This window comes from Pseudomonas sp. GL-RE-26 (assembly GCF_019956275.1).
GTDB lineage: Bacteria > Pseudomonadota > Gammaproteobacteria > Pseudomonadales > Pseudomonadaceae > Aquipseudomonas > Aquipseudomonas grandcourensis.
On sequence record NZ_JAHBDI010000014.1, the window covers coordinates 1 to 57671 of the forward strand.

Here is a 57671-nt window from a genome sequence, read left to right on the forward strand (position 1 = left end):
GGTTTGTAGTGTTTGGCAGGCCGCTATCGCGAGCAGGCTCGCTCCCACAAAGTCAGCGTTTAACCCTGTGGGGGCGAGCCTGCTCGCGATGGGGTCAGTTCAGGCGCTAGATACGGAAACTGCCTACCAACTGCTTCAACCGCGCCGCCTGCTGCTCAAGGTCCGAACACGCGCGCAACGTCGATTGCAGGTTTTCCACACCTTCCTGGTTCAGTGTGTTGATCTCGGTGATGTCGACGTTGATCGACTCCACTACGGCGGTCTGTTCTTCGGTCGCAGTAGCCACTGACTGGTTCATGCCGTCGATTTCACCGATACGCAGCGTCACACTGTTCAGGCGCTCGCCCGCGAGGTTGGCGATTTCCACGCTGTCCTGGCTGTGGCGCTGACTGTCGCTCATGGTGCTGACCGATTCCCGGGCGCCGACTTGCAGCTCCTCGATCATGGTTTGTACCTGTTGCGCCGATTCCTGAGTGCGGTGTGCCAGGTTGCGCACCTCGTCCGCCACCACTGCAAAACCGCGACCGGCTTCACCGGCGCGGGCGGCTTCAATAGCGGCGTTGAGTGCCAGCAAATTGGTTTGTTGGGAAATGCTGGTGATCACTTCGAGAATCTGCCCGATGTTCACCGTTTTGCTGTTCAGCGATTCGATGTTGGAGCTCGATGCGCTAAGCATGCTCGACAGTTGATTCATCGCCGCGATGCTGCGGTCCACCACTTGCTGGCCGTCTTCGGCCAGGTTGCGGGCATCGCTGGCCTGGTTCGACGCCTGAGCGGCATTACGGGCAATTTCCTGGGCAGCGGCGCCGAGCTGGTTGATTGCGGCGGCCACACTGCTGGTGCGCGAGGCTTGCTGGTCGGAGTTGAACATCGACGAGTTGGAAGCGGCCACTACGCGCAATGCCACTTCGTTGACTTGCCCGGTGGCCGAGGACACCTCGCGGATCGAGCCGTGAATGCGCTCGACGAAACGGTTGAACGCGGTGCCGAGGGTGCCGAATTCGTCATTGTTCTGGATGGTCAGACGCTTGGTCAGGTCGCCTTCGCCGTCGGCGATGTCGGCCATGGCACGGGTCATGACGTGCAACGGCTGGATCAGGATGCGAATCAGCATGCCGAGCAGGGCGATGATGATGGCCACGGCAATGATGGTCGCAACGACAGCCGAGGTGCGGAATTCGCTGAGCATCGAGTAGGCTTTTTCCTTGTCGACCGACAGACCGATGTACCAGTTGACCGACGACAAGCCTTTGATCGGGGTGAAGGTCACGATGCGGGTTTTGCCGTCGACCTGGATTTCGCTCATTGCACTGCTGATGGCCGGCGTGTCTTGCGGGTAGACATCCTTGAGCGTCTTCATCGCCAGCGCTTTGTCGGGATGCACCAGGATCTTACCGTCGGAGCTGACCAGGAAGGCATAACCGATGCCGTTGAAATCCAGTGTGCCAAGGCTGTCGGCGATCACCTGCAAACTCAGGTCGCCACCGACCACGCCGATGTTCTGGCCGTCCTTGAAAACGCTGTCGACAATGGAAATCACCAGTTGGCCGGAGGCCAGATCGATATAAGGCTCAGTTAATGCCGAACCGCTGCTGCCTTGCGCGCTCTTGTACCAAGGGCGTGCACGCGGGTCATAGCCATCGGGCATCTTGCTGTCCGGGCGAATGATGAAAGAGCCATCCTTGCTGCCGAGGTAGGCGCCCATGAAGGTCGAGGTCACGGCTTTTTGTACAAGCAGGCTGGAAACGTTGTCGGCATCGGGGTTGAGCGCGACAGTTTGTGACAGGTTTTCAATCAACAGGCTGCGCCCGTTCAACCAGGTCTGGATATTGTTAGCGGTAACTCCGCCCATTTCCTGCAGATAATTTTCCAGGTCTTTGCGGATGGCGTTGCGCTGCAAGTAGTCGTTGTAGAGCGTGAAGGAGGCGAAGGCGGCAATCACAATGAGGGCGGCGGCAAGCAGGATTTTATGGCTGAAACGCAGATTTTTGTTCATGGCTTGAGGTTCCGCTAAGGTCTTAATGTCCAGCGCGTGCTTTTATAAAGGGGCGCGCAACGGGCAAGGTTGAAAGCAAGTGAATTTTCCGACTCTCCTTAGGGAAATTTCCGACCAGATCGTGTCTGACTGCTTTGTCGTTATCTCTATCGGCCGTGTAGGACCAAAGATTAATCATGGGTGACCAAATGCCTGACTCATTGCAACTCGTTATCGGTGCCGATCTCGAAGGGCAGCCGATTGCCCAGGCCATGCGCCTGGCGAACCGCCACGGATTGATCGCGGGCGCGACCGGCACCGGCAAGACCGTGACTTTGCAACGAATGGCCGAAGCCTTCAGCGATGCCGGCGTGGCGGTGTTCGCCGCCGACATCAAGGGTGACCTGTGCGGCCTTGGCGCCGCGGGCAACCCCCAGGGCAAGATCGCCGAACGGATTGCCGGGATGCCCTGGCTCAACCACAAGCCTCAGGCTTATCCGGTGACGTTGTGGGACGTACACGGTCAGTCCGGTCATCCTTTACGCACAACCTTGAGTGAAATGGGGCCGCTGCTGCTGGGCAGTCTGCTGGAGCTGACCGACAGTCAGCAGTCGGCGCTGTACGCCGCGTTCAAGGTGGCGGACCGCGAGGGCCTGTTGTTGCTCGATCTCAAGGACCTGAAGGCGCTGCTCAATCACCTGCGGGACAACCCCCAGTTGCTGGGCGACGATGCGGCATTGATGACTACCGGCTCCAGCCAGGCGCTACTGCGACGACTGGCGACCCTGGAGCAACAGGGCGCCGAAGCCCTGTTCGGCGAGCCGGCGCTGCAACTCGAAGACATTCTCCAACCCACTGCGGACGGCCGTGGGCGCATTCATTTGCTGGATGCCAGCCGTCTGGTTCATGAAGCGCCGAAAGTCTACGCGACGTTCCTGCTGTGGCTGCTGGCCGAGCTGTTCGAGCAGTTGCCGGAGCGTGGCGATGCCGACAAACCGTTGCTGGCGTTGTTCTTCGACGAGGCTCACCTGTTGTTCAACGGCACGCCCCAGGCATTGCGTGATCGTCTGGAACAGGTGGTGAGGCTGATTCGTTCGAAAGGCGTGGGCGTGTATTTCGTCACCCAGTCGCCGGGTGACCTGCCGGATGATGTGCTGGCGCAGTTGGGCTTGCGCATCCAGCACGGTCTGCGTGCGTTCACGGCCAAGGAGCAGAAGTCCCTGCGCGCGGTGGCCGAAGGTTTCCGGCCGAATCCTGCGTTCGATGCGTTGTCGGTGTTGACCGAGCTCGGAATCGGTGAGGCGCTGGTCGGCACCCTGCAGGAAAAAGGCACGCCGGAAATAGTCCAGCGGGTGCTGGTCGCACCGCCGCAATCGCGAATCGGGCCTTTGACCGACGCTGAGCGCACGGCGCTGATTGCCGGTTCGCCGTTGAAAGGGCGTTATGACAAGCCGATTGACCGTGAATCGGCCTATGAGGTGCTGATGGGACGCAAGGGGCTGGCACCTGAGCCCGAAGCGGAGCAGGGCAAGCAGGAACCGAGTTTCACCGAGCAGGCCGGAGAGTTTCTTGGAACCGCGGCGGGTCAGGCCTTGAAATCAGCGATGCGACAGGCGGCGAATCAGCTTGGGCGACAGTTGGTGCGCGGCTTGATGGGCTCGTTGCTAGGCAGCAAAAAAAGCCGGTAGCGAGTGGACACAATTTAACTGTGGGAGCGAGCCTGCTCGCGAATCGGTGTGTCAGGCAACATCATTGTTGAATGTTATGCCGCCTTCGCGAGCAGGCTCGCTCCCACAGGGGGCGCCTATGAGGATTTGGTTTTGGCGTGCGCCGCCAACCGCTCCAGCGCTGCCCGCAAATTCGGGTCGCTGATGCCATCGGCCGTGGCCTGAATGGTCGCTGCCGCATCGTTGGACAAATCCATGGTATGCCCGGCCGCACCTTGCTGAACGGTCGGCGGTTGAACTTTGAACAGGATCCGGGTCAGATTGGCGAACTCATCGAACATCTGCAGTTGCCGTAGCAGGCGCTTCTGCTGGTAACGCAGGCGGGTTGCCCAATGACCGTCGGTGACAATCAGCAACAAACTGCCTTCGCGCCAGGAAGCCACGTGGCAATGCTCGCGAGCGGCGGGTTGCAATTGGCTTTCGAGCAAACGTTGCAGGTGACCCAGGCGTTGAGCGTGGCCAAGAATGGCCTTCAGCGGCTTGGCTTCGCGTAGTAGAACGGCAGGTACTTTGGCCGTAAGTGGGCGAAATGCCATGATCAGACACCTGAAGTAACAGAGGCGCCATGGTAGCAGAAAGCGCCGAATGCACCCGCCCATTGCTTTTGTGGGTGCTTTACCCATTAAATCAACAACTAACTTCTGTCTTGAACGACTTGAAGTTGAGCAAAACGCCCTTATTTTAAGTGAGCCCCGTCAAAGCGCTGTGCCAGCATCGTGGAATATCGCCACTTTCCTCTCCATCGTTTCCGGGTAGAATGCTCGTTCGCATGCGGCCATGAGGGCTGCACGGGCGACTCACGGGGCCGCCCTCCATCCCTTTAGTGTGGAAGATCCTGCCGATATGTTTGCGCCTTTGTTAAAGAAACTTTTTGGAAGCAAGAACGAGCGTGAAGTCAAACGCATGCTCAAGACGGTGCAACTCGTCAATGCCTTCGAAGAGCAAATGGTGGCCCTTTCGGACGATCAATTGCGTGCCAAGACAAGCGAGTTCAAGGCCCGCATCGCCAAAGGGGAATCCCTCGACAAACTGCTGCCAGAAGCCTTTGCGGTCGCCCGCGAAGCCGGCAAGCGTGTCATGGGTATGCGCCACTTCGATGTCCAGCTGATCGGCGGCATGACCTTGCATGAAGGCATGATCGCGGAAATGCGTACCGGTGAAGGCAAGACCCTGGTGGCAACACTGGGCGTTTACCTCAACGCGCTGTCCGGCAACGGTGTGCACGTTGTGACGGTGAACGACTACCTGGCCCGCCGCGACGCCAACTGGATGCGCCCGCTGTATGAATTCCTCGGCATGACTGTCGGCGTTGTCACGCCTTTCCAGCCGCCGGAAGAGAAGCGCGCTGCCTACGCCGCCGACATCACCTACGGCACCAACAACGAATTCGGTTTCGATTACCTGCGCGACAACATGGCGTTCAGCATGGAAGAAAAATTCCAGCGCGAACTCAATTTTGCCGTGATCGACGAAGTCGACTCGATCCTCATCGACGAAGCCCGTACGCCGCTGATCATCTCCGGTCAGGCCGAAGACAGCTCCAAGCTGTACATCGAGGTCAACAAGCTGATCCCGACGCTTGAGTTGCACATCGAAGAAGTGGAAGGCGAAGTCACCAAGGCCGGCCACTACACCGTTGACGAGAAGACCCGCCAGGTCGAACTCAACGAAGCCGGTCACCAGTTCGTCGAAGAAACGCTGACCCGCATCGGCCTGCTGGCTGAAGGCGAGAGCCTGTACTCGGCGCATAACCTGAGCCTGCTGACTCACGTTTACGCCGGCCTGCGTGCGCACAAACTGTTCCACCGCAATATCGAGTACATCGTGCAGGACGGTCAGGTCGTACTGGTCGACGAGCACACCGGTCGTACCATGCCGGGCCGCCGTTTGTCCGAAGGCCTGCACCAGGCCATCGAAGCCAAGGAAAACCTGAACATCCAGGCCGAAAGCCAGACGCTGGCGTCGACCACCTTCCAGAACTACTTCCGTCTGTACAACAAACTGTCCGGCATGACCGGTACGGCTGACACCGAAGCGTTCGAGTTCCACCAGATCTATGGCCTGCAGGTCATGGTGATTCCACCGAACAAGCCGCTGGCTCGTAAAGACTACAACGACCTGGTGTTCCTGACCGCCGACGAGAAATACGCGGCAATCGTGGCCGACATCAAGGAAAGCATGGCTGCAGGCCGTCCGGTTCTGGTCGGTACCGCCACCATCGAAACCTCCGAGCACATGTCCAGCCTGCTCGTGAAGGAAGGCATCGAACACAAGGTCCTGAACGCCAAGTTCCACGAAAAGGAAGCCGAGATCATTGCCCAGGCCGGTCGCCCGGGCGCACTGACCATCGCCACCAACATGGCCGGTCGTGGTACCGACATCCTGTTGGGCGGTAACTGGGAAGTGGAAGTGGCTTCCCTGGAAAACCCGACCCCTGAGCAGATTGCCCAGATCAAGGCCGACTGGCAGAAACGTCACCAGCAAGTGCTCGAATCGGGCGGTTTGCAGGTGATTGCCTCCGAGCGTCACGAATCGCGCCGTATCGACAACCAGCTGCGTGGTCGTGCCGGTCGTCAGGGCGACGCCGGTTCCAGCCGTTTCTACCTGTCGCTGGAAGACAGCCTGATGCGCATCTTCGCCTCTGATCGGGTGAAGAACTTCATGAAGGCCCTGGGCATGCAGCCTGGCGAAGCGATCGAGCACCGCATGGTGACCAACGCCATCGAAAAGGCCCAGCGCAAGGTTGAAGGCCGCAACTTCGACATTCGTAAACAACTGCTCGAGTTCGACGACGTCAACAACGAACAGCGTAAAGTGATCTATCACATGCGTAACACGTTGCTGGCCGCCGACAACATCGGTGAGACCATCGCCGACTTCCGTCAGGACGTGCTCAACGCCACCGTCAGCGCGCACATTCCTCCGCAATCGCTGCCTGAGCAGTGGGACGTGGCCGGTCTGGAAGCTGCACTGCAGAGCGATTTCGGCGTAGCGCTACCGATCCAGCAGTGGCTCGACGAAGACGATCACCTGTACGAAGAAACCCTGCGCGAAAAACTGATGCAGGAACTCATCGCCGCTTACAACGAGAAAGAAGACCAGGCGGGCGCCGAAGCGCTGCGCACCTTCGAGAAGCAAATCGTTCTGCGCGTGCTGGACGACCTGTGGAAAGACCACTTGTCGACCATGGACCACCTGCGTCACGGTATCCACTTGCGTGGTTATGCCCAGAAGAACCCGAAGCAGGAATACAAGCGCGAGTCGTTCACCCTGTTCTCCGAGTTGCTGGATTCGATCAAGCGCGACTCGATCCGTGTGCTGTCCCACGTTCAGGTTCGCCGCGAAGACCCGATCGAAGAAGAGCAGCGTCTGCGTCAGGAAGCCGAGGCACTGGCCGCTCGCATGCAGTTCCTGCATGAAGAAGCCCCAGGTCTGGAGCAGCCGGAAGTGTTGGGCGAAGAGGTCGATGTTGCCCTCGCTGCCGCGCCGGTTCGCAACGAGCAGAAGCTGGGTCGCAACGAGCTGTGCTATTGCGGTTCGGGCAAGAAGTTCAAGCATTGCCACGGGCAGATCCAGTAAAACCCGTTTCAAACGCTGAAATACCCGCGCCGCGACCGGCTTCTGCCGTCGCGGCGTTTTACCATTCGAACCACCGTTCTGCTGAAACGGTGCTGACATCATCTATAAAGGAGCGCATTCATGGCTGTTGGTCTTGGTCCTTTGCCAACGTTGCACCCGGTTGCCGGTTTTGAACTCGGTATCGCCTCGGCCGGTATCAAGCGCCCGGGGCGCAAGGATGTTGTGGTCATGCGCTGTGTTGAAGGCTCCACGGTTGCCGGCGTGTTCACTCTGAACGCCTTTTGCGCTGCACCGGTGATCCTGGCCAAGCAACGCGTGCAAGGCCCTGTGCGTTACCTGCTGACCAACACCGGCAATGCCAATGCCGGCACCGGCGAACCGGGGCTGGCCGCCGCCGAGCGCACCTGCGCCAAGCTGGCGGAACTGACCGGTGTCGATGCCAGCCAAGTGCTGCCGTATTCCACCGGTGTGATCGGCGAGCCGCTACCGGTCGAGAAAATCGAAGGCGCGCTGCAAGCGGCCCTCGACGACCTGTCGATCCACAACTGGGAAGCTGCCGCCACCGGCATCATGACCACCGACACCCTGCCAAAAGGTGCCAGCCGTCAGTTCCAGCACGATGGTGTGACCATCACCGTTACCGGTATCAGCAAAGGCGCCGGCATGATCCGCCCGAACATGGCGACCATGCTCGGCTACATCGCCACCGATGCCAAAGTCTCCCGCGACGTGCTGCAAAACCTGATGCTGGACGGCGCCAACAAGTCGTTCAACCGCATCACCATCGACGGCGACACCTCGACCAACGACTGCTGCATGCTGATCGCCACCGGTCAGGCGGCACTGCCGGAAATCACCCGTGCCGAAGGCGAACTGTTCGCCAAGCTCAAGCAAGCGGTGTTCGAAGTGTGCATGGACGTGGCCCAGGCCATCGTTCGTGACGGTGAAGGCGCGACCAAATTCGTCACCGTTGAAGTCAACGGCGGCGGCAATCACCAGGAATGCCTGGACGTCGGTTACACCGTGGCCCACTCGCCGCTGATCAAGACCGCGCTGTTCGCTTCCGACCCGAACTGGGGCCGTATTCTGGCGGCCGTAGGCCGTGCCGGTGTGCCGAACCTGGACGTGAGCAAGATCGACGTGTTCCTCGGCGACGTGTGCATTGCCAGCCGTGGCGCGCGCGCGGCGACCTACACCGAAGCCCAGGGCTCGGCGGTGATGCAGCAGGAAGAAATCACCATCCGTATCGAGTTGGGTCGTGGCGATTGCAGCGAAACCATCTGGACTACCGACCTGTCCCACGAATACGTGAAGATCAACGCCGAGTACCGTACGTAAGATCGAGTCGATCCCATCGCGAGCAGGCTCGCTCCCACAGGTTCAGTGGCGTACACGAATGTTGTGTCCAGCGCGGTCACTGTGGGAGCGAGCTTGCTCGCGATGGCGGTTTGCCGGTCAGCCACTAGACTGGCTTGTCCCTAAATCTAAAGGTCCCGAACATGAGCCTGCACCTGATCATCGGCGACAAACTGCATTCCTCCTGGTCCTTGCGCGGGGCCTTGGCCCTCGATCTGGCTGGCGTTTCCTACACCGAAGAACTGATCAAGCTGAACCAGCCGGACACCCGTGAGCGTCTGCTCAAGCATTCGCCGACCGGCAAGGTCCCGCTGCTGAAAACCGAACACGGCACCATCGCCGACTCCCTGGCGATTGCCGAATACCTGGCCGAACAGTTTCCCGAAGCTAACCTGTGGCCCAAAGACACTGCCGCTCGTGCCCAGGCGCGTTCGGCGTGCGCGCAGATGCACAGTGGCTTTTTCGCCATGCGCGGCAACATGCCGTTCGACCTGAGCCATGACGCAGCGCTGTCGCCGGTCCCGGCCGATGTCCAGGCGGACATCGAGCGCATGTCAGCGTTGTGGGCCGAGTGTCGTGCCACTGCAACCGAGAGCGGTCCGTACTTGTTTGGCCGCCTCACGTTGGCCGACGCGTTCTTTGCACCCATCGCCGTGCGCTTGCGCACCTATCGGGTGAAACTGTCCGCGGCTGACGAAGCCTATGTTGAAACCATCTACCAATGGCCAGCCTTCAAGGCCTGGCAGAAGGCCGGACTGGAGGAGTTGCAAAGGTGAAACGAGTCCATGTCGCCGCCGCCGTCATCCGCGATGGCAGTGGCCAAATCCTGATCGCCCGTCGTGCGGATTCACAGCACCAGGGCGGTCTGTGGGAGTTTCCCGGTGGCAAGGTCGAGGCCGATGAGTCGGTCGAAACCGCACTGGCCCGTGAACTTCATGAGGAGCTGGGTATCGTGGTCGGCGCGGCGCGCCCGCTGATCAAGGTCCGGCACGATTATCCGGACAAGCAGGTGTTGCTGGATGTCTGGGAGGTCTCGGATTTTACCGGCGAGCCCCACGGTGCCGAAGGCCAGCCGCTGGCCTGGGTGTCGCCCCGCGACCTGTCGGGTTACGAGTTTCCGGCGGCCAATCAGCCGATCGTCGCGGCCGCGAAATTACCCGCTCAGTACCTGATTACCCCGGAAGACCTGGAAACACCGGCGTTGCTGCGCGGCATCCAGAAGGCCGTTGCTGGCGGCATCAAGCTGATCCAGCTGCGCGCACCGAACGGTTACGATCCGAAGTATCGCGACCTGGCAGTGGATGCTGTGGGCTTGTGTGCCGGCAAGGCGCAATTGATGATCAAGGGGCCGTTCGAATGGCTGGGCGACTTCCCGTCCGCCGGTTGGCACATTACCTCGGCGCAACTGCGCAAGTACGCAGCGGCGGGCCGACCGCTACCGGCATCGCGCTGGCTGGCGGCTTCGTGCCATAACGCTGAGGAACTGGCGCTGGCCGAACAGATGGGGGTGGATTTCGTGACCCTGTCGCCGGTGCAGCCGACCCTGACTCACCCAGGCGCCGAGCCGTTGGGTTGGGAGCAGGCGTCGAGCTTGATCGAAGGGTTCAGCAAGCCGGTGTTCCTGCTCGGTGGGGTTGGTCCGGCGGAGGTCGAGAAAGCCTGGGCGGCGGGTGCGCAGGGTGTGGCGGGGATTCGGGCGTTTTGGCCTGATTCCCAGTGATGCAAATGGCCTCATCGCGAGCAGGCTCGCTCCCACAGCGGATTTGTGACGCTCACAAAGCCTGTGGGAGCGAGCCTGACGGGCGCCGACTAAACCTCAGGTTTCGCCGCAGGCTGCCAAAGAATCTCCGGCACCCCCTGACGCTTGGCAATCAGCCGCGCCACCACAAACAGCAAGTCCGACAACCGATTGATGTACGCCAGGCCAACCCCGGCCAACGGCTCAATCGCATTGAGTTGCTGACAGCGCCGCTCTGCGCTGCGTGCCAGACTGCGGCAGACATGAGCCTGAGCAATCAGCATTGAGCCACCGGGCAAGATGAAGTTTTCCAGCGGCCCCAACTCTTCATTCCACACATCGATCGCCGCTTCCAGTCGTTCGATTTCCGCTGCATTCAACGCCTGATACACCGGCATCGCCAGTTCGCCACCCAGATCAAATAACCGATGCTGGCAGGGAGCCAATACCTCGATCACTTCGTTCAAGCCTGGGAACTGGACAGTTTCCGCCGTCAACCCGGCCAGAAGCACCCCAACCTGGCTGTTCAGCGTATCGACCTCACCGATTGCTTCAATGCGCGGGTGATCTTTCGGTACGCGACGACCATCGCCCAGCCCGGTCTCGCCTTTGTCGCCAGTGCGGGTGTAAATCTTCGACAAACGAAAGCCCATGGTTACCTCGATAGCAGATTGAGTTGTTGCGAGACGGGCGGCGTGCTCGCCAGGGGCAGGCGCAAGGTGAAGCAGGTGCCTTGGCCCAGGGTCGATTGCACTTCCATCTGCCCTTTGTGGTTATTGGTGATGATGAAGTACGACACCGACAGCCCAAGTCCGGTGCCCTGGCCGATTTCCTTGGTCGTGAAAAACGGCTCGAAGGTCCGTTTGCGCACGCTTTCGCTCATGCCGACGCCGTTGTCCTCGACCTGAATTTCTGCCCATGGCGGATTCAGTCTGGTGCGCAGAATGATCCGCCCCGGCTCGCTGTCGTCTTCGCGCTGGTGGATGGCTTGCGCGGCGTTTTTCAACAGGTTGAGCAGCACTTGCTCCAGTTCGTTGGCGGTGCCTGGGACCGGTCCCAGGGCTGGATCGAACTGGCGAATGATCGCCTGTCCCTTGAAGTCGAAACCTATTGCCAGGTCGAAATCGTTACCGGCGATCTCCACTGCCTGGTCGATCAGGGCAGGCAAATCGCACGGGGCCATCTGGCGGGTGCTGCGACGACTGAAACTGAGCATGTGGGTGACGATTTTCGCCGCCCGGGCACCGGCCTGCTGGATGCCGTCGAGCAACTGTGGCACTTCGCGCACTTGCAGATATTGATTGACCGTCGCCAGTTCGATGCCGGCCTGTTCGGCCACTTCAAGGTTCTTCGGTAAATCGGGGGACAGGCGTCGGCGAATGTTTTGCACGTTGTGCAGGATCGCACCCAGCGGGTTGTTGATCTCGTGGGCCATGCCGGCGGCAAGACCACCCACCGAAAGCATTTTCTCCGACTGCACCATCATCTCTTCCAGGGACAGGCGCTGGGTGATGTCGTCGATCCGGATCACCACGCCACGCCCGGCACCACCCATTAACGGATAGAAAGTCAGGGCGTAGTGGCGGGGGTCGTCGTCCTTGAGCCAGGTGACACGTTCGATCTTGGCCACCGTATGCTGCTCGACCGTTTCCTTGAGTTGCGGCAGGAACGGCTTGAGCGGTTCGAAAGCGAGGAAGATAGGCTGGTTCAGGGCTTCATCGAGGCGCGTGCCGGACAGGGCAGTGGCTTCCTGGTTCCATTGCGTCACGTAGAGTTGTTCGTCGAGGGCGATCAGCGCCGACGGCATGGAGTCGATGATGCTGTTGAGGTAGTTCTGGAAACCGGTGAGCTTTTTCTCGATCTTGCTGCGCACCTGGACTTCGAGCTCCAGTTTGCGGTTGGTATGGCGGGTTTCTTCCGCCAGACCCTGAGCCTGGTCGTAGGCTGCCTGGGAGTCGTCCCTGGCCCGCTTGAGTTGCTGCTCCCTGGCCTCGATCCGCGAAAGCATGGTGTTGAACGCCTCGGCGAGGCTGCCGATTTCATCGTGGTTTCCGCGCGAAGCACGCAGTGCGTAGTTTTCTTCACGGGTTACCTGCCGGGACAATTCTTCGAGTTGGTGGATCGGCCGGGTAATCAGGCGCTTGATCTGGCGGGCAATGATCAGCCACAGCAGCACGCTGAAAATCAGGATGCCCAGACTGGCCGTCAGGGTCCCGGTGTAGAACGCCACTGGCAGTTCGCTCGTGGCCACCAACAGCAGGTGCCCTGGTGCCGCATCGGTGCGGGGCAGGGGGATGACTTGGTTGGTACGAAACTCGGTGGCCTGCCAGTCTTCGATATGCCGGAAACGCTTCGGCAGTTCCAGGTTGTCGCCATGCTGCAATTGCGCCAATCGCTCACCCTTTGCGTCATACAGGGCTGCCGCGCGCAAAGGCGAATAGCTGTTGAGTTCATTCAGCAGGCGTTCGGCGCTTTGCGGTGACTCCAGGGCTTCGGAGGCCAGGCTCGGGTTGGATACCAGCCGGCCGATGGTCTGCAGGGCCTGGGGCGCCATGCTTTCCTGGGAGATGTAGTAGGCGGCGCTGATAAAGGTCAGGTTGGCAACCAGCAGGACGGTGACCATCAGTACCAGCAGGGCGGCCAGCAGTTTCTGGCCGACGGGCAGGTTTTCAAGACGCTGGCGCAATGGCATCGGATTCATCGCAGACAAGGAACAAGTGGCCAGCGTAGCCGCTGCTCAGTCGCTGGGCAATCCAAGGCTTTGCAGGCGTGCGATCAACCTTGTCTCAAGCTGATTGAGGTGAGGCAGATTCAGTTGATGGCGCCCGGCTACTTTGCAGACGTAACCGAGCAGGTAGCTGATTTCCGTGCGGCGCTGGCCTGTGACGTCCTGATGCATCGAGGAGTAGTTGGCTGCGGTGGCGTGGATCACCCGTTCGACTTCCTGCTGCAGGTTTTCGGCCGCTGCCGGCTGGCCACAACGCTCGAGCAACTCCACCAGTTCACCGCACAGGGTGGCGACTTCGCAGTGATGTTGCTGCAAACCGCCGTTGCGGCAATCGTGCAGCACCGTCAGCGGATTGATCGCACAGTTGAGGGCGAGTTTGCGCCACAGCCTGGTCAGGATTTCGGTGCTCCACTCGTGGGGGATGCCGGCAGCGCTCAAGTCATCGAGCCAGATCGGCGCCACCGGATGGCTCGCATCCCCCAGCCAGGTGAAGCCATGCCCGGCAAACACCGCGCGCCAATCGCCGTCGCGGAAGGCACCCTCGGTGCTCGAGGCATAGATGCAGCGTGCCTGAGGAACCTGTGCGGCCACCGCGTCCTGACTGCCCAGGCCATTTTGCAGCAGGATCAGTTCGGCGCCTGGGGCCAGGCGTGGCGCCAATTGAGCCACTGCACTTTCGGTGTCGTAGGCTTTACATGCCACCAGAAGGCGGTGGATCGGTTGGGGACTGTCGGCTGTCTCGGCGGGCACGGCATAGCGTTGCGCCTCGCCGTGTTCCACCAATGTCAAACCACCGGCCGTCTCATAGGCCTGCAGTCTCGCGGTGTCCCGCAGGATCAGCCTGACCGGCACTCCAGCCCGTGCCAGACGTGTCGCCCATAAAGTGCCGAGGCTGCCGGCGCCCAGTACATGCCAGGTGGTGGACATCAGCTTTTTACTCTGTTTAAGGCGTGCATCGGCAGCTCGCAGTGAATGATGGGAAAGACCCGTTATAATCAGCGCGGATTTTAACCGCAAGCCAGGCGTGCTCCATCAGTGCGCCTTTAAATTTGGAGAGATTACATGCCGTCGTTCGACGTGGTATCCGAACTGGACAAACACGAAGTCACCAACGCGGTCGAGAACGCCGTCAAGGAACTCGATCGTCGTTATGACCTGAAAGGCAAAGGCAGCTTCGAGTTCAAGGAAAAAGACCTGACCGTCAACCTGACCGCCGAAGCGGATTTCCAGCTCGAAGCGATGATTGAGATCCTCAAGCTGGCGCTGGTCAAGCGCAAAATCGACGTGCAGTGCCTTGAAGTCAAGGACGCGTTCGCGTCAGGCAAGCTGATGAAGCAGGACGCCGTCCTCAAGGAGGGCATCGACAAGGAGCTGGCGAAGAAAATCGTCGCCCATGTCAAAGACGCCAAGCTCAAGGTCCAGGCGGCCATTCAGGGTGAGCAGGTGCGCATCACCGGCAAAAAGCGTGATGACCTGCAAGAAGCCATTGCAGTGCTGCGGGCCAAGGAATTCGGTATGCCGCTGCAGTTCAACAACTTCCGCGACTGAGTCTGAAAGCGGGAACCTCTTGGCGTTTGCGACGTCGCAGATCCAAGCACGGCAGAAACGATTGAGCCCGTCGTGGTTCGATCTTTCTGCCGCTTTTTTTACGCATGCCGGGTAGCCGGAAAACAGGAGAGAGTAGATGGACTTAAATGCCGAGGTAGACAATCTGGTCAAGGTATCCCAAACCTGGATCCCGATGATCATGGAATACGGCAGCCGTGTATTGCTGGCGATCATCACCCTGGCCATCGGCTGGTGGCTGATCAACAAGGTCACGAAAAAACTCGGCGGCCTGATTGCATTGCGTAATGCCGACCTGGCGCTGCAAGGCTTTATCAGCAGCCTGGCGAACATCATCCTCAAGATCCTGCTGATCGTCAGCGTGGCCTCGATGATCGGTGTGGAAACCACTTCGTTTGTGGCCGCGATCGGTGCGGCGGGTCTGGCCATTGGCCTGGCCTTGCAGGGCAGCCTTGCGAACTTCGCCGGTGGCGTGCTGATTTTGCTGTTCCGTCCGTTTCGCATCGGTGACTGGATCGAGGCTCAGGGTATCGCCGGTACTGTCGACAGCATCCAGATTTTTCATACCGTACTGCGTACTGGTGACAACAAGACCATCATCGTGCCTAACGGCAATTTGTCGAACGGCATCATCACCAACACCAATCGTCAGCCGACCCGTAAAGTCGTGTTTGATGTAGGCGTTGATTACGAAGCGGACCTGCAGAAAGCCCGTGAAGTTTTACTGGAATTGGCCAAGGACCCGCGAGTATTGGCAGATCCGGCACCACAGGCGGTTGTTTCTACCCTGGGTGACAGTTCGATCACACTTTCGCTTCGTGTCTGGGTAAAGACTGCCGATTACTGGGACGTGATGTTCATGTTCAACGAACTGTCCCGTGATCGTCTGAGAGAGGCGGGCATCGATATTCCATTTCCGCAGAGGGTTATTCGTGTGGTTCGGGAGTCGGCGGTGCAGTAATGGGGTGTGCGGTTAGTGCCTGACTTCTTGGTCAGGCATGTACTGCAGAGTCTGTTTGGTTAAATGTTGTACAGCAGACAACGAAAAAGGCCCATCCGAAGATGGGCCTTTTTTTGATTACCGCAAACTAACTTTCTGTGATTACAGAATGTTGAGCGGGTAGTCGGTGATCAGGCGGAACTCAGAGATATCGCCTTCGCCTTCGTCAGCATTGGCGGTGTGCCATGCTTGGCGGATGCGGAAGGACAGATCCTTGGCTGGGCCGGATTGAACGACGTACTTGGCTTCCACGTTGGTTTCGTGGTGTTTGCCGTCTGCACCGTACAGACCGGTGTAGGTGCTGTTCGATGGAGTGTTGGTACCGTCGATGTTCCAACCATTCACGTAGCGGACCATGAAGCTCAGGCCAGGTACGCCGTACTCGGCCATTTTCAGGTCGTAACGGGCTTGTACCGACTTCTCGCCCGGGGCGTTGAAGTCAGAGTACTGAATGGAGTTGGCGAGGAAAATCGAGTCGCCACCACGGTTGTTGTCACCCACACCGATGTAGTCGAACGGGGTATCGCCGTTGACCTTCTGGAAGGCCAAGGTCAGGGTGTGCGCTTTCAGGAACGAGTAAGCAGCGGCCAGCGAGTAGGCGGTGTTGCCGATGTCGCCTGCTTTAGCGTTACCGGTATCCTTGGTGTTGTAGATGTTACCGTCGAAGTTGATCGAGTTGTCGCCGCCCAGTGCGAGGGTGTAGTTCGCGTTGGCGTAGTACTGGTTCCAGACGTCTTCGAGCTTGGCACCGTAAAGCGATACGCTCAGGTCCGGGGTAATGCCGTACTTGCCACCGAAGTAGTCGATGGAGTTGGCTGTCACGCCAGCGTAAGTAGCGAACAGTTCGCCGTCACGAGCGTTGCGGTCCTGGCTGGTTGCCGAGTAGAAGTGACCGGCTTCGAGGTCGAGGTCTTTGACTTCGCTGCTCTGCAGTTGGATACCGCTGGCAGTTTGGTGAAGGATGCGGGAGCCGCCAACAGCGAACACCGGAGAAGTGCTTGGCTGCATGTCGCCGATTTTCAGCTCGGTCTTGGAGATGCGGAACTTGGCGGCAGCGCCGGCTTTGCCCTGGCTGTTGTTAACTTCGCCATCAGAGTCCACGGACATGTTGCCGGAACCTGCATATTTGTCGGAACCGTCCAGCTTAATGGCCAGTTGGCCCCAAGCTTCAACGCCAACACCGATCAGACCTTGGGTGTAGCCCGAGCTGTACATGCCCTGAATGCCCTGGGTCCAGTCTTTGTCATCGACTGCGCCGTCTTTCTTGTTACGGTTGTAGTAGTAGTTGCGAACCAGCAAGTCGAGTTTGCTGTCTTCAACGAAACCTTTGGCTTCGGCCTGGTCGCTTACGAAAGGTGCGGCTACTGCCAACTGAGTACTGGCTGCTGCTGCAACTGCCAGTGCGATCATGCTCCACTTCATCACGCGCATCGTGATTTGCTCCTTTGGTTTTAGAAGAGTACTGCCGTCCCACCTGTTTTATTATCTGGGCGGCTCTTTCTTTTTGTGTCGGCGCAAACTTATATCACGCCGACAATGTTGGCGATACTTGCGTATCTAACCTTTCGCCTTCTTTACGACCCTGTCGCAAATAGCGTGGTAGATGTCGCAAATTTCCAGCTCCGACGCAACCGGGCGGACAACTTTAATGCTGTTTTCTGCGCCTTGCCGTCGGTAAAAAGAGTCCTGGTGAAACGTTTGAATCTCCATCGGGCTACCTTGCCACTATTTTTTTTGCCTGAGTGTCTCCGCTTCCAGCGGGTGCCACATCGGGCGATGTTGGGTATGAATGCAACAAGCGTGCACAAATTCGTGTTTTGTTACGCTTTTTTTCCAGTTGACTGCCAAGTGCTGTAAATACCTCATAAAACCGGGGGTTCAAGCGCTTTTAGTTTTGGCTTGACGCCTTGCCTGGCATCATGTTGCGCCCCTTTCATCGACAGCCTGGCAATCAGAAATGTTACCGGTTCACCCCACCACTGAGTAAATGGCGGATGTCGAAGCGTTCAGCGTAGACCCACTGTGCGGTTTTGGTGCAAAAAAATTTTAGCCTTGTATTGAATTCATCTCTGTCGGCCGCTTGCCTGAAGCGAGCTCTTTCTTGCTGGTCAGTCATTTCGGCGTTTTTTGCCTGCTATTCGGTTCTGTAATGGTGCGCGGCAGCGAAAATCGTCCCATCCGGGGGCGGCTGTCATCTTTTCGCTGGCGCTCGTGGCCTCGATGCAAGGTTCGCCGTGAAGCGTGCGCCGTTCGCAGGTATGCTGCCGTCCGGTCGCTTGGTGCGCTGTTCCGTCAGGATGGGCGCTAAGCTGAAAAATGATGACCCGGCGGGAGTACGCGCAGTGTTCGCTTTAGATCCACGACTTCAACAAGACACGTTACCGATCGGGGACTTTCCGCTCTGCCGGTTGCTGCTGTCCAACGATTCGAACTATCCCTGGTTCATCCTGGTACCTCGTCGCGAGGCTATCAGCGAGATATTTCAGTTGGATGTCGCAGAACAGCAACAGCTTTGGCAGGAAACAACTGCGCTGTCGCAAGTGCTCAAGGACGCGTTCGATGCGGACAAGTTGAATGTGGCGGCGCTGGGCAATGTCGTCAGTCAGTTGCACATGCATGTGATTGTGCGCAAGCGTGAAGATGCTGCCTGGCCTGCGCCGGTTTGGGGTAAGCATCCTGCAAAACCCTACAGTTCGGAGCAGATCGCCGCGATTCGCGAACGTTTGCGCTTGATTTTGGCCGATGATTTTACGTTTCTGGAGGGCTGAATCATGAGCCTGGAAGAACGCGTTACCGAGCTTGAAAGCCGTCTGGCGTTTCAGGATGACACCATTCAGGCATTGAACGATGTGCTGGTGGCGCAGCAGCGGGTGGTCGAGCGTCTGCAGTTGCAAATGGCCGCGCTGCTCAAGCGGCAGGAGGAAATGGTCGGGCAGTTCGAGTCATTCGAAGAAGAAGCGCCGCCGCCGCACTATTAAGCACGTTGCAGGCATGAAAAAACCGCGGACAGCTGGGCTGTGCGCGGTTTTTTTTGGCCTTGAATCAGCGGCGCGGCAGTGCGGCGATCACATCTTCGGCTTGCAGGCCCTTGTCACGATTCATGACGGAGAACTCCACGCGCTGGCCTTCGACCAGGACGCGGTGGCCTTCACCGCGAATGGCCCGGAAGTGGACGAAGATATCGTCGCCGGAATCGCGGGAGATGAAGCCGAAGCCTTTGGACGTATTGAACCACTTGACGGTACCGGTATCGCGGTTGCTCATGTCGTAGCTTGGCGAGGCGGCAGCTGGTGACGACTTGTAGAAGCTGATGCCCAGGTGCAGGGCAACGGCGATCAGGGCTGCGACCAGGCTGAACAGTACGGCGGGTTGACCGGCGATGACGGGCATCGGTGCGATCAGCGTCAGGGTTTGCAGGACCACGCTCAGCACCAGCAGGGCGCTGACCAGGTTTTGCAGTTGGTGGCGCGGGCCTTTGTTCCAGTAAGGGATGACAGGCGCAAGTGTGAGATTGAGCAGGCCGAAAAAGGCCAGGTACAGTGCGTCAGGTTGTTGCAGGTAAGGTAGGGCTTCGGATTGCAGGCTAGGGATGAAGGACAGCAGCAAGGCCGCTGCGCCTATCAACAGATGGACGATTTTCAACATTTTGATTAACTCACGTTAAGACAGCTCACAAGGAAGAGCTGATGGCGCACGGTTCGCTTCAAGATAATAAAGAGGCGTTGGACACGTACCCGGTATCAGCCTATGCGCCGTGCCCGGAAAAAATAGGCACTGGCGACACGCTGTCTATTTAACAGCAAAGCCGCAGGCTACTCAAATCAGGGCGTCCGGCGGCTCTTTTGGGGGCAAATTGCCGCAGGTTGCCCCAAGTTACGGGACTGCGGTACCTATCTATGGCCGATTTGCTGACCCGGCGTATGCAGGTGCATGAAAAAACGGCATGGATGCTTCGCGCTCTTCTTTCCTACACAATTCCATACGGTGCTTCTGAAGGGGGCATCGCTTTGCTGCGTGGGAAAATGTCCGGAGTAGGACGTTCTCCAGGGTCTGCCAAAAGTTGTTGGCTTATCCTACGTCGAGGGTCATAAAGTCGGCTGGAAAATACCTTTGCACCTGCGTTTTTATAAGTCGACAGACAGTTGCGCTTAAAGAAACCAGGATGGCAAAGGAGTGTCAGCGTTATGGTTTATGAAAGGCAAGAAGAGGGGCGATGCGGTTCGCACAAGGATGTAAGGGTTGATCCGTTTGTTCGCGAGTTCGATATGGGGCTGGCCCAGCCCTTGTCCCGCTCCGTACGATTGAATGGCTTCGCCACCTGTTTGCGGCTTGAGCAGGTTTATTGGGATATTTTGGGGGAGATGGCCCGGGTCAATGGTTGCTCGGTCAATAACCTGCTGTCTCATGTGGATCGCGAAGTTCACTTGCGTCACGGCGGGGTAAGGAACTTCAGTGGATTGGTGCGGGTTGTCTGTGTCGTGCACAGTCTCAAGAAAGGGGGTTGCATCGCCACGGCCTAGTCTGGACGGCGAAAGCAGCAGAGTGTCGGTCTGTGCAGTCTTACGGCTGCACAGGCCGCATTTAATGGATATAATCCCGCTCTTTGCCGCAAAACCCTGCGTGTGCGGTAGCAATCTGATCGCCGAGACAACCTCCATGCCGATGTACGATTATCAATGTGCTTCCTGTGGTCATCAGTTGGAAGCCATTCAAAAGATCAGCGATGCACCGCTGGTCGACTGCCCTGCCTGTCAGGCGCCAGAGCTTAAAAAGTTGCTGTCCATGCCGGGCTTCCGCCTCAGCGGCACGGGTTGGTACGAAACCGATTTCAAGACCGGTTCCAAGAAGAACCTGGCCGGCGGCGACAAAGCTGACTAAGGCCCGGCCCCTGAGTTGTGACCTGAGTTGAACGACACGCGTGGGTTCTTGCATCATCCTGTAGCGGATGTGCCCAAGGCCTCCAACCGAATTTCGAATTACGAGAAGTGAAACCACGACCATGATGCGCAGCCATTATTGCGGCCAACTGAACGAAAGCCTGGACGGCCAGGAAATTACCCTTTGCGGATGGGTCCACCGTCGCCGTGACCACGGTGGGGTGATTTTCCTCGATATCCGTGATCGTGATGGTCTGGCCCAGGTCGTGTTCGATCCGGACCGCGCTGAAACCTTCGCCGCTGCCGATCGCGTGCGCAGCGAGTACGTCGTGAAGATCACCGGCAAGGTTCGCCTGCGTCCGGCCGGTGCGACCAACGCCAACATGGCGTCGGGGATGATCGAAGTCCTGGGCTACGAACTGGAAGTGCTGAACGAGTCGGAAACCCCGCCGTTCCCGTTGAACGAGTTCTCCGACGTCGGCGAAGAAACCCGCCTGCGCTATCGCTTCCTCGACCTGCGTCGCCCGGAAATGGCCGAGAAGCTACGTCTGCGTTCGCGCATGACCACCAGCATCCGCCGCTTCCTGGACGAGAACGGCTTCCTCGACGTCGAGACGCCGATCCTGACCCGTGCCACCCCGGAAGGCGCGCGCGACTACCTGGTGCCGAGCCGTACCCATGCCGGTTCGTTCTTCGCCTTGCCGCAATCGCCGCAGCTATTCAAGCAACTGCTGATGGTGGCCGGTTTCGACCGTTACTACCAGATCGCCAAGTGCTTCCGCGACGAAGACCTGCGCGCTGACCGCCAGCCGGAATTCACCCAGATCGACATCGAGACCAGCTTCCTCGATGAAAAAGAGATCATGGGCCTGACCGAGCAAATGATCCGCAACCTGTTCAAGGAAGTGCTGGGCCTGGAGTTCGGCGAGTTCCCGCACATGACCTTCGAAGAAGCCATGCGCCGCTACGGTTCCGACAAGCCAGACCTGCGTAACCCGCTGGAACTGGTGGACGTTGCCGATCAGCTCAAGGAAGTCGACTTCAAGGTGTTCAGCGGCCCGGCCAATGACCCTAAATGCCGCATCGCCGCACTGCGCGTGCCTGGCGGCGCGAGCATGCCGCGCAAGCAGATCGACGACTACACCAAGTTTGTCGGCATCTACGGCGCCAAGGGCCTGGCGTACATCAAGGTCAACGAGCGCGCGAATGGCGTTGACGGCCTGCAATCTCCGATCGTGAAGAACATCCCTGAAGCCAACCTCAACGTGATCCTGGATCGTGTTGGTGCAGTTGACGGCGACATCGTGTTCTTCGGTGCCGACAAGGCCAAGATCGTCAGCGAAGCGTTGGGCGCATTGCGCATCAAGCTCGGTCACGACCTGAGCCTGCTGACCTGCGAATGGGCTCCGATGTGGGTCGTTGACTTCCCTATGTTCGAAGAGAACGACGACGGCAGCTTCAGCGCCTTGCACCACCCGTTCACCGCGCCGAAGTGCTCCCCGGCGGAGTTGGAAGTCAACCCGGCGGGCGCTCTTTCCCGTGCCTACGACATGGTGTTGAACGGCACCGAGCTGGGTGGCGGTTCGATTCGTATCCACCGCAAAGAGATGCAACAAGCGGTCTTCCGCCTGTTGGGCATCAACGAAGCGGAACAGGAAGAGAAATTCGGCTTCCTGCTCGACGCCCTGAAATACGGCGCGCCGCCGCACGGTGGCCTGGCCTTCGGCCTGGACCGTCTGGTGATGCTGATGACCGGCGCCCAGTCGATCCGTGAAGTGATCGCCTTCCCGAAAACCCAGAGCGCGGCAGATGTCATGACTCAGGCTCCGGGCCAGGTAGATGCCAAGGCATTGCGCGAACTGCACATTCGTCTGCGCGAAACGCCTAAGGCCGAGTAAGGCTGACCTGAAGGGCGCATCTGCGGATGCGCCCTTTCTTTATAGATAGAGCTGTTCAAGATTTTTGTTTGCCGGCTGGCGCAATACAGCGCAGCGGGCAATGTTTCAAAGAGAATTCGGAGCGAGTTATGGCAGGTCATTCCAAGTGGGCGAACATCAAGCACCGCAAAGAACGTCAGGATGCCAAAAAAGGCAAGATTTTCACCAAGTGGATTCGTGAGCTGACTGTCGCGGCCCGCCAGGGCGGCGGTGATCCAGGTTCCAACCCGCGTCTGCGCCTGGCGTTGGACAAGGCCCTTGGCGCGAACATGAGTCGCGACATCATCGATCGGGCAGTCGCCCGTGGTGCCGGTGCCGCCGATACCGACGACATGGTCGAGCTGACCTACGAAGGCTACGGCCCGGGTGGCGTCGCAGTGATGGTCGAGTGCATGACCGACAACCGTAATCGCACCGCCGCCGCTGTTCGCCACGCGTTCAGCAAATGTGGCGGCAACCTCGGGACTGACGGTTCGGTGGCCTATCTTTTCGAACGCAAGGGGCAGATCTCCTTCGCTGCTGGCGTTGACGAAGACGCACTGATGGAAGCCGCCATGGAAGCCGACGCCGATGACGTGGTGACCAACGAAGACGGTTCGATCGACGTTTTCACCTCGTTTGCCGGGTTCTATTCCGTGCGTAACGCACTGGAAGCGGCGGGTTTCAAAGGTGACGACGCGGAAATCGTCATGCTGCCGACCACCAGCGCCGAGCTCGATCTGGAAGGCGCCGAGAAAGTCCTCAAGCTGATCGACATGCTCGAAGACCTGGATGACGTGCAAAACGTCTATTCCAATGCGGAGATTCCGGAGTCGGTGGCGGCACAGCTCGGTTAAGGGCGACCAGGACTCATTGTGGGAGCGAGCCTGCTCGCGAATGCGGAATTTCAGGCAGCATCGTTGCTGAATATGAAGCCGCTTTCGCGAGCAGGCTCGCTCCCACATTTGTTATTCGTTGTATTGAATTTCGTGCTTTTACTTAACCCGCAGGCGTTATGACTTTAATTCTTGGTATCGACCCCGGTTCGCGCATCACCGGTTACGGTGTGGTTCGTGATACCGGCCGTGGCTGTGAGTACGTCGCTTCCGGTTGTATCCGCACCGGTGCCGGCGAGCTGCATGAACGTCTGCAGATTGTCTACCGCGGGGTGCGGGAGATCATTCAGACTTACCATCCGGTGACCATGGGGATCGAAAAGGTGTTCATGGCCCGTAACGCCGATTCCGCCCTGAAACTGGGGCAGGCCCGTGGCGCCGCCATTGTGGCGGGCGCGGAAGAAAACCTGGAAATTGCCGAATACTCCGCGACCCAGGTCAAGCAAGCGGTGGTTGGCACCGGTGCGGCTAATAAAGAGCAAGTGCAGATGATGGTCATGCACATGCTGAAATTGACCAGCAAACCCCAGATCGATGCGTCGGACGCCCTGGCGATTGCGATCTGCCATGCTCATACCCGCTCCAGTCTGCTGCCCCACGGTCTGGGTGCTGCACGCAGTCGTGGCGGGCGTCTGCGTCTCTGATAGCATCAGCAATCATTTTCATGGAGTGAGGGCGTTCCGCCTGGGTTGTCGGCGGTAATCCCTCGCTCTATCAGTCGCTGGCCAAGAGCTGGCCAACGCTCAAGGATTTGTAACGTGATTGGACGTTTGCGCGGCACCCTGGCTGAGAAGCAGCCTCCCCATCTGATTCTGGATGTAAATGGCCTGGGCTATGAACTTGAAGTGCCCATGACGACCCTGTACCGCTTGCCGTCGGTCGGTGAGCCGCTAACCTTGCATACCCATTTGGTCGTGCGCGAAGACGCACAGTTACTCTATGGTTTTGTCGGCAAGCGTGAGCGCGATTTTTTTCGCGAATTGATCCGCCTCAACGGCGTCGGACCGAAACTGGCCCTGGCCTTGATGTCGAGCCTGGAAGTCGATGAACTGGTTCGTTGCGTACAGTCCCAGGACACTTCGGCGTTGACCAAGGTCCCGGGCGTCGGCAAGAAAACCGCCGAGCGCTTGCTGGTGGAGCTCAAGGATCGCTTCAAGGCCTGGGAAACCGTACCGGCCATGTTCGCCCTGGTGCCGAACCAGCCGAATGGGCCGGCTCCGGTGAACACTGCCGAGACTGACGCGGTCAGCGCCTTGATTTCCCTGGGCTACAAGCCACAGGAAGCGAGCAAGGCGGTGTCTGCGATCAAGGAGAAAGATTTGAGCAGTGAAGACATGATCCGCCGCGCCTTGAAGGGAATGATCTAAGTGATTGAAGCTGATCGTCTGATCGCTGCCACGCACAGCCCGCGTGAGCGCGAAGAAGTCCAGGACCGCGCCATTCGCCCGGTCAGCCTGGCCGAATACATTGGCCAGCCGACCGTTCGCGAGCAGATGGAGTTGTTCATTCAGGCCGCTCGCGGTCGTAACGAATCCCTGGATCACACGTTGATCTTCGGGCCGCCCGGCCTGGGCAAGACCACCCTTGCCAACATCATCGCCCAGGAAATGGGCGTGTCGATCAAGAGCACCTCGGGGCCGGTGCTGGAGCGCCCCGGTGACCTGGCGGCGCTGTTGACCAACCTTGAGCCCCACGATGTGCTGTTTATCGACGAAATCCATCGCCTGTCGCCCATCGTCGAAGAGGTGCTGTACCCGGCCATGGAGGATTTCCAGCTCGACATCATGATCGGTGAGGGGCCGGCCGCGCGTTCGATCAAGCTGGATCTGCCGCCGTTCACCCTGGTCGGCGCAACGACGCGGGCGGGGATGCTGACCAACCCGTTGCGTGACCGTTTCGGTATCGTCCAGCGTCTTGAGTTCTACAATACCGCCGACCTGTCGACGATTGTCAGTCGTTCGGCGAGCATCCTCGGTTTGCCGCTGGACCCGGAAGGTGCTTTCGAAATCGCCCGACGTGCCCGTGGCACCCCACGAATCGCCAACCGTTTGCTGCGCCGGGTGCGCGACTTCGCCGAAGTTCGCGCCAAGGGCCACATCACGAAGCCGATTGCCGACCTGGCGCTGAACCTGCTGGACGTCGACGAGCGGGGCTTCGACCACCAGGACCGGCGTCTGTTGTTGACCATGATCGAAAAGTTCGACGGTGGGCCAGTCGGGGTCGACAGCTTGGCCGCCGCCATCAGCGAAGAGCGTCACACCATTGAAGACGTGCTGGAGCCTTACCTGATCCAGCAGGGCTACATCATGCGCACGCCACGGGGGCGGGTGGTGACGCGGCATGCCTACCTGCATTTCGGTTTAAACATTCCGTCACGATTGGGCGAAATGCCCGTGGTAGACGAGTTTCTCGATGCCGCTGACGATTAATTAACATTGCGTGCTGATTTTTTCGGGCAATGTAGGGTCCCAGGACCGTACTTTCACGTGAAAGCCGCAGAACAATGAAAAACAGTTGCCATGCCGGATTGGCAACCTGAGGAGTAAGCACTAGAGTATGCGCGCGCAAAACGGGCTTGAGCCTTTCGCACATCGCTGTCGCGTTTATTACGAGGACACCGATGCGGGGGGCATCGTGTATTACGTTAATTACCTCAAGTTTATGGAACGGGCTCGAACCGAGCGGCTACGAGATCTGGGCTTTGCCCAATCCACGCTTGCCGGCGAGGACCTGTTGTTCGTCGTGCATTCCAGCGAAGCGCGCTACCACGCGCCGGCGCGACTGGATGACGAACTGCTGGTAAGCGCTGAAGTAATCGAATTGAACCGTGCCAGCCTGCGCTTCAAGCAGCAGGTCAGGCGGGCAACGGATAATGTGCTGCTCTGCGAAGGGCAGTTTCTGGTGGCCTGTGTGCGCACTGAAAGTTTGAAACCCCGGGCCATTCCCGAAGCTCTACGAGCGGCCTTTGCCGACGTGAGCGGCGCGGGTACACACTCAAAGCAGGAGATAAAGCGTGGAAGCTAACGTCGTCGACCATTCCTCCATGTGGAGCCTGGTCAGCAATGCCAGTATCGTGGTGCAACTGGTAATGCTGATCCTGGTAGCCGCATCGGTGACCTCGTGGATCATGATCTTTCAGCGCAGCAACCTGCTGCGCGCCGGTCGACGTGCCCTGGAGAGCTTCGAAGAGCGCTTCTGGTCGGGTATCGACCTGTCCAAACTGTACCGTCAGGCCGGCAGCAATCCGGACCCTGATTCGGGCGTCGAGCAAATCTTCCGTGCCGGCTTCAAGGAATTCTCCCGTCTGCGCCAGCAGCCAGGCGTTGACCCGGAAGCGGTCATGGAAGGCGTGGCCCGTGCCATGCGCGTCGCCATTTCCCGCGAAGAAGAAAAGCTCGAGCAGAGCCTGCCCTTCCTGGCCACCGTTGGTTCCGTCAGCCCGTACATCGGTCTGTTCGGTACGGTCTGGGGCATCATGAACTCCTTCCGTGGCTTGGCGACCGCCCAGCAAGCGACCCTGGCCACTGTGGCCCCGGGTATCGCCGAAGCACTGATCGCCACGGCCATCGGTCTGTTTGCCGCGATCCCTGCCGTAATCGCTTACAACCGTTTTGCTGCTCGCAGCGAAACCCTGCTGGGCCGCTACTACACCTTCGCCGACGAGTTCCAGGCGATCCTGCACCGCAAAGTGCACACCAGCGAAGAATAAGCAGGTAATTTCCAATGGCTTTAATCGCTCGAGCTCGCAAAAAGCGCAAGCCGGTCGCCGAGATGAACGTGGTGCCTTACATCGACGTGATGTTGGTGCTGCTGGTGATCTTCATGGTGACCGCGCCGATGCTCAATCAGGGCGTGAAAGTTGATCTGCCCAAGGTTTCCAGCGAAGCCTTGCCGCAGGACAACAACACACAGGTCCTGACCATTTCCATCAAATCCGACAAGACCTACTACTGGAACCTTGGCAGCGAAGTCGACACCGAAAAGCAGCAGGATCGGGCCATGACCCTGCCGCAGATGACTGACGCGGTGACCAAGATCATTCGCGTCGGCAACGAAGGCGGCAAGCGTACCCAGGTCTTCATTCGCGGCGACAAGAGTGTCGATTACGGTTCCGTCATGGGGGCCATGGGCGGGTTGCAGAAAGCCGGGGTCGGTAATGTTGGCTTGATTACCGAGGCGCCCTGATGCAGCAACAGCGAGAGCCGTCCGCCTCGGAAAGCTACTTCTGGCCTAGTGTCTGGGCGATTGGCTTGCACGTGCTGGTGTTCGGCATGCTGTTCGTCAGTTTTGCCTTTACCCCGGAACTGCCGCCGGCCAAGCCGATTGTCCAGGCGACCTTGTACCAGCTGAAATCGAAAAGTCGGGCGACCACCCAGACCAATCAGAAGATTGCCGGTGAAGCGCAGAAATCTGCTGCGCGTCAGACCGAAGTCGAGCAGATGGAACAGAAAAAGGTCGAGCAGGAAGCGGTGAAGGCTGCGGAACAAAAGAAAGAAGAGGCGGCTCAAAAGGCCGAAGAAGCCAAGAAGGCCGACGAGGCGAAGAAAGCGGACGAGGCGAAAAAGGCTGATGAAGCCAAGAAAGCCGACGATGCGAAGAAAACCGCGGAAGCCAAGAAGGCAGAAGAGAAACAATTGGCTGATATAGCCAAGAAGAAAGCTGAAGAAGAAGCCAAGAAAGCTGCGGAAGAAGAGGCCAAGAAAGCGGCCGCTGAAGAAGCCAAGAAAAAGATCGTCGAAGACGCGAAGAAGAAAGCCGCGGAAGACGCCAAGAAGAAAGCTGAAGCTGAAGAGGCGAAGAAGAAAGTCGCCGATGAAGCGAAGAAGAAAGCTGCCGCCGATGCTGCGAAGAAGAAATCGCAGGACGCGGCACGTAAATCCGCCGAAGACAAAAAGGCCCAGGCCCTGGCAGATTTGCTTTCCGACACGCCGCAGCGTCAGCAGGCCTTGGCCGATGAGCAGGGCGACGAAGTCGCCGGCAGTTTCGATGACCTGATTCGTGCGCGTGCAGCGGAAGGTTGGGCTCGTCCACCTTCGGCGCGCAAAGGCATGACGGTCGTGTTGCAAATCGGCATGTTGCCGGACGGTACGGTGACTTCGGTCAGCGTGTCCAAGTCCAGTGGCGACGGTCCGTTTGACGCCTCGGCTGTTGCAGCGGTGAAGAATATTGGACGTTTGACAGAAATGCAGGGAATGAAGCCGAGTGATTTCGCTCCGTATCGTTCATTCAAGATGACATTCACACCTGAGGATCTAGCCTTGTGAGAAACCTTCTTCGAGGAATGCTGGTCGTTATCTGCTGCATGGCAGGGATGGCGATGGCAGATGAGAAAAACATTCTGGTTACCAGTGGCAGCGATCGGGCGACCCCGATCGCCGTAGTACCGTTCGGCTTCCAGGGCGGTAGCGTGCTGCCGGACGATATGGCGGAAATCATCGGTAACGACCTGCGCAACTCGGGTTACTACTCGCCGCTTCCAAAGCAGAACATGATCAGCCAGCCGAGCCAGGCCAGCGAAATCATCTTCCGTGACTTCAAGGCGCTGGGTGCCCAGTACGTCATGGTCGGCAGCATTGTGCCGGCGGGCGGTCGCCTGCAGGTGCAATACGCACTGTTCAACGTGGCCACCGAGCAGCAAGTGCTGACCGGCAGCGTGTCGGGCGGCGTTGATCAGTTGCGCGACATGGCGCACTACATCTCCGACCAGTCGTTCGAAAAACTCACGGGTATCAAGGGTGCCTTCTCGACTCGCCTGCTGTACGTAACGGCCGAGCGTTTCTCCGAGAACAATACTCGCTATACCCTGCAACGTTCGGACTACGACGGTGCTCGCGCCGTGACCCTGCTGCAGTCGCGCGAGCCGATCCTGTCGCCGCGTTTCGCACCGGATGGCAAGCGCATCGCTTATGTCTCCTTCGAGCAGAAGCGTCCACGCATCTTCATGCAGAACATCGACACCGGTCGCCGTGAGCAGATCACTAACTTCGAAGGCCTGAACGGCGCGCCAGCCTGGTCGCCGGATGGCAATCGCCTGGCGTTCGTCCTGTCGAAAGACGGCAACCCGGACATCTATGTGATGAACCTGGGCTCGCGTCAGATCAGCCGCGTTACCAACGGTCCCGGCATCAATACCGAACCGTTCTGGGGCAAGGATGGCTCGACCATCTACTTCACGTCCGACCGTGGCGGCAAGCCGCAGATCTACAAGACCAGTGCCGGTGGTGGCGGTGCCGAACGCGTGACTTTCGTCGGTAACTACAACGCCAACCCTAAATTGTCGGCTGATGAAAAGACGCTTGTCATGATTCACCGTCAGGATGGCTTCACCAATTTCAAGGTGGCGGCCCAGGATTTGCAGCGCGGTAGCGTAAAAATCCTCACTGATAGCACTCTGGACGAGTCGCCTACTGTCGCGCCCAACGGCACCATGGTAATCTACGCCACCCGCCAGCAGGGCCGGGGAGTCTTGATGCTCGTGTCCATCAATGGACGCGTAAGGCTCCCGCTTCCTACCGCACAAGGCGAAGTCAGAGAACCTTCCTGGTCCCCTTACCTGAACTGACGCGGCGCTATACGTTGTACTTAACACACTGGGGTTCATTAGGAGTTTCACGATGGAAATGCTGAAGTTTGGTAAATTTGCTGCGCTGGCACTGGCCATGGCTGTAGCTGTAGGTTGCTCGTCCAAAGGCGGCGACAATGCCGGTGAAGGCGCGGTAGATCCAAACGCTGGTTACGGCGCAAACACTGGTGCAGTTGACGGCTCCCTGAGCGAAGAAGCTGCACTGCGCGCTATCACCACTTTCTACTTCGAATACGACAGTTCGGACCTGAAGCCAGAAGCCATGCGCGCTCTGGACGTTCACGCCAAAGACCTGAAAGCAAACGGCGCTCGCGTTGTTCTGGAAGGCAACACCGACGAACGTGGTACTCGTGAGTACAACATGGCACTGGGCGAGCGTCGTGCGAAAGCCGTTCAGCGCTACCTGGTACTGCAAGGTGTTTCCCCAGCTCAGCTGGAACTGGTTTCCTACGGCGAAGAGCGTCCAGTTGCTACCGGCAACGACGAGCAGTCCTGGGCTCAAAACCGTCGCGTCGAACTGCGTAAGTAATTCGTCATGCGAACGTGCCGTCGTGCTGTAACTGTCTTGGCTCTCAGCCTCGCGCCGCTTGCGGTGTGGGCTGCGGTTCCTGTGGTCGATAATGACTCCGGCTATAACAATAGCGGGAGTAGTTATCCGCCTGCAGGTTACGGTACGAACGGCGCCTATGCCGGGGGAGGGGTTTCGGCCCCTGTCTCGGCACAGGGCGAGCTGTTCAACCAACTGCAATCAATGCAGCAACAGATCGAGCGCCAGCAAGGTGCGATCGAAGTTCTGCAAAATGATGTAGCGCGCATGAAGCAGGAAAACCTGGAGCGATACCAGGATCTTGATCGGCGCATAGGAACCGGCGTTGCACCAGCCGCGACTCCTGAAAATTCTTCCACCGGTGGTGATATGAATGCCGCTGGTGCAGCAGCAGGTGCGGCAGCTGGCGCAGCCGCTGCTCAAGCACCTGCCGCGGGTAGCGAACCGGCGGATCCGGCGAAGGAAAAGCTCTATTACGATGCTGCCTTCGACCTGATCAAGGCCAAGGACTTCGACAAGGCCAGTCAGGCTTTTTCCGCTTTCCTGCGCAAGTACCCGAACAGCCAGTATGCGGGCAACGCCCAGTACTGGTTGGGCGAAGTGAACCTGGCCAAAGGCGATCTGCAAGGCGCAGGTCAGGCATTTGCCAAGGTTTCGCAGCTGTATCCCAAGCACGCGAAAGTGCCGGACTCGCTGTACAAGCTCGCTGACGTAGAGCGTCGCCTGGGTCATACCGACCGGGTCAAAGGCATTCTGCAGCAGGTGGTGTCCCAATATCCGGGCACTTCCGCCGCTCAGCTGGCCCAGCGCGATCTGCAAAAAATGTAAGCCTGCTTGATCCGTTTCAAAGAAACCCGCGCTTGTCGCGGGTTTTTTCGTTAGAATTCACGCCCTTTTTATGAAACACGCTTTTAGGGGCCTGCGCTTTGCCGGGGTTCCTTCAAGTGCCTGACGGAGGCGGACAGCCTGTTTAGCTGTTACGCCCGTGGCGACTATGCAAGACACATTGAGAATCACCGAAGTTTTCTACTCGTTGCAGGGAGAAACGCGGACTGCTGGCCTGCCCACTGTTTTTGTGCGCCTGACCGGTTGCCCTCTGCGTTGCCAATACTGCGACAGCGCCTATGCGTTCACAGGCGGAACCATCCGCACGCTCGATGACATCCTCGAGCAAGTTGCCGGTTTTCGCCCGCGATACGTCTGCGTCACGGGCGGCGAGCCCCTGGCTCAGCCCAACGCCATTCCCTTGCTCAAGCGCTTGTGTGACGCCGGTTACGAAGTGTCACTGGAAACCAGTGGCTCCATCGATATCTCGGCAGTAGATTCCCGGGTCAGTCGCGTTGTCGACCTGAAAACCCCGGGTTCGAAGGAAGCGCACCGCAATCGCTACGAAAACATCGAGCTGCTCACGCCTAATGATCAGGTGAAGTTTGTCATCTGTTCGCGAGAGGACTATGACTGGTCCGTTTCCAAGCTGATCCAGTACGGTCTGGATCAGCGTGCCGGTGAAGTCCTGTTTTCACCAAGTCACCATGATCTCAATGCTCGGGATCTGGCGGACTGGGTGGTGGCGGACAACCTGCCAGTGCGTTTGCAATTGCAGCTGCATAAATATCTATGGAATGACGAGCCGGGGCGCTGAAATGACTGAACAACTCAATACTGCTGAAAAACGTGCGGTCATCCTGCTGTCCGGTGGCCTGGACTCGGCGACTGTCGTGGCCATGGCCCGTGCCGAAGGCTACAGCTGCTACACCATGAGCTTCGACTACGGTCAGCGCTCTCACGCCGAACTGTACGCCGCCGAGCGTGTGGCGCGGGATCTGGGTGTGGTCGAGCACAAGGTAATCGGTCTGAACCTGAACGGCATGGGCGGCTCGGCCCTGACCGACACCAGCATCGATATTCCGGAAGAGTTGGGTGAAGGCATTCCCGTGACGTACGTGCCTGCGCGTAACACGGTGTTCCTGTCCCTGGCCCTGGGCTGGGCAGAGGTACTCGGCGCACGGGACATCTTCATCGGCGTCAACGCGGTGGATTACTCCGGTTACCCGGACTGCCGTCCTGAGTTCATCGAGTCGTTCGAGCGCATGGCCAACCTGGCAACCAAGGCCGGTGTCGAAGGCAATGGCTTCCGCATTCAGGCGCCTCTGCAGAACCTGAGCAAGGCGCAGATCGTTGAGGCTGGCGTGAAGCTGGGCGTCAATTACGGGCTGACCGTTTCCTGCTATCAAGCTGACGATAACGGCCGTGCGTGTGGCAAATGCGACAGCTGCCGACTGCGTGCGGAAGGCTTTGCGGCGGCCGGAATCAGTGATCCAACCCCTTATTTTTGATTTATTTCAAAATAGGTGTTGAATAGTCCTTAAAAATCAGTATTATACGCGCCACCACACAGCGGGTCGTTAGCTCAGTTGGTAGAGCAGTTGGCTTTTAACCAATTGGTCGTAGGTTCGAATCCCACACGACCCACCATTTTTGGCGGTTTAGAAAATCCGGAAGGCCCACGCAAGTGAGGATTTCCGGGTTTTTTTTTGCCTGAAATTCAGTGCTGGCAGGTCTGGAGGGTGAGGCTTTCGCTAAGGTAGTAGTGGTTGCCTGGTTTTACCGCGTCGCCGCAGTTTTCAATTCCCACGGTTTAAAGCTCAGCCACAACATCAGCCCCGGTGCCTGCAACGCAATCATCACCCCCAGCGACCACTGATAAGCCTCCACCGGATGCCCTTGCCCGGATGCTGGCCACAGGTTCAGAATTTCTCCCATCAACCATTGCAAGACAAACGCCAACACGAACACCACCAGGTTGAACGACGAACTGACCCGTCCGGCCAGTTCTGGGGATACCGACTGAGCCACGATCGCGTAGTTCATGGTGGTGGAGGTGCCGAAGAAGCTGAATCCCATAGCAATCAGTAGCGGCGGTACGGGTAGTCCGCTGATCATCAGTGATTGAAATACGATGAAGATTGAAACCCCGGTGCCGCACACCATGATCGGCTGCACACCAAAGCGCCGCAGGTAGTCGGTGATCGAGCCGAAGGCCAGCGAGCCTGCCACCATCGCCACGGTGCCCCAGAGCAAGGTATTGGCCATGCTGGACTCGTTCAACTGGGCGACATCGCGTAGCCACGGCCCCATCCATAGCGACAGCACCGACATGTAGATCGCATGGGCAAACACCGAGTACAACGCCAGTCGCCAAAATACCCAGGAGGAGTAAAGCCTTCCCACGGCCTTGGACATTTCGGCAAGAGTGGTGTGTTTGGGGTTGTAGGTGCGCGGCACGCTCCGATGAATGATTACACAGACGAACAATGTCAGCAGCGCCAGAATCAAGAATGCTTCACGCCATGAGATCCACTTGAGCAGTTCATGCAGCGGCGTGGTGGACGCCATTGCGCCCAAGCCGCCCACAGATAACAGGCATGCTGTACTCAGCGGCAGGCGTTCGGCAGGTAGCCAGATCGCGCACGCCTTGATCGCACTCATCAGCGAGCCTGCAACACCTAGGCCGATCAGGCTGCGACCAATGATCAAGCCCAGTTCCGTATGGGAAAAGCTGAAAATCAGCGAGCCCAACACAGCAAAAAGCAGCATGGGTGCCTGCACGCTACGCGGACCGTAGCGGTCGAGCATGACCCCCAGCGGAATCTGCGCTGCGGCGAAAGTCAGAAAGTACACACCGGTCAACAGGCCGAGGCTACTGGCGGGCAGGTGCAGTTCCCGTTCCAGATCCACGTAGATCAAGGCGTTGACCGTGCGAAACAGATACGAAACAAAATGCCCGAGGCCAAATGGGATGAATATGGTCAAAAACAAGTACAAAAACGAGTGTTTGGCTTCCTGATCGGCTTTGGTACAAGAGTCTATGTTCTCATTGCTCATGTCGCAGGCGTCTCGCATGTGGAAAAGGTTGTGCGTATTTCACAGCAGAAACGACCCCGCTCTTCTTCAAGCCAAAGCTCATCGGGGCACGGTCGCATTTCCGAGAACTTTGCGTGACCCGCGTTCTTCAGGGCGTTGCTGATGCCGTCGAAGGACAACGGGTTATCGAAGTCGAGGAACAGCGGTTTGGGTTCGGTATCGATCTTGATGAAGGCATAACGGGGCAAGCCATTGCAGGGTTTTAGTGCAAATAAGCTTCTTTCTGCTCGACAGAGGCTATCCAGCCCTAAACAGTGTGTCATTCCTATTTTTGTAGGAGATAGATCATTGATTTTGTAGGAATCTTCCGGTTTTTCGATCATGTGTGCATCGACTGTCATGTCGATGTTCGATCAGTACAGGTGCAAAGTGATCCCGAATTCCACAAGACCCACCATTTTCAAGCAGTTTTAAAGATCTGGAGGGCCCACGTATGTGAGGATTTCCGGATTTTTTCTGCCTGCGATTTAATTCAGCGATGCGCTAGGCTGCGCAGGTCAGAATCACCTTTTGCATCCGTCGGATATTCTGTAGCCTTGCGCAGCTTCAACGCTGTCCGTGCCTGATGAATACTCACTTTCCCGGCGGTACCCTGAAGGGGCCGGAGCCGGGTGTATACTCGACTTTCGCGCGAATGCGCCTGCAGGTCTTGCGAACATGACGCAGATTTCCGAACGCCTTTTGGTTCAGGCTCACCTCGACGCCAAGCAGCCCAAGCCGCTGACTGCCGAGGAAGAAGCTTATTACCGTGCCGCCATTGCCGCCGAGCTCAAGGCTCAGGACGCGGTGATGGTTGCCCACTTCTATTGCGATCCGGTGATTCAGGCCCTGGCCGAAGAAACCGGTGGTTGCGTTTCCGATTCGCTGGAGATGGCCCGCTTCGGCAACGCACATCCGGCCAAGACCGTGTTGGTCGCCGGTGTGAAGTTCATGGGTGAAACCGCGAAAATCCTCAACCCTGAAAAACGTGTGCTGATGCCCACCCTCGAAGCGACGTGTTCGCTGGACCTGGGTTGCCCGGTGGACGAGTTTTCGGCGTTCTGTGATCAGCACCCGGAACGCACCGTCGTGGTGTATGCCAATACCTCGGCGGCGGTCAAAGCCCGGGCGGACTGGGTGGTGACGTCCAGCTGCGCACTGGAGATCGTCGAAAGCCTGATGGATAACGGCGAGACCATCATCTGGGGGCCGGACAAACACCTGGGCACTTACATTCAGCGCCAGACCGGTGCTGACATGCTGCTGTGGGACGGTGCCTGCATCGTTCACGAAGAGTTCAAGTCCAAACAGCTTGAAGACATGAAGGCGCTGTACCCTGATGCGGCGATTCTGGTGCACCCGGAGTCGCCGACATCGGTGATTGAATTGGCCGATGCCGTGGGTTCCACCAGTCAGTTGATCGCGGCGGCACAGAGCCTGCCGAACAAGACGTTGATCGTTGCGACCGACCGCGGCATTTTCTACAAGATGCAGCAGCTGTGCCCGGACAAGGTCTTCATCGAAGCGCCAACGGCCGGTAACGGCGCAGCCTGCCGTAGTTGCGCACATTGCCCGTGGATGGCCATGAACACGCTTGAGCGCACGCTAAAGTGCTTGAAAGACGGGGCGAACGAGATCTTTGTCGATCCTGCGCTGATTCCGCAGGCGATTCGCCCATTGAAGCGCATGCTCGACTTCACTCAGGCTGCGCGGATGAAGCTGGCGGGTAACGCCTGATTCGCCGGCCGCCAAAAAAACGCCCCGATAGGATCGGGGCGTTTTTGCATCTGGCGGTTTACCTGGTTTTCTTCGGAATTTGTACGAGCTGAGTGTTGGAGTACATGTCATGCCAGCTGCGCTTCTGTTTATCGAACAGTGGCCAGATAAAACCCAGCCCTGCGCACAGCCATGAAGCAATCGACACCACAAACCGCAACAGCGCCTGCCACAGGCTGATGGGTGAACCATCGGCGTTCTGCACGCGAATGCACCACACCTGCATGCCCAGGGTCTGGCCAGACCAGGTCCAGAACTTGGCGAAAAAGCCGAACAGCACAAACAGCAGCACCGTCGAGAGCAATGGGTCGCCGTCCAGCGCGCCGGCCTCGGTCAGTGTGCGCATTTTTTCTTCGCCGAGGATGGCCATCTGGATCATCTTGTAAATGCCGCTGGTGACGATCAGCAGGGCGGTACACAACAGGAAGTCATAGAACATCGCTGCCAGGCGACGACCCAGGGGAGCGGCGGGGAAGTCGCCCTGGGGGTTGAGAAGGTGTTTCGACATGGCAGCCTCGGGGCAGAAAAAAGAAGCCATTTTACGGATTTACGCGCACAAAAAAGCCCCTGATGTCAGCATCAGGGGCTTTTTCGTTACAGAAGATTAGGCTTCTGCTTGTACTTCGTCAGCCTGCATGCCTTTCTGGCCCTGCACGGCGATGAAAGTCACTTTCTGGCCTTCTTTCAGGCTTTTGAAGCCGTTGCCCTGGATAGCGCGGAAATGCACGAACAGATCCGGACCGCTTTCAGGAGTGATAAAACCAAAACCTTTCTCGTCGTTAAACCACTTGACGGTACCGCTCTGACGTTGGGACATTTCTTATTTCCTTTGACGCAAAAAATTAATGACAGTCTCCTTCTCATGAAAGAGTACTGGGGCTGGTTGCAGGAGAGTAAGAAGACGTCGAACGGGATGTAGCTAACTTGTAGGCTACTGCCCAGGTCACGATTCCAAGCGACCCATGCAAACACAGTGAACAAACTCTACGCCAACTACGGGAGAAAAAACAAGCCCTGTGAAGGCCCCGTATTTCCTCAGGTTGATGGCAAAGTCAGTCCACTAGCGGGGGCTTATTCCCTGGTCTTGTTCAGTTGTTTTCGATCGTTATAAGCAAAGTTCATAATCGAAGCTTATAGCCAAACGGTGCACTGTTATATGGCGGTTGCGTTACACATTAGTGCACCGTTAACGCAACCGCGTTACTTATAGGAACATTCAATCAGCCGCGATAGTAGCGTTGTGGAACAAATGGCATTTTGCTTACAAGCAAAGGCACCTTTTTCCCACGAACGATCGCCCAAACCGGTGTGTCCAGTGCGATATAAGCGCTGTCGACATAACCCATGGCCAGCGGCCCGCCCAAGGTTGGCCCGAAACCGCCGCTGCAGACGCTACCGATGATGTCGCCGGCTTCGTTGACGATCTCGGCTCCTTCACGCACGGGTGTACGTTCCTGTGGTAACAAACCTACGCGTTTGCGGTTCACGCCTGCCTGTTGCTGGGCGAATACGCTTTCAGCGCCAGGGAAGCCGCCGGCCCGCGCACCATCGGCACGACGCGACTTGGAGATCGCCCACAGCAGGCTCGCCTCAATCGGCGTGGTTTCGGTGTTCATGTCATGACCGTACAGGCACAAACCCGCTTCCAGGCGCAGGGAGTCGCGGGCGCCAAGGCCGATGGCGGCCACTTCGGCTTCAGCGAGCAGCGCGCGAGCCAGGGCTTCGGCGTTCGCGGCGGGTACGGAGATTTCGAAACCGTCTTCACCGGTGTAACCCGAGCGGCTGGCAAAGCAGTCCACACCCAGCAGCTTCACGCGGGCGAACTGCATGAAGGTCATCTTTGCAACTGTAGGGGCCAGGCGTGCCAGCACGGTCACGGCAGCCGGGCCTTGCAGGGCGAGCAGAGCGCGCTCTTCAAACAGCGGCTCGATCGTGCACTGGTCGCCAATGTGCTTGCGCAGGTGGGCCAGGTCCTGGTCCTTGCAGGCGGCGTTGACCACCAGGAACAGTTCGTCGTTGCCCAGGTTGGCGACCATCAGGTCGTCGAGGATGCCGCCCGTCGCATTGGTGAACATGGCGTAACGCTGCATGCCCACCGGCAGGTCGATGATGTCCACCGGCACCAGCGTTTCCAGGGCCTTGGCGGCATTGGCGCCGGTCAGGCGGATCTGGCCCATGTGCGAGACATCGAACAGCCCGGCCTGATCACGGGTGTGCTGGTGTTCTTTCATCACGCCCAGCGGGTACTGGACGGGCATGTCGTAGCCGGCGAACGGCACCATGCGCGCGCCGAGTTCGATGTGCAGTGCGTGCAACGGGGTTTTCAACAGTTGTTCGGTGGACATATTCAGCTCCTGAAGAAGGGTGCAGATGAGCGCGCATCAGCACTCGATAATGTTGACCGCCAAACCGCCACGGGCGGTTTCCTTGTATTTGCTTTTCATGTCGGCGCCGGTCTGGCGCATGGTGCGAATGACCTTGTCGAGGGAGACGAAGTGTTGTCCGTCGCCGCGCAGAGCCATGCGCACGGCATTGATGGCCTTGACCGAGCCCATGGCGTTGCGCTCGATGCAAGGCACTTGCACCAGCCCGCCAATCGGGTCGCAGGTTAGTCCGAGGTTGTGTTCCATGCCGATTTCCGCGGCGTTCTCCACTTGTTGCACAGTGCCGCCAAGCACTTCGCACAGGGCACCGGCGGCCATCGAACAGGCGACGCCGACTTCGCCCTGGCAGCCGACTTCGGCGCCGGAGATGGAGGCGTTTTCCTTGTACAGAATGCCGATGGCTGCGGCAGTGAGCAGAAAACGCACCACGCCGTCGTCATTGGAGCCCGGGATAAAGCGCATGTAGTAATGCAGCACCGCTGGAATGATCCCGGCCGCGCCGTTGGTGGGGGCGGTGACCACGCGCCCGCCATTGGCGTTTTCTTCATTGACCGCCAGGGCGTACAGGTTGACCCAGTCGAGCACTGACAACGGGTCGCGCAAAGACGATTCCGGGTTCTTGCACAATTGCCGATGCAGCGCGGCGGCCCGGCGTTTGACCTTCAGTCCGCCGGGCAGGATGCCTTCATTGCGGCATCCGGCGGCGACGCAGTCCTGCATCACTTGCCATATTTTCAGCAGGCCGGCGCGGGTTTCCGCTTCCGGGCGCCAGGCGCTTTCGTTGGTCAGCATCACCTGGCTGATCGACAGCCCGTATTTGACGCAATGACCGAGAAGATCCTTGGCACTTTTGAACGGAAAGGTCAGGGGCGTGGCGTCTTCGACGATGCGATCGGCGCCGGCGGCGTCCTCATCGACCACAAAACCGCCGCCGACCGAGTAGTACTCGCGGCTGCGGACCTGCAGGCCCGCTACGTCGAAGGCGCGGAAAATCATGCCGTTGGGGTGATAGGGCAACGGTTTGCGAATCATCGCCAGGTGTTCTTTCTCGTTGAACGCAATGCTGTGTTCGCCGAGCAGGTTCAAGCGGCCGTTACCACGAATTTCTTGCAGGCGCGCAGCGACGGTTTCTGTATCCACGGTGTCCGGGTGTTCACCTTCCAGGCCCAGCAGCACAGCCTTGTCACTGCCGTGGCCTTTGCCGGTGGCGCCGAGCGAGCCGTACAGCTCGACCTTGACGCAGGTGGTGGCCGTCAGCAGCCCTTCACGGCGCAAGCCTTCGACGAAACGCACAGCGGCGCGCATCGGGCCGACGGTGTGGGAGCTGGAGGGGCCGATGCCAATCTTGAACAGGTCGAACACGCTTAACGACATGGTGGTTCTCCGGTTTCTTGTTATTGAGGCAGCGGCAAGCAGCAAGCTACAAGCCGCAAGTTGAAAGCCGATCAGCTCTTTCTTGCAGCTTGAGGCTTGTAGCTTGTAGCTGCTTTAAGCGTAGCTTTCGATCGACGGGCAGGCGCAGACCAGGTTGCGGTCGCCAAACACGTTGTCGACGCGACCGACCGGCGGCCAGTACTTACCTTCGATCAGCGACGCAACCGGGTACACCGCTTGCTCACGGCTGTATGGGTGCGACCACTCGCCCACCAGTTCCTTGGCGGTGTGCGGAGCGTTTTTCAGCGGGTTGTCGTCCTTGTCCAGGGTGCCGTTTTCCACTGCACGGATTTCTTCGCGGATGCGGATCATGGCGTCGCAGAAGCGGTCCAGTTCTTCCTTGGATTCGCTTTCGGTCGGCTCGATCATCAGCGTGCCGGCCACCGGGAACGACATGGTCGGTGCGTGGAAGCCGAAGTCGATCAGGCGCTTGGCGACGTCATCGACGCTGATGCCGCTGCTGTCTTTCAGTGGACGCAGGTCGAGGATGCATTCGTGTGCCACCAGGCCGTTGCTGCCGGTGTACAGCACTGGGTAGTGCTCTTCGAGGCGACGGGAGATGTAGTTGGCATTGAGGATCGCCAGCTGCGAAGCACGCTTGAGGCCCGCGCCACCCATCATACGAATGTACATCCAGGTGATCGGCAGAATGCTCGCGCTGCCGAACGGTGCCGCGCAAACGGCGCCTTCCTTGCGCTCCATCTGTGCGTGGCCCGGCAGGAATGGCGCCAGGTGCGATTTCACACCGATCGGGCCGACGCCCGGGCCGCCACCGCCGTGGGGGATGCAGAAGGTTTTGTGCAGGTTCAGGTGCGAAACGTCGCCGCCGAACTTGCCCGGGGCGCAGAGGCCGACCATGGCGTTCATGTTGGCGCCGTCGATGTACACCTGGCCACCGTTGTCATGAACGATGCCGCAGATTTCGCGGATGCCTTCTTCGAACACGCCGTGGGTCGACGGGTAGGTGATCATCAGCGCGGCGAGGTGTTCGCGGTGCTCGATGGCCTTGGCGCGCAGGTCTTCGATGTCGACGTTGCCGCGGGCATCGCAGGCGGTGACGACCACGCGCATGCCGGCCATGTTGGCGGTGGCCGGGTTGGTGCCGTGGGCCGACGACGGGATCAGGCAGATGTCGCGACGGTCTTCGCCACGGCTCTGGTGGTAGGCACGGATCGCCAGCAGACCTGCGTATTCACCCTGGGAGCCGGCGTTCGGTTGCAAGGACACCGAGTCGTAGCCGGTCGCAGCGCAAAGCATTGCTTCCAGTTCGTCGGTCAGTTGCTGGTAGCCGGCGCTTTGCTCGGCTGGGGCGAACGGGTGCAGGGCGCCGAACTCGGCCCAGGTCACCGGGATCATTTCGCTGGCGGCGTTGAGTTTCATGGTGCACGAACCCAGCGGGATCATGGTGCGATCCAGGGCCAGGTCCTTGTCCGCCAGTTTGCGCAGGTAGCGCATCAGCTCGGTTTCCGAGTGATAGCGGTTGAACACCGGGTGGCTGAGGATCGGCGACTGACGCACCAGCGCGGCCGGGATGGTGCTGACGACCGAGGCGGCGAGGGCGGCGAAGTCCGGCAGGGCCTTGCCGTCGGACAGCAGGCTCCACAGGTTTTCAACGTCGGCCTGAGTGGTGGTTTCGTCCAGGGACAGGCCCAGGCGCTCGCCATCGACCACGCGCAGGTTGATCTGCTGGGCGTGCGCCTTGTCGTGCAGGGCGGCGGTTTGTGCGCCGGTCTTCACGGTCAGGGTGTCGAAGAAGCTCGCTTGCTCGACGTTCAGGCCCAATGCGCTCAAGCCTTTGGCCAGGATCGCGGTCAGGTGGTGCACACGATTGGCGATCTGCGTCAGGCCTTTCGGACCGTGGTACACGGCGTACATGCTGGCGATGTTGGCCAGCAGTACTTGCGCGGTGCAGATGTTGCTGGTGGCTTTCTCGCGACGGATGTGTTGCTCGCGGGTCTGCATGGCCAGGCGCAGGGCCGGGTTGCCGAAACGGTCTACCGAAACACCGACCAGACGGCCCGGCATGTCACGTTTGAACGCGTCCTTGGTGGAGAAGTACGCCGCGTGCGGGCCACCGAAGCCCAGTGGCACGCCGAAGCGCTGTGCACTGCCGATGGCCACGTCGGCACCGAATTCGCCTGGCGCGGCCAGCACGGTCAGGGCCAGCAGGTCGGCGGCCACGGCAACGAGGGCGTTCGCGGCGTGGAAGCGTTCGGTCAGCTCGCGGTAATCGAACACGTCACCGTTGCTCGCCGGGTATTGCAGCAGTGCGCCGAAGAAAGGCGTCACGTCAGTCAGTTCGAGTTCGTCGCCAACCACTACGTCGATACCCAGAGGCTCGGCACGGGTGCGCAGTACGTCGAGGGTCTGCGGGTGGCAATGCACGGAGGCGAAGAAGGCGTGGCTGCCCTTGTTCTTGCTCAGGCGTTTGCAGAAGGTCATGGCTTCGGCAGCGGCGGTGGCTTCGTCCAGCAGGGAGGCGTTGGCGATCGGCAGGCCGGTGAGGTCGCTGATCAGGGTCTGGAAGTTCAGCAGCGCTTCGAGACGACCCTGGGAGATTTCTGGCTGGTACGGGGTGTAGGCGGTGTACCAGGCCGGGTTTTCCAGCAGGTTGCGCAGGATCGGCGACGGTGTGTGGGTGCCGTAGTAGCCCTGGCCGATGTAGGTCTTGAACAGCTGGTTTTTAGTCGCGATGGACTTGATCAAGGCCAGGGCATCGGCTTCGCTCAAGCCGTCTTCCAGGCCGAGGACGCTGGTGCCCTTGATGCTGTCGGGAATCACGCTGGCGCTCAGGGCTTCCAGGGAGTCGAAACCGAGGCTGTTGAGCATCGCTTGCTCGTCACCGGCGCGCGGGCCGATGTGACGGGCGATGAATTCGTTGGCGGTGCTTGTGTTTACAACGGCAGGGTTCACTTGGGTCATGTTGGTGCTCCTCAGGCTTCGGCGTTGGCTTTGATCAGGCGGTCGTAGGCGTCCTGATCCAGCAGTTGGGCGACAGCCGAGGCGTCGCTTGGCTGGAAGCGGAAGAACCAGCCTTCGCCCAGCGGATCTTCGTTGACCAGCTCAGGGCTGCTGTCCAGCGCCGGGTTCACTTCCAGCACTTCACCGTCCAGTGGCATGTACACGCCGCTGGCAGCCTTTACCGATTCCACGGTGGCGGCTTCGGCGCCTTTGTCGTAGGACTGCAGCTCAGGCAGTTGAACGAAAACCACGTCGCCCAGGGCGTTCTGTGCGAAAGCGGTGATGCCGACCGTGACGCTGCCGTCAGCTTCGGTGCGCAGCCATTCGTGATCTTCAGTAAAACGCAACTCGCTCATAGAAACTCCTAAGGGGCCAGACTCGTCTGGTGGACGCGATTGAATGCTTGGGCGATGCCCGGGTTATGGGGAATACATAGCAAGAACGCGGCCAACGTTGTTTTTGTTGTTATTGATCAATGATTTAGGTGGTTTCGACAAACGCTGAAAATCAATCGTTGTAGCGAAATCGATACGGCATATGTCAATGATAAAAGCCGAGGTGGATCAAAGCCTTGCACAGCCGTGATCGGAGAGGGGTGTAGCGATATCGTTCCGCTGTAGCGCTTTCAGTACAGATGGAGGTCGTTTTTGGCGCGGTTTTTCGGATGACGGAGGAATCTGTAGGAGCGAGCCTGCTCGCGATAGCGTTCGTTCAGTCGACATCGATGGTGGCTGTCAGTCCGTCATCGCGAGCAGGCTCGCTCCTACAGTTGTTCGGTGTCAGGCTTCAAGCCTTGCTCGGAATCCCGTACTTGCGCAACCGATGGGCAATCGCCGTGTGGGAGGTTTGCAGGCGGGTCGCCAGTTGTCGGGTCGAGGGATAGCTGGCGTAGAGTTTTTCCAGCAGGGTTTTCTCGAACTCGTCCATGGCCTGTTCCAGGCTGTCGACGTCATGGTCGCTCTGACGGGCCACCGAGGTGCCGGCGATGTCGAGGTCGCCGATGTCCACCAGGCTGCTTTCGCAAATCGCCGCGGCGCGGAAGATCACGTTCTGCAATTGCCGCACGTTGCCCGGCCAGCGGTTGCCCAGCAGCGCCGGGTAAGTGCCCGGCGCCAGGCGACAGATCGGGCGCTGGATCTGCGCGCAGGCCTGCTGCATGAAGTAGCGGGCCAGTAGCAGAATATCCTGGCCGCGCTCGCGCAGCGGCGGCACTTCGACGTTGAGGACGTTGAGGCGATAGAACAGGTCTTCGCGAAACTGCCCTTCGCTGACCATTTTTTCCAGGTCGCGGTGGGTGGCGCTGAGGATCCGCACATTGACTTTGACCTCACGGTCACCGCCGACCCGGCGAAAACTGCCGTCGTTGAGGAAACGCAGCAATTTGGCCTGCAAGTACGGCGACATCTCGCCGATTTCATCGAGAAACACCGTGCCCTGGTTGGCCAGTTCCATCAACCCCGGCTTACCACCCCGTTGTGCGCCGGTGAAGGCACCGGGGGCGTAGCCGAACAGTTCACTTTCGGCGAGGTTCTCCGGCAATGCCGCGCAGTTCAACGCCAGAAAGGGTGAGCTGTGCCGGGCGCTGATGGCGTGGCAGGCGCGGGCCACCAGTTCCTTGCCGGTGCCGGTTTCGCCCTGGATCAGCAGCGGTGCATCGAGGGCCGCCACCCGCTGGGCGCGCGCCTTGAGGGTGCGGATCACCGGGGACTCGCCGAGCAGTGCATCGAAACCTTCGGCGTGGTCATGGTGCAGCGCGGAAAGGCGTTCGCCGATGCGGTTCGGTTGGTACAGGGTCAGCAGGGCGCCGGCGTCGGTGATCGGTGTGGCGTCGAGCAACAAGGTCTGGCCGTTGACGGTAATTTCCCGCAGCGGCAGGCGAAAGCCTTGTTCGAGCAGGGCGTCGAGCAAGGCCGGGTCGGCAAACAGGTCGCCCACGCTTTCACCACCCGGTTCGCGGCCGTACAGGGCGATCAGGGCCGGGTTGGCCAGCAGCACCTTGCCGTCGCTGTCCAGTGCCAGCACCGGGTCGGTCATGGCGGCCAGCAAGGCGTCGAGCTGCAAGTGCCGGCGCTGGCCGGGCAGGATGTCGACCACCGTCACCGCCTGCACGCCACGCACGCTGAACAGGGCATCGCGCAGTTCCTCGAGGACTTGCGGGCTCAGGGTCGGGGCGTCGATATAGACATTGGGCGGGACCATTTCCACCGCATCCAGGTTCAGATTGCGCCCGCCGAGCAGGGCCAGGACTTCCTGGGTGATACCGACGCGGTCGATGAAGCTGACGTGGATACGCATGGGGCGGTTTTGGGTTCTGCAGTGCGAAGGGTGGCAAGTATGCCTTGGGGCGGGCTAATGGTGAAATTTTGCGCGGACTTCTACATGGCGATGATCACCTGTGGGAGCGAGCAAGCTCGCTCCCACAGGTGCAGTCTCCAAGTGGAAACTGGGTTATTCCAGGTGCTCGGGTTTGACCGGGTCGCCCGATTTCATGTTCAACTGCACCCGCACGTCTTCGAACATTTGGTCGTAATGCTTGTGGATCGAACCGATGTTGCTATGGGTTTTCGGGATGCCATGCTTCTCGGCAATCTTGGTGACGTTGCTGGCGAAGTTGTAGGCCATGTCCTTGGGCAGGAAGAACGACTCGCTCATGTCCTTGTTCTGAATGCTGCCGTGCATCTTGAACAGCATCCCTTTGCCTTCCTTGGGATCCTGACTGACTTCATAGTCGAGGTAGATGTTGTAGCTGACGTCATCCTTGTTCAGCGCGTGTCGCTCGATGTGCAGGTGACCCGGCTCGAACGTTGCCATTATTGACTCTCCTTCGAAAGATCTTGAATCAGGACAGGCCTCAGGCCTGCCCCGCAGTTTCGTTTATTGATAGCTGATGCCCGGTGTCGCCGTACTGATGCGCGTGCCGGCCTTGCCCTGGACGATCGCTTCGATGTCCGCGAGCGAACCGATCACCGCCACTTTTCCAGTATGGCGCGCGAATTCGCAGGCTGCCTGCACCTTCGGTCCCATGGAGCCGGCGGCGAAGCCGAGTTTTTCCATTTCGTCGGGGTGGGCCTGGGCGATGGCTTTCTGCGTGGGTTTACCAAAGTCGATGAAGGCGGCGTTGACGTCGGTGGCGATCACCAGCAGATCGGCTTCAAGCTGTTCGGCCAGCAGCGCCGAGCACAGGTCTTTGTCGATGACCGCTTCGACGCCCTCGAGTTTGCCGGGTGAGGTGTACATGGTCGGAATGCCGCCGCCGCCGGCGCAGATCACGATGCTGCTTTTTTCCAGCAGCCATTTGATCGGACGGATTTCGAAGATGCGTTTCGGTTTCGGGCTGGCGACCACGCGACGGTATTTGTCGCCGTCCGGGGCAATCGCCCAGCCTTTCTCGGCGGCGAGTGCTTCGGCCTCATCCTTGGTATAGACAGGGCCGATGGGTTTGGTGGGGTTCTTGAAGGCCGGGTCATTGGCATCGACTTCGACTTGGGTCAGCAAGGTCGCGAAGGGCACTTCGAAGTCCAGCAGGTTGCCCAGTTCCTGTTCGATGATGTAGCCGATCATGCCTTCGGTCTCAGCACCGAGCACGTCCAGCGGATAGGGTGAAACCGAGGTGTAGGCCGCCGCCTGCAATGACAGCAGGCCGACCTGAGGGCCATTGCCGTGGGCGATGACCAGTTGGTTGCCGGGATGGATCTTGGCGATCTGTTCGGTGGCGATCCGGATGTTGGCGCGCTGGTTGTCAGCGGTCATGGGTTCGCCCCGGCGGAGCAGGGCATTACCGCCCAGAGCAACGACGATACGCATGGTGCTAGTCCTTCTGAACAGAGGAAAGGCAAACGACTCGGTCAATTGTAGGAGTGAGCCTGCTCGCGATTGCGCAGCATCTTTCGACATTAATGTTGAATGTCAGACCGCTATCGCGAGCAGGCTCGCTCCTACATTGACCGGTGCCGGTCTTATAGATCAGCCAGCGTCGACACCAGAATCGCCTTGATCGTGTGCATGCGGTTTTCCGCTTGCTCGAAGGCGATGCAGGCCGGCGACTCGAACACGTCATCGGTCACTTCGATGCCGTTCTTCAGGTGCGGGTACTGCTCGGCAATCTGCTTGCCGATCTTGGTGTCGCTGTTATGGAACGCCGGCAGGCAGTGCATGAACTTGGTGCGCGGGTTGCCGGTGGCTTTCATCAGTTCGGCGTTGACCTGATACGGCAGCAGTTGCTGGATGCGCTCGGCCCAGGCTTCGACTGGCTCGCCCATCGACACCCACACATCGGTGTGGATGAAGTCCACGCCCTTGACCGCCGCTTTCGGGTCTTCGGTGAGGGTAATGCGCGCGCCGCTTTCTTCTGCGTACTGTTTGCAGCGAGCCACCAGGTCGTCCGCCGGCCACAGGGCTTTTGGCGCGCAGATGCGCACGTCCATGCCGAGTTTGGCGCCGATCAGCAGCAGTGAGTTGCCCATGTTGTTGCGCGCGTCGCCCAGGTAGGCGTAGCTGATCTCGTGGATCGGCTTGTCGGCGTGTTCACGCATGGTCAGCACGTCGGCGATCATTTGCGTCGGGTGATATTCGTCGGTGAGGCCATTGAACACCGGTACGCCGGCGAACTTGGCCAGTTCCTCGACGATTTCCTGCTTGAAGCCACGGTATTCGATGGCGTCGTACATGCGCCCGAGCACGCGGGCGGTGTCCTTCATGCTTTCCTTGTGGCCGATCTGCGAGGAGTTCGGGTCGATGTAGGTGACGTTGGCGCCCTGGTCATAGGCTGCAACTTCGAACGCGCAGCGGGTGCGGGTCGAGGTTTTTTCGAAGATCAGCGCGATGTTGTTGCCCTTGAGATGCTGCTGTTCGGTGCCGGTGTACTTGGCACGCTTGAGGTCGCGGGACAGGTCGAGCAGGTAGCGCAATTCGCGAGGGGTGTGGTGTTCCAGGCTCAGCAGATTGCGGTTATGGATATTGAACGCCATTTTGGATCTCCTAAGGTGTCGGTTATCCCCTTGGCCTGCGCATGCCCTTGGGTAGAGGGCAGCGAGGGTCAAGGCAATAGGTTAGTAGTCAATCGGGTCGCGGATGATCGGGCAGGTCATGCAATGGCCGCCGCCCCGTCCCCGGCCGAGTTCGCCAGCGCTGATGGTGATCACTTCCACACCGGCCTTGCGCATCAGGGTGTTGGTGTAGGTATTGCGGTCGTAGCCGATGACCACGCCCGGTTCCACGGCCACTACGTTGTTGCCGTCGTCCCATTGCTCGCGTTCGGCGGCGAAGCTGTTGCCGCCGGTTTCCACCACGCGCAACGCTTTGAGGTTCAGGGCCTGGGCGACGGTGTCGAGGAAGTTGGTTTCTTCGCGACGAATGTCGATGCCGCCCGCCTTGCTTTCATCGGGACGCAGGGTGAAGGCGACAATCTGGTTCACCACTTCCGGGAAGATCGTGACGAGGTCGCGATCACAGAAGCTGAACACGGTGTCCAGGTGCATCGCCGCGCGGGATTTCGGCAGGCCGGCGACGATCACTTTCTCGACCGCCTTGTTTTTGAACAGGTTCACCGCCAGTTGGGCAATGGCCTGGCGCGACGAGCGTTCGCCCATGCCGATCAACACCACGCCGTTGCCGATCGGCATCACATCACCGCCCTCAAGGGTGGAGTTGCCGTGGTCTTTGTCCGGGTCGCCGTACCAGATCTGGAAGTCGGCGTTGGTGAACTCGGGGTGGAACTTGTAGATGGCGGTGGTCAGCAGGGTTTCCTGACGGCGCGCCGGCCAGTACATCGGGTTGAGGGTGACGCCACCGTAGATCCAGCAGGTGGTATCGCGGGTGAACTGGGTGTTGGGCAGCGGCGGCAGGATGAAGCTGGAGTTGCCGAGGAAGTCGCGGAACATCTCGATGGCCTTGCCGCCGAAACTGGTGGGCAAATCATCGCCTGATACGCCGCCGATCAGGAACTCGGCGATGTGACGTGGCTCCAGGCTGCGCAGCCACGACGCGGTTTCGTTGATCAGGCCCAGGCCCACCGAGTTGGCGGTGATCTTGCGTTCCAGAATCCAGTCCAGGGCTTCGGGAATGGCGACGATGTCGGTCAGCAGGTTGTGCATTTCCAGTACATCGACGTTGCGTTCGCGCATCTTGGTGACGAAGTCGAAGTGGTCGCGCTTGGCCTGGGCCACCCACAGCACATCGTCGAACAGCAGTTCATCGCAGTTGTTCGGGGTCAGCCGCTGATGGGCCAGGCCGGGGGAGCAAACCATGACTTTACGCAGTTTGCCGGCTTCGGAATGGACGCCGTACTTAACTTTTTCCTTGGTCATTACAGTGATCCTCCAGATGACTAAACAGGGTAGTTACAGAGTCAGGAAACCGTCGTAGAGACCGTAGGCCGCCACCACGGCGCCGACGACCACCGCAGCGAAAATCAGCTTCTCGACGTTGGTGAAAACCGGTTTGTTGATTTCCAGCTTGGCCTTGGCGAACAGGATTACGCCGGGGGCGTAGAGCAGGGCGGACAGCAGCAGGTACTTGATGCCGCCGGCGTACAGCAGCCAGATCGCGTAGATCACGGCCACGGCACCGATGATGAGATCCTTCTGCCGCTCGCCCGCCGCGCCTTCGTAGCTTTCGCCACGCACCGCCAACAGCAACGCATAGGCCGCCGACCACAGGTAAGGCACCAGGATCATCGAGGTGGCGAGGTAGATCAGCGACAGGTAAGTGCTGGCGGAGAACAGTGTGATGATCAGGAAAACCTGCACCATGGCGTTGGTCAGCCACAGCGCGTTGACCGGTACATGGTTGGCGTTTTCCTTGCGCAAAAACGCCGGCATGGTGTGGTCCTTGGCAGCGGCGAACATGATCTCCGCGCACAGCAGCACCCACGACAGCAACGCCCCCAGCAACGAGATGATCAAACCGACGCTGATCAGCACCGCACCCCAGTGACCGACCACGTGTTCCAGCACGGCGGCCATCGACGGGTTCTGCAGTTTGGCCAGTTCCGGCTGGGTCATGATCCCCAGCGACAGCACGTTGACCAGAACCAAAAACAACAGCACGGTGACAAAGCCGATCACGGTGGCTTTACCCACATCGCTGCGTTTTTCCGCGCGGGCCGAAAAGATGCTCGCGCCTTCGATGCCGATGAACACCCACACGGTGACCAGCATCATCTTGCGCACCTGGTCCATCACGCTGCCCAGGTCCGGGTTCTTCAGGCCCCAGATATCGGCGGTGAAGATGTCCAGTTTGAAGGCGAACAACGCAATCAACATGAACAGCAGCAGCGGCACAATCTTGGCGACGGTGGTCACCAGGTTGATGAACGCTGCTTCCTTTATTCCCCGTAATACGAGGAAATGTACGGCCCAGAGCAGCACCGAGGCGCCGATCACGGCGGCAGGGGTATTCCCCTCCCCAAATAGTGGAAAGAAGTAGCCGAGCGTGCTGAACAGCAAGACGAAGTAGCCAACGTTGCCCAGCCAGGCACTGATCCAGTACCCCCAGGCGGACGAGAAGCCCATGTAGTCGCCGAAACCGGCCTTGGCGTAGGCGTAGACCCCGCCATCCAGATCGGGTTTGCGGTTGGCCAGGGTCTGGAACACGAACGCCAGGGTGAGCATGCCGACGGCGGTGATCGCCCAACCGATCAGAATGGCGCCGACATCCGCGCTGGCCGCCATGTTTTGTGGCAAGGAAAAGATCCCGCCACCAATCATCGAACCCACGACTAACGCAACCAGCGCGCCGAGTTTCAGTTTTCCGGGAGCTTCAGACATTGCATGACTCCAATGCAGGAGAAGAGAGGCAACAGACTAATTCCGTTGGCTATCCAATCAGCTGACTTAGATCACTAAATGAGAGCGTTCCCAGTTTCTTGGCGGAGTGCCATCATTTGCAAGGCGGCTGCCTGTAGCGCTTGTTCTAGAGCCTTTTGTACATTATTTAAATAATTTTAGAGTTTGTTTCGAATTATGACGCTAGTTGGTTTTTCAGAATTCGCAAATTTTACCAGCGGGTTTTTTGTACGAAATTGATGTATTGGAAAAACGTATACAACAAATGATTATATCAGCGCCTCTAATAGCCGTTTTGTGCAAGTAAAAATACGCATGTTGGCGTTATCCAATAAACGTTATTACTCTTCAACAGTTTAGTTGACGCCTGTTATGTGACGATCTCGCGGCAGTTGTCGCCCCCACAGAAATGGAGATGCAACGATGGCGCAATCACCGAACAAGCTTCGCCTGAGCGCATTGATCGCGTTGGTGGTGGGTTCGATGATCGGCGGCGGGATTTTTTCCCTGCCGCAAAACATGGCGGCCAGGGCCGATGCCGGGGCGATCCTGATCGGTTGGGCAATCACCGCCGTCGGCATGCTCACCCTGGCATTCGTGTTCCAGACCCTGGCCAATCGCAAGCCGGAGTTGGACTCCGGGGTGTACGCCTATGCCAAGGCCGGGTTCGGCGACTACATGGGCTTCTCGTCCGCCTGGGGCTACTGGATCAGCGCCTGGCTGGGCAACGTCGGCTACTTCGTGCTGCTGTTCAGCACCCTCGGTTATTTCGTTCCGGTCTTTGGCGAAGGCAACACGCCGATCGCCATCGTCTGCGCTTCGGTGCTGCTCTGGACTGTGCATTTTGTGGTGATGCGCGGGATCAAGGAGGCGGCGTTCATCAACCAGGTGACCACGGTGGCCAAGATCGTGCCGCTGATCATGTTCATCGTGATTGCCGCCGTGGCGTTCAAGGCGGACATCTTTACCCTCGATATCTGGGGGCGCAATAACCCGGAGTTCGGCAGCGTGATGGATCAGGTCCGGCACATGATGCTGGTCACCGTGTTCGTGTTCATCGGTATCGAGGGCGCCAGTGTCTATTCGGCCCGGGCGGAGAAACGCTCCGACGTGGGCCGGGCGACGGTGATCGGGTTCATTGGGGTGTTGGCGCTGCTGGTGCTGGTGAACGTGCTGTCGCTGGGGATTATGACCCAGCCGCAACTGGCGAAATTGCAGAACCCCTCGCTGGCGGCGGTGCTTGAACATATCGTCGGCCCCTGGGGGGCGTTGCTGATTAGCGTCGGCCTGGCGATCTCGCTGTTGGGGGCCCTGTTGTCCTGGGCGTTGCTGTGCGCCGAAATCCTGTTCGCCACGGCGAAAGACAAGACCATGCCGGCATTCCTGACCAAGGAAAACGCCAACCATGTGCCGGTCAATGCGATGTGGCTGACCAACTCGATGATCCAGCTGTTCCTGCTGATCACCCTGTTTTCCGCCGGCACCTACACCAGTCTGATTTATCTGGCGTCCTCGATGATTCTGGTGCCGTACCTGTGGTCGGCGGCCTATGCGGTGTTGTTGTGCACACGGGGTGAAACCTACCAACAGGCACCCGTCGAGCGGATCAAGGATCTGCTGATCGGTGGCATCGCGCTGGGCTACGCGGTGTGGTTGCTGTATGCCGGAGGCCTGAAGTATTTGCTGCTGTCGGCGTTGCTGTATGCACCGGGTGTGATCCTGTTTGCCAAGGCACGTAATGAGCAGGGCAAACCACTGTTCACGGTGGTCGAGAAAGGCATTTTCACCTGTGTCATCGGTGGTGCTGGGCTGGCGGCTTATGGGTTGTACAGCGGGGTGCTCAGCCTGTGAGGTTGTTGCTGGCGTACCAGCCGCCCTATGACTGGCCGGCGTTGCTGGGGTTCTTGTCGGCGCGGGCGATCGTTGGCCTGGAAACCGTGGTCGAGGGTGTCTACTCGCGCAGCATCGACTTGCATGGCGTTCACGGTACGTTTTCGATCCAGCCTGCTGCATCCGATGCACTTGAGCTGAGCCTGGACTTTCCGGATGCTGCTGCCGTGCCCGAGATCGTTGCGCGAGTGCGGCGAATGTTCGACCTGGATGCCGACCTGTCCGCAATTCACCGGCACCTGACGGTTGATCCGCTGATGGCGCGGTTGATTACCGAACGCCCGGGCCTGCGCGTACCGGGGGCATGGGATGGGCTGGAACTGGCGATCCGTGCGGTACTGGGGCAGCAGATTACGGTAGTGGCGGCGATCCGGTTGGCGGGCAAACTGGTTGCGCAGTACGGCACGCCGTTAAGTTCAGCACTGCCGGGATTGACCCACGTTTTTCCCAAGGCCCGCGTTTTGGCGGACGCAGATCTGGAAGCGCTGGGCATGCCGAAAAGCCGAGGTCGGACCTTGTCGGGTGTGGCTCAGGCACTGCTCGATGATCCGCGATTGTTTGAGCCCGGCCGGGAAGGGGGCGTAGCGCGGTTGCTGGCCTTGCACGGGATTGGTGACTGGACGGCGCAATATATTGCCTTGCGTCAGTTGCGGGAGATGGATGGGTTCCCCAATGGTGATGTCGGGCTGATCAATGCGTTGGCAGCGCTGGAGGGTGGGCCGGTGACAGCGAAGCAGTTGTTGTTGCGGGCTGAAGGGTGGCGGCCGTATCGAGGGTATGCGGCGCAGGTGCTGTGGACTTCGTTGAGTCGGGCGGACTGAGCTGATCCGGTTTTTGTGGTGCTGTTTCGGGCACCATCGCGAGCTTGCTCGCGATGGCTATCTAAAACTCACTACCACTGCGCGCGATGTGAACCCAGTTCGGTTGCCGGTAGCGCCCATTGCAACGGTGTCCCAGTTATCTTCAAAGGAGCGTGCAATCGGTGCGCCGCCCCCCACGGTGTCTGCTCCACCATCAACCCCTGATCCCGCTCATCTTCCGCACGTAACGCTTCAATCGTCCCCGGCCCATGCTCGATCAACAACCTCGCCGTACGGGCCAACGACAATCGCGCCGAGCCCCCCGTACCGTCGTTCAACCGCTGTGCCAACAACCGGATCGCACTGGCCGCCATCAAGTACCCGGTGGCGTGATCGAGGGCTTGCACCGGCAATGGCGTCGGCTTGTCCGCCTGCTTCCAGCGCATGCCCGCTTCGGCAATGCCACTGCTCATCTGCACCAGGCTGTCGAAGCCCCGCCGGTTTTGCCAGGGGCCGCTCCAGCCATAGGCGTTGAGGCAAACATCGATCAGGCCGGGGTTCAGTTGCCGGCGCTCATTCATGCCCAGGCCAAGTCGCTCCAGCGCATCGGCGCGATAGCCGTGGAACAGAATGTCGGCGTCCTTGAGCAGGCATTCGAATACGGCGCGGTCGGACTTGTCGTTCAGATCAAGACGTGCGCAGCGTTTTCCCAGGGTGACTTCCGGCACCACCCCGGGCTCGCTCCAGGTCGGTGGATCGATGCGCAGGACATCGGCGCCCAGGCCTGCCAGAAAGCGACTGGCGATGGGGCCAGCCAGTATTCGGGTCAAGTCCAGCACCTTGATGCCGGCCAGTGGCCGAGCAACTGAACCTGCCCACGGTTTGCGGCTCTGGCCTGGGTGGTTGGCGAACAGAACCAAGGGTTCGGCATTCACTGCCTGGCCTTGAGGATGGACCTGCCATTGTTCCCAGGTGCGCATTTCGGCAGCACAACCACCGGCATCGACCACCGCCTGCTCCAGCTCGCTTTTCGCCCATCGGGCCACTTGGCCGGCCATCGCTGCGCGGTCGGTACAGGCACCGAGCACGCTTTCGGCAGCGGTGCGGTGATGGGACGCGTTGGTGTGCAGGCGAATCCAGCCATCGCGGGTGGCGTAGTCACCGGCGATCGGGTCCCACAACGGCGGAACGCTCCAGCCAAGCGGGCGAATCGAGGTTGCGAACCAGAATGATGCGAGGCGTCGGTCAACTTCAAGGTCGGGCAGGTGCCCGGTTTGCTGGTGCAGCAGTTCGCTGGCGGCCTGGCCGGCGGCAGCGATGCTGGCGCAGGCCAGATCCGTGACGGCAAACGCCGAGGGCAGGGCGCCGCTGGATGTGAACGGAATCGAGGTGTGAGGCAAACCGAGTGCGGCTTGAATGGACGTGAGCAGATCAGTCATCGAAGGGCCCTCCGGAGCGAGAGCCAGATCTTAGTTCAAAAAATTCCAGGTCAGATGAAATCCCTCTGTGGGAGCGAGCTTGCTCCCACAGAGGGATGTGGCGATTTTTTAAACGCGGAACTGATCCATCAACTTCATCTGGTGAGTGGTCAGGGAGTTGAGCTGGCTGCTGATCTGCGCCGATTCCGTCGCCTGGCCAGTCAGGGTTTCGGTGACGGTGCGGATCGCCGAGACGTTGCGGTTTACCTCTTCGGCGACTGCGCTTTGCTGCTCGGCGGCGCTGGCGATTTGCAGGTTCATGTCGCTGATCACGGTGACCGCGTCGCTGATCTTGCCCAAGGCCTGGACCGCCTGCTGGATCTGCCCGGCGTTGCTGTGGGCCTGGGTCTGGCTTGAGTGCATGGTGGCGACCACGCCGCGGGTGCCGGACTGGATGCGTTCGATCACCAGGCGAATTTCTTCCACCGAATCCTGGGTGCGTTTGGCCAGGTTGCGCACTTCATCGGCAACCACCGCGAAGCCACGACCGCTTTCACCGGCTCGGGCGGCTTCGATGGCGGCGTTGAGCGCCAGCAGGTTGGTTTGCTCGGCGATGCTGCGAATCACCTCCAGCACCGAACCGATCTGTTCGCTGTTGACCGCCAGGGCTTCGACTTCGGTCACGGCCTTGCTGACTTCTTCGGCCAGTTGATTGATGTCGCGGGTGCTGCGCTCGATGATCGACATGCCGTCGCGGGCCGACTGGTCGGCACCCTTGGCGGCGTTGGCCGCGTTCGAGGCGCTGTTGGCGACATCGTGGGCGGTGGCGCTCATTTCGTTGGACGCCGTGGCGACCTGGTCGATTTCGCGGAACTGCACCTGCATGCCTTCACTGGTCTGGCGGGCGATTTCCGAAGACTGGTCGGCCGTGCCACGGGCATCGGTGATGCTTTGCTTGATCTGTGCGATGGTCGGCTGCAGCTTGTCGAGGAAACGGTTGAACCAGCTCACCAGTTCGCCCAGTTCGTCCTTCTTGCTGTAGTGCAGGCGCTGGGTCAGGTCGCCGTCACCGCTGGCAATCGCCTTGAGCATGTCGGCCACGCTGTTGATCGGGCGGGTCACGCCGGACGCGGTGAGCCACATCAGCAACAACCCAAGCAGGCCGGCAATCACCGCCACCGACAGCGCCTTGAGCGTGCCGCTTTGCTGGGCATCGTCGAGTACCGCTTGCAGCTTCACCGAGTCGGCCAGCAGCACTTGTTTCGGCAGGTCGATCACCACGGCCCAGGCCTTGGCGTCGGCAATCGGGCTGACCGGGTACACCGCGCGGATCAGGTCGCCTTGCTGGAGAATCTTCGGCGCGCCATTCGCGAGCAACTGCAGGATGTCCTTGCCATCGCCGCCCAGGGTGTCGCCGATGTTCTTGCCGACTTTACCTGCATCGACGCTGTAGGCGGCCAGCACGCCGGTGCCGGAAACGATGAGCATGTGCCCGGCACTGTTGAACAGGTCGCGCTGGGAGTTGACCGCCGCCGCTTGCAGGGCGTCGAGGGCGATGTCGATACCGACCACGCCGATGGACTTGCCATCCACCAGCAGCGGTACGGAAATGGTGGTCATCAACACTTCCTTGCCACCGACAGTATCGGCGTAGGGGTCGAGCAGGCAGGTGCGCTTGCTGTCCCGAGGGCAGGTGTACCAGACGTTGTATGGCGTGCCGCTGAGGTTCAGGGTGGTTTTGGTCATGTCCTCTTCGACCATGATCGTGTTGAGGGCATCCCCCCCGGCGCGGCTCCAGTACGTGGCGAAACGACCGATCTCGTTGGATTGACGGGCGGCGTCATTGACGAACTCGCTGTCCTTGCCGTCCAGGCCGTTGGGTTCGAACGCCAGCCAGATGCCCAGCACTTTGCCGTTGCGCTCGAAGGCGGTTTTCAGGCTCTGGTTCAACTCTTCACGCAGGGCGCCGGGTTCAAGGGAACGCTTGGCGGCCAGGTTACGCAAGTCCTGGATCTGGTCCGCGAGGGCGGTCACCACCGTCAGGGTTTCACCGAAGGTCTTCTGCACCCGCACCGCTTGCTCGGCGGCCTTGGCCTGAAGCAGATCCTGCACACTGGAGGTGAGCATTCTGCTGCTGGAGTCGCTGACCAGGTCATCGTTCTGATTGGTCTGGTAGATGTTCATGCCCACTATCAAGGCGACTACGCCCAGCAGGCACAGACCGGACAGCAGGACGATTTTCAGGCGGATGGACAGTGAGTCGAACATAGGGCGAGCTCGCGAATGGATGAAGTGTTGGCTGTGGGCCGTTGCGGCTCACTCGCTAAATCCATTTAGCGCCGATCAATGCACATCGGCGTGGCGTTGAGGTTACATGAGGGGCAACCCGACGAACGGTAATGGTTGAACGTTTGCGCAGGAAAATGTGCCGAAAAGCGCTTTAAAACGAAGAAAAGTCGCGGAGTTGTTCAGGTGGGTTCCGGCAGTGATTCCGGTCGCGACCAGATCCACAGGTTGCCCAGCCCCATGCCGGCAATTGCCAGGTAAATCGGCCAGCCGTGATCGAGCATCACCAGCATCAGACCGGCACATAACAGCATGCTGACCGTGGCGCTGACTTTTGCCCTGCGCGCGATGATCTTGCCGTTGCGCCAGTTATGGAGGATGGGGCCGAACAGCCGGTGGTTTTCCAGCCAGGCACTCAGGCGCGGCGAGCTGCGGGTCGCGGCCCAGGCGGCCAGCAGGATGAACTCGGTGGTTGGCAGGCCGGGTATGACGATGGCGATCAGGCCGATGCCCAGGCTGACGTAGGCCAGCAGGCCGAAGAGAAGGC

52 protein-coding genes, 1 tRNA gene and 2 pseudogenes (1 of these 55 running past the window's edge) are annotated in these 57671 nt (G+C 59.3%); 30 read left to right on the forward strand and 25 right to left on the reverse strand.

Annotated elements, in window-relative coordinates; translation table 11 throughout:
• Positions 1–106: 106 nt before the first annotated feature.
• Positions 107–1996, reverse strand: coding sequence for a methyl-accepting chemotaxis protein (locus KGB07_RS11765; protein ID WP_223465457.1), 1890 nt, complete (start codon positions 1994–1996; stop codon positions 107–109).
• A gap of 188 nt (positions 1997–2184) precedes the next feature.
• Here KGB07_RS11765 and KGB07_RS11770 point away from each other — a divergent pair, with 188 nt between their 5' ends.
• Positions 2185–3663 carry a helicase HerA-like domain-containing protein gene (locus tag KGB07_RS11770; protein ID WP_223465458.1) on the forward strand — a complete coding sequence of 493 codons (1479 nt, stop codon included), beginning with the start codon at positions 2185–2187 and terminating at the stop codon, positions 3661–3663.
• A 116-nt stretch (positions 3664–3779) separates the two neighbouring features.
• Here the strand turns inward: KGB07_RS11770 and KGB07_RS11775 are convergent, their stop codons facing one another.
• Positions 3780–4238: a DUF721 domain-containing protein gene (locus KGB07_RS11775; protein ID WP_223465459.1), complete on the reverse strand. Its 459-nt coding sequence runs from the start codon at positions 4236–4238 to the stop codon at positions 3780–3782.
• A gap of 307 nt (positions 4239–4545) precedes the next feature.
• On the opposite strand from KGB07_RS11775, the gene secA reads away from it, so the two are divergent.
• The 4 genes from secA (at position 4546) to KGB07_RS11795 (ending at position 10357) form a co-directional block, all read left to right on the forward strand.
• Positions 4546–7281, forward strand: a complete 2736-nt coding sequence (secA, locus tag KGB07_RS11780) for a preprotein translocase subunit SecA (protein WP_046042194.1) — start codon at positions 4546–4548, stop codon at positions 7279–7281.
• Between the two features lie 120 nt (positions 7282–7401).
• Positions 7402–8619 carry a bifunctional glutamate N-acetyltransferase/amino-acid acetyltransferase ArgJ gene (gene argJ / locus KGB07_RS11785; protein WP_046042195.1) on the forward strand — a complete coding sequence of 406 codons (1218 nt, stop codon included), beginning with the start codon at positions 7402–7404 and terminating at the stop codon, positions 8617–8619.
• 161 nt (positions 8620–8780) lie between these two features.
• Complete coding sequence (locus KGB07_RS11790) at positions 8781–9413, forward strand: glutathione S-transferase family protein (RefSeq protein ID WP_046042197.1); 633 nt, start codon at positions 8781–8783, stop codon at positions 9411–9413.
• Positions 9410–10357: a Nudix family hydrolase gene (locus KGB07_RS11795; protein WP_223465460.1), complete on the forward strand. Its 948-nt coding sequence runs from the start codon at positions 9410–9412 to the stop codon at positions 10355–10357. The genes KGB07_RS11790 and KGB07_RS11795 overlap by 4 nt, the downstream gene beginning before the upstream one ends.
• A gap of 89 nt (positions 10358–10446) precedes the next feature.
• On the opposite strand, the gene KGB07_RS11800 is transcribed toward KGB07_RS11795, so the two are convergent.
• From KGB07_RS11800 to KGB07_RS11810, 3 genes are read right to left on the reverse strand one after another with little or no spacing between them, the layout of a single operon-like run.
• Complete coding sequence (locus tag KGB07_RS11800) at positions 10447–11028, reverse strand: cob(I)yrinic acid a,c-diamide adenosyltransferase (protein WP_223465461.1); 582 nt, start codon at positions 11026–11028, stop codon at positions 10447–10449.
• A 2-nt stretch (positions 11029–11030) separates the two neighbouring features.
• Positions 11031–13067: a sensor histidine kinase gene (locus KGB07_RS11805; protein ID WP_046042201.1), complete on the reverse strand. Its 2037-nt coding sequence runs from the start codon at positions 13065–13067 to the stop codon at positions 11031–11033.
• A gap of 45 nt (positions 13068–13112) precedes the next feature.
• Positions 13113–14030, reverse strand: a complete 918-nt coding sequence (locus KGB07_RS11810) for a putative 2-dehydropantoate 2-reductase (protein ID WP_223465462.1) — start codon at positions 14028–14030, stop codon at positions 13113–13115.
• A 135-nt stretch (positions 14031–14165) separates the two neighbouring features.
• On the opposite strand from KGB07_RS11810, the gene KGB07_RS11815 reads away from it, so the two are divergent.
• Together KGB07_RS11815 and KGB07_RS11820 are read left to right on the forward strand one after the other, a co-directional pair.
• Complete coding sequence (locus KGB07_RS11815) at positions 14166–14651, forward strand: YajQ family cyclic di-GMP-binding protein (RefSeq protein WP_007990750.1); 486 nt, start codon at positions 14166–14168, stop codon at positions 14649–14651.
• A gap of 136 nt (positions 14652–14787) precedes the next feature.
• Positions 14788–15630, forward strand: coding sequence for a mechanosensitive ion channel family protein (locus KGB07_RS11820; RefSeq protein WP_046042203.1), 843 nt, complete (start codon positions 14788–14790; stop codon positions 15628–15630).
• Positions 15631–15771: 141 nt separating this feature from the next.
• On the opposite strand, the gene KGB07_RS11825 is transcribed toward KGB07_RS11820, so the two are convergent.
• Positions 15772–17100: an OprD family porin gene (locus tag KGB07_RS11825; protein ID WP_223465463.1), complete on the reverse strand. Its 1329-nt coding sequence runs from the start codon at positions 17098–17100 to the stop codon at positions 15772–15774.
• Positions 17101–18011: 911 nt separating this feature from the next.
• Between KGB07_RS11825 and KGB07_RS11830 the strand changes: the two genes are divergently transcribed.
• On the forward strand, positions 18012–18437 hold the full coding sequence (locus KGB07_RS11830) for an HIT domain-containing protein (RefSeq protein ID WP_046042371.1): 426 nt from the start codon (positions 18012–18014) through the stop codon (positions 18435–18437).
• 3 nt (positions 18438–18440) lie between these two features.
• Positions 18441–18647, forward strand: coding sequence for a SlyX family protein (locus KGB07_RS11835; RefSeq protein WP_008052459.1), 207 nt, complete (start codon positions 18441–18443; stop codon positions 18645–18647).
• 64 nt (positions 18648–18711) lie between these two features.
• Here the strand turns inward: KGB07_RS11835 and KGB07_RS29590 are convergent, their stop codons facing one another.
• Entirely contained in the window at positions 18712–19314 is a 603-nt protein-coding gene (locus KGB07_RS29590; protein WP_008052457.1) for a cold-shock protein, read from the reverse strand.
• A gap of 254 nt (positions 19315–19568) precedes the next feature.
• Here KGB07_RS29590 and KGB07_RS11845 point away from each other — a divergent pair.
• The 18 genes and pseudogenes from KGB07_RS11845 to KGB07_RS11930 form a co-directional block, all read left to right on the forward strand.
• A pseudogene (locus tag KGB07_RS11845) lies at positions 19569–19637 on the forward strand (DNA starvation/stationary phase protection protein); the annotation flags it as partial.
• A 216-nt stretch (positions 19638–19853) separates the two neighbouring features.
• The gene (locus KGB07_RS11850; protein WP_080925346.1) at positions 19854–20189 is read left to right on the forward strand and encodes a ribbon-helix-helix domain-containing protein; all 336 of its coding nucleotides are present in this window, start codon (positions 19854–19856) and stop codon (positions 20187–20189) included.
• 136 nt (positions 20190–20325) lie between these two features.
• Positions 20326–20547, forward strand: a complete 222-nt coding sequence (locus KGB07_RS11855; RefSeq protein ID WP_032829812.1) for an FmdB family zinc ribbon protein — start codon at positions 20326–20328, stop codon at positions 20545–20547.
• Positions 20548–20668: 121 nt separating this feature from the next.
• Complete coding sequence (gene aspS / locus KGB07_RS11860) at positions 20669–22444, forward strand: aspartate--tRNA ligase (RefSeq protein ID WP_046042205.1); 1776 nt, start codon at positions 20669–20671, stop codon at positions 22442–22444.
• A gap of 128 nt (positions 22445–22572) precedes the next feature.
• A complete protein-coding gene (locus tag KGB07_RS11865) occupies positions 22573–23319 on the forward strand; it encodes a YebC/PmpR family DNA-binding transcriptional regulator (RefSeq protein ID WP_056726044.1) in 747 nt (248 codons plus the stop codon).
• Between the two features lie 158 nt (positions 23320–23477).
• Positions 23478–24002: a crossover junction endodeoxyribonuclease RuvC gene (gene ruvC, locus KGB07_RS11870; RefSeq protein ID WP_046042207.1), complete on the forward strand. Its 525-nt coding sequence runs from the start codon at positions 23478–23480 to the stop codon at positions 24000–24002.
• 114 nt (positions 24003–24116) lie between these two features.
• A complete protein-coding gene (gene ruvA, locus KGB07_RS11875; protein WP_046042208.1) occupies positions 24117–24725 on the forward strand; it encodes a Holliday junction branch migration protein RuvA in 609 nt (202 codons plus the stop codon).
• A complete protein-coding gene (ruvB, locus tag KGB07_RS11880) occupies positions 24726–25787 on the forward strand; it encodes a Holliday junction branch migration DNA helicase RuvB (RefSeq protein WP_046042209.1) in 1062 nt (353 codons plus the stop codon).
• A 127-nt stretch (positions 25788–25914) separates the two neighbouring features.
• On the forward strand, positions 25915–26382 hold the full coding sequence (gene ybgC / locus KGB07_RS11885; RefSeq protein ID WP_008052449.1) for a tol-pal system-associated acyl-CoA thioesterase: 468 nt from the start codon (positions 25915–25917) through the stop codon (positions 26380–26382).
• On the forward strand, positions 26372–27067 hold the full coding sequence (gene tolQ, locus KGB07_RS11890; RefSeq protein WP_008147369.1) for a protein TolQ: 696 nt from the start codon (positions 26372–26374) through the stop codon (positions 27065–27067). Before ybgC ends, tolQ begins: the two co-directional genes overlap by 11 nt.
• 23 nt (positions 27068–27090) lie before the next feature.
• Positions 27091–27543, forward strand: coding sequence for a protein TolR (gene tolR, locus KGB07_RS11895; RefSeq protein ID WP_162135951.1), 453 nt, complete (start codon positions 27091–27093; stop codon positions 27541–27543).
• A complete protein-coding gene (gene tolA / locus KGB07_RS11900; RefSeq protein WP_160389295.1) occupies positions 27543–28622 on the forward strand; it encodes a cell envelope integrity protein TolA in 1080 nt (359 codons plus the stop codon). The genes tolR and tolA overlap by 1 nt, the downstream gene beginning before the upstream one ends.
• 17 nt (positions 28623–28639) lie before the next feature.
• A complete protein-coding gene (tolB, locus tag KGB07_RS11905; RefSeq protein WP_167362903.1) occupies positions 28640–29920 on the forward strand; it encodes a Tol-Pal system beta propeller repeat protein TolB in 1281 nt (426 codons plus the stop codon).
• A gap of 52 nt (positions 29921–29972) precedes the next feature.
• Positions 29973–30470, forward strand: a complete 498-nt coding sequence (gene pal / locus KGB07_RS11910; RefSeq protein ID WP_003178634.1) for a peptidoglycan-associated lipoprotein Pal — start codon at positions 29973–29975, stop codon at positions 30468–30470.
• A 6-nt stretch (positions 30471–30476) separates the two neighbouring features.
• Positions 30477–31316 (forward strand): tol-pal system protein YbgF, encoded by an 840-nt coding sequence (gene ybgF / locus KGB07_RS11915; protein WP_046042214.1) that lies wholly within the window; start codon positions 30477–30479, stop codon positions 31314–31316.
• 166 nt (positions 31317–31482) lie between these two features.
• Positions 31483–32130, forward strand: a complete 648-nt coding sequence (gene queE / locus KGB07_RS11920; protein ID WP_007995628.1) for a 7-carboxy-7-deazaguanine synthase QueE — start codon at positions 31483–31485, stop codon at positions 32128–32130.
• 1 nt (position 32131) lies between these two features.
• Entirely contained in the window at positions 32132–32824 is a 693-nt protein-coding gene (gene queC, locus KGB07_RS11925) for a 7-cyano-7-deazaguanine synthase QueC (protein ID WP_223465464.1), read from the forward strand.
• A gap of 63 nt (positions 32825–32887) precedes the next feature.
• Positions 32888–32963 (forward strand) — tRNA-Lys (locus KGB07_RS11930).
• 129 nt (positions 32964–33092) lie between these two features.
• Here KGB07_RS11930 and KGB07_RS11935 read toward each other — a convergent pair.
• Complete coding sequence (locus KGB07_RS11935; RefSeq protein ID WP_223465466.1) at positions 33093–34373, reverse strand: MFS transporter; 1281 nt, start codon at positions 34371–34373, stop codon at positions 33093–33095.
• Positions 34370–34753: a hypothetical protein gene (locus tag KGB07_RS11940; RefSeq protein ID WP_223465467.1), complete on the reverse strand. Its 384-nt coding sequence runs from the start codon at positions 34751–34753 to the stop codon at positions 34370–34372. The genes KGB07_RS11935 and KGB07_RS11940 overlap by 4 nt, the downstream gene beginning before the upstream one ends.
• A 316-nt stretch (positions 34754–35069) precedes the next feature.
• On the opposite strand from KGB07_RS11940, the gene nadA reads away from it, so the two are divergent.
• A complete protein-coding gene (gene nadA / locus KGB07_RS11945; RefSeq protein WP_223465469.1) occupies positions 35070–36128 on the forward strand; it encodes a quinolinate synthase NadA in 1059 nt (352 codons plus the stop codon).
• Positions 36129–36186: 58 nt separating this feature from the next.
• Here the strand turns inward: nadA and KGB07_RS11950 are convergent, their stop codons facing one another.
• The 12 genes from KGB07_RS11950 to arcD (KGB07_RS12005) form a co-directional block, all read right to left on the reverse strand.
• Positions 36187–36675 carry an RDD family protein gene (locus KGB07_RS11950; RefSeq protein WP_046042220.1) on the reverse strand — a complete coding sequence of 163 codons (489 nt, stop codon included), beginning with the start codon at positions 36673–36675 and terminating at the stop codon, positions 36187–36189.
• Positions 36676–36771: 96 nt separating this feature from the next.
• The gene (locus KGB07_RS11955; RefSeq protein WP_007977299.1) at positions 36772–36984 is read right to left on the reverse strand and encodes a cold-shock protein; all 213 of its coding nucleotides are present in this window, start codon (positions 36982–36984) and stop codon (positions 36772–36774) included.
• A 403-nt stretch (positions 36985–37387) separates the two neighbouring features.
• Positions 37388–38512 (reverse strand): glycine cleavage system aminomethyltransferase GcvT, encoded by a 1125-nt coding sequence (gene gcvT, locus KGB07_RS11960; RefSeq protein WP_223465472.1) that lies wholly within the window; start codon positions 38510–38512, stop codon positions 37388–37390.
• A gap of 36 nt (positions 38513–38548) precedes the next feature.
• The gene (locus KGB07_RS11965) at positions 38549–39925 is read right to left on the reverse strand and encodes an L-serine ammonia-lyase (protein WP_223465473.1); all 1377 of its coding nucleotides are present in this window, start codon (positions 39923–39925) and stop codon (positions 38549–38551) included.
• A 114-nt stretch (positions 39926–40039) separates the two neighbouring features.
• Positions 40040–42907 carry an aminomethyl-transferring glycine dehydrogenase gene (gene gcvP / locus KGB07_RS11970; RefSeq protein ID WP_223465475.1) on the reverse strand — a complete coding sequence of 956 codons (2868 nt, stop codon included), beginning with the start codon at positions 42905–42907 and terminating at the stop codon, positions 40040–40042.
• 11 nt (positions 42908–42918) lie between these two features.
• Positions 42919–43302: a glycine cleavage system protein GcvH gene (gene gcvH, locus KGB07_RS11975; RefSeq protein ID WP_046032052.1), complete on the reverse strand. Its 384-nt coding sequence runs from the start codon at positions 43300–43302 to the stop codon at positions 42919–42921.
• 430 nt (positions 43303–43732) lie between these two features.
• The gene (locus tag KGB07_RS11980) at positions 43733–45241 is read right to left on the reverse strand and encodes a sigma-54-dependent transcriptional regulator (RefSeq protein WP_046042227.1); all 1509 of its coding nucleotides are present in this window, start codon (positions 45239–45241) and stop codon (positions 43733–43735) included.
• 153 nt (positions 45242–45394) lie between these two features.
• On the reverse strand, positions 45395–45757 hold the full coding sequence (locus KGB07_RS11985; RefSeq protein ID WP_046042229.1) for a DUF5064 family protein: 363 nt from the start codon (positions 45755–45757) through the stop codon (positions 45395–45397).
• A 63-nt stretch (positions 45758–45820) separates the two neighbouring features.
• Positions 45821–46750: a carbamate kinase gene (arcC, locus tag KGB07_RS11990; protein WP_046042230.1), complete on the reverse strand. Its 930-nt coding sequence runs from the start codon at positions 46748–46750 to the stop codon at positions 45821–45823.
• A gap of 152 nt (positions 46751–46902) precedes the next feature.
• Positions 46903–47913 carry an ornithine carbamoyltransferase gene (locus KGB07_RS11995; RefSeq protein ID WP_046042231.1) on the reverse strand — a complete coding sequence of 337 codons (1011 nt, stop codon included), beginning with the start codon at positions 47911–47913 and terminating at the stop codon, positions 46903–46905.
• Positions 47914–47994: 81 nt separating this feature from the next.
• The gene (arcA, locus tag KGB07_RS12000; protein WP_046042232.1) at positions 47995–49251 is read right to left on the reverse strand and encodes an arginine deiminase; all 1257 of its coding nucleotides are present in this window, start codon (positions 49249–49251) and stop codon (positions 47995–47997) included.
• Between the two features lie 33 nt (positions 49252–49284).
• Positions 49285–50712 (reverse strand): arginine-ornithine antiporter, encoded by a 1428-nt coding sequence (gene arcD, locus KGB07_RS12005; protein WP_046042233.1) that lies wholly within the window; start codon positions 50710–50712, stop codon positions 49285–49287.
• Between the two features lie 441 nt (positions 50713–51153).
• On the opposite strand from arcD (KGB07_RS12005), the gene arcD (KGB07_RS12010) reads away from it, so the two are divergent.
• Together arcD (KGB07_RS12010) and KGB07_RS12015 are read left to right on the forward strand one after the other, a co-directional pair.
• A complete protein-coding gene (arcD, locus tag KGB07_RS12010) occupies positions 51154–52581 on the forward strand; it encodes an arginine-ornithine antiporter (RefSeq protein WP_223465476.1) in 1428 nt (475 codons plus the stop codon).
• Positions 52578–53441 (forward strand): DNA-3-methyladenine glycosylase family protein, encoded by an 864-nt coding sequence (locus tag KGB07_RS12015; protein WP_223465478.1) that lies wholly within the window; start codon positions 52578–52580, stop codon positions 53439–53441. Before arcD (KGB07_RS12010) ends, KGB07_RS12015 begins: the two co-directional genes overlap by 4 nt.
• Positions 53442–53512: 71 nt before the next feature.
• Here KGB07_RS12015 and KGB07_RS12020 read toward each other — a convergent pair whose 3' ends face one another.
• The 4 genes and pseudogenes from KGB07_RS12020 to KGB07_RS12030 all read right to left on the reverse strand — a co-directional run.
• Positions 53513–54859, reverse strand: coding sequence for a CoA transferase (locus tag KGB07_RS12020; protein WP_223465480.1), 1347 nt, complete (start codon positions 54857–54859; stop codon positions 53513–53515).
• 108 nt (positions 54860–54967) lie between these two features.
• On the reverse strand, positions 54968–55723 hold the full coding sequence (locus KGB07_RS29670) for a methyl-accepting chemotaxis protein (protein WP_404942368.1): 756 nt from the start codon (positions 55721–55723) through the stop codon (positions 54968–54970).
• A gap of 150 nt (positions 55724–55873) precedes the next feature.
• A pseudogene (locus KGB07_RS29675) lies at positions 55874–57106 on the reverse strand (chemotaxis protein); the annotation flags it as partial.
• A 200-nt stretch (positions 57107–57306) separates the two neighbouring features.
• On the reverse strand, positions 57307–57671 hold the 3' portion of the coding sequence (locus tag KGB07_RS12030) for a YbaN family protein (RefSeq protein WP_046042240.1). The gene runs 25 nt beyond the window's last position; the window shows 365 of its 390 coding nt (coding positions 26–390); its start codon lies off the right edge, out of view; it ends in the stop codon at positions 57307–57309.

Coding starts and splice junctions, on each gene's coding strand:
- KGB07_RS11765 (WP_223465457.1), bottom strand. CDS start 1,996: ATGAACAAAAATCTGCGTTTCAGCCATAAAATCCTGCTTGCCGCCGCC.
- KGB07_RS11770 (WP_223465458.1), top strand. CDS start 2,185: ATGCCTGACTCATTGCAACTCGTTATCGGTGCCGATCTCGAAGGGCAG.
- KGB07_RS11775 (WP_223465459.1), bottom strand. CDS start 4,238: ATGGCATTTCGCCCACTTACGGCCAAAGTACCTGCCGTTCTACTACGC.
- secA (WP_046042194.1), top strand. CDS start 4,546: ATGTTTGCGCCTTTGTTAAAGAAACTTTTTGGAAGCAAGAACGAGCGT.
- argJ (WP_046042195.1), top strand. CDS start 7,402: ATGGCTGTTGGTCTTGGTCCTTTGCCAACGTTGCACCCGGTTGCCGGT.
- KGB07_RS11790 (WP_046042197.1), top strand. CDS start 8,781: ATGAGCCTGCACCTGATCATCGGCGACAAACTGCATTCCTCCTGGTCC.
- KGB07_RS11800 (WP_223465461.1), bottom strand. CDS start 11,028: ATGGGCTTTCGTTTGTCGAAGATTTACACCCGCACTGGCGACAAAGGC.
- KGB07_RS11805 (WP_046042201.1), bottom strand. CDS start 13,067: ATGCCATTGCGCCAGCGTCTTGAAAACCTGCCCGTCGGCCAGAAACTG.
- KGB07_RS11810 (WP_223465462.1), bottom strand. CDS start 14,030: ATGTCCACCACCTGGCATGTACTGGGCGCCGGCAGCCTCGGCACTTTA.
- KGB07_RS11815 (WP_007990750.1), top strand. CDS start 14,166: ATGCCGTCGTTCGACGTGGTATCCGAACTGGACAAACACGAAGTCACC.
- KGB07_RS11820 (WP_046042203.1), top strand. CDS start 14,788: ATGGACTTAAATGCCGAGGTAGACAATCTGGTCAAGGTATCCCAAACC.
- KGB07_RS11825 (WP_223465463.1), bottom strand. CDS start 17,100: ATGCGCGTGATGAAGTGGAGCATGATCGCACTGGCAGTTGCAGCAGCA.
- KGB07_RS11835 (WP_008052459.1), top strand. CDS start 18,441: ATGAGCCTGGAAGAACGCGTTACCGAGCTTGAAAGCCGTCTGGCGTTT.
- KGB07_RS29590 (WP_008052457.1), bottom strand. CDS start 19,314: ATGTTGAAAATCGTCCATCTGTTGATAGGCGCAGCGGCCTTGCTGCTG.
- KGB07_RS11850 (WP_080925346.1), top strand. CDS start 19,854: ATGGTTTATGAAAGGCAAGAAGAGGGGCGATGCGGTTCGCACAAGGAT.
- KGB07_RS11855 (WP_032829812.1), top strand. CDS start 20,326: ATGCCGATGTACGATTATCAATGTGCTTCCTGTGGTCATCAGTTGGAA.
- aspS (WP_046042205.1), top strand. CDS start 20,669: ATGATGCGCAGCCATTATTGCGGCCAACTGAACGAAAGCCTGGACGGC.
- KGB07_RS11865 (WP_056726044.1), top strand. CDS start 22,573: ATGGCAGGTCATTCCAAGTGGGCGAACATCAAGCACCGCAAAGAACGT.
- ruvC (WP_046042207.1), top strand. CDS start 23,478: ATGACTTTAATTCTTGGTATCGACCCCGGTTCGCGCATCACCGGTTAC.
- ybgC (WP_008052449.1), top strand. CDS start 25,915: ATGCGCGCGCAAAACGGGCTTGAGCCTTTCGCACATCGCTGTCGCGTT.
- tolA (WP_160389295.1), top strand. CDS start 27,543: ATGCAGCAACAGCGAGAGCCGTCCGCCTCGGAAAGCTACTTCTGGCCT.
- tolB (WP_167362903.1), top strand. CDS start 28,640: ATGCTGGTCGTTATCTGCTGCATGGCAGGGATGGCGATGGCAGATGAG.
- pal (WP_003178634.1), top strand. CDS start 29,973: ATGGAAATGCTGAAGTTTGGTAAATTTGCTGCGCTGGCACTGGCCATG.
- ybgF (WP_046042214.1), top strand. CDS start 30,477: ATGCGAACGTGCCGTCGTGCTGTAACTGTCTTGGCTCTCAGCCTCGCG.
- queE (WP_007995628.1), top strand. CDS start 31,483: ATGCAAGACACATTGAGAATCACCGAAGTTTTCTACTCGTTGCAGGGA.
- queC (WP_223465464.1), top strand. CDS start 32,132: ATGACTGAACAACTCAATACTGCTGAAAAACGTGCGGTCATCCTGCTG.
- KGB07_RS11935 (WP_223465466.1), bottom strand. CDS start 34,373: ATGAGCAATGAGAACATAGACTCTTGTACCAAAGCCGATCAGGAAGCC.
- KGB07_RS11940 (WP_223465467.1), bottom strand. CDS start 34,753: ATGACAGTCGATGCACACATGATCGAAAAACCGGAAGATTCCTACAAA.
- nadA (WP_223465469.1), top strand. CDS start 35,070: ATGACGCAGATTTCCGAACGCCTTTTGGTTCAGGCTCACCTCGACGCC.
- KGB07_RS11950 (WP_046042220.1), bottom strand. CDS start 36,675: ATGTCGAAACACCTTCTCAACCCCCAGGGCGACTTCCCCGCCGCTCCC.
- KGB07_RS11955 (WP_007977299.1), bottom strand. CDS start 36,984: ATGTCCCAACGTCAGAGCGGTACCGTCAAGTGGTTTAACGACGAGAAA.
- gcvT (WP_223465472.1), bottom strand. CDS start 38,512: ATGTCCACCGAACAACTGTTGAAAACCCCGTTGCACGCACTGCACATC.
- KGB07_RS11965 (WP_223465473.1), bottom strand. CDS start 39,925: ATGTCGTTAAGCGTGTTCGACCTGTTCAAGATTGGCATCGGCCCCTCC.
- gcvP (WP_223465475.1), bottom strand. CDS start 42,907: ATGACCCAAGTGAACCCTGCCGTTGTAAACACAAGCACCGCCAACGAA.
- gcvH (WP_046032052.1), bottom strand. CDS start 43,302: ATGAGCGAGTTGCGTTTTACTGAAGATCACGAATGGCTGCGCACCGAA.
- KGB07_RS11980 (WP_046042227.1), bottom strand. CDS start 45,241: ATGCGTATCCACGTCAGCTTCATCGACCGCGTCGGTATCACCCAGGAA.
- KGB07_RS11985 (WP_046042229.1), bottom strand. CDS start 45,757: ATGGCAACGTTCGAGCCGGGTCACCTGCACATCGAGCGACACGCGCTG.
- arcC (WP_046042230.1), bottom strand. CDS start 46,750: ATGCGTATCGTCGTTGCTCTGGGCGGTAATGCCCTGCTCCGCCGGGGC.
- KGB07_RS11995 (WP_046042231.1), bottom strand. CDS start 47,913: ATGGCGTTCAATATCCATAACCGCAATCTGCTGAGCCTGGAACACCAC.
- arcA (WP_046042232.1), bottom strand. CDS start 49,251: ATGACCAAGGAAAAAGTTAAGTACGGCGTCCATTCCGAAGCCGGCAAA.
- arcD (WP_046042233.1), bottom strand. CDS start 50,712: ATGTCTGAAGCTCCCGGAAAACTGAAACTCGGCGCGCTGGTTGCGTTA.
- arcD (WP_223465476.1), top strand. CDS start 51,154: ATGGCGCAATCACCGAACAAGCTTCGCCTGAGCGCATTGATCGCGTTG.
- KGB07_RS12020 (WP_223465480.1), bottom strand. CDS start 54,859: ATGACTGATCTGCTCACGTCCATTCAAGCCGCACTCGGTTTGCCTCAC.
- KGB07_RS29670 (WP_404942368.1), bottom strand. CDS start 55,723: ATGCAGGTGCAGTTCCGCGAAATCGACCAGGTCGCCACGGCGTCCAAC.